At 61.0% G+C, this 51,633-nt stretch carries 50 protein-coding genes and 1 other RNA gene (1 of these 51 cut by a window edge); 30 read left to right on the forward strand and 21 right to left on the reverse strand.

From position 1 onward, the window contains the following. Positions 1–569 carry the 5' portion of a transporter substrate-binding domain-containing protein gene (locus tag OSC50_RS25760; RefSeq protein WP_181076378.1) on the reverse strand. It extends 217 nt beyond the left edge of the window, so the window shows 569 of its 786 coding nt (coding positions 1–569); the start codon lies at positions 567–569; its stop codon lies beyond the left edge, outside the window. 260 nt (positions 570–829) lie between these two features. Here OSC50_RS25760 and OSC50_RS25765 point away from each other — a divergent pair, with 260 nt between their 5' ends. From OSC50_RS25765 to OSC50_RS25790, 6 genes are all read left to right on the forward strand, one after another. After that, entirely contained in the window at positions 830–1,522 is a 693-nt protein-coding gene (locus tag OSC50_RS25765) for a FadR/GntR family transcriptional regulator (protein ID WP_181076379.1), read from the forward strand. 124 nt (positions 1,523–1,646) lie between these two features. After that, positions 1,647–1,976: a thioredoxin TrxA gene (gene trxA, locus OSC50_RS25770; protein ID WP_253509756.1), complete on the forward strand. Its 330-nt coding sequence runs from the start codon at positions 1,647–1,649 to the stop codon at positions 1,974–1,976. A gap of 232 nt (positions 1,977–2,208) precedes the next feature. Beyond that, the gene (gene rho / locus OSC50_RS25775) at positions 2,209–3,468 is read left to right on the forward strand and encodes a transcription termination factor Rho (RefSeq protein WP_003176825.1); all 1,260 of its coding nucleotides are present in this window, start codon (positions 2,209–2,211) and stop codon (positions 3,466–3,468) included. Positions 3,469–3,624: 156 nt separating this feature from the next. After that, positions 3,625–5,607: an acyltransferase family protein gene (locus OSC50_RS25780; protein WP_266247408.1), complete on the forward strand. Its 1,983-nt coding sequence runs from the start codon at positions 3,625–3,627 to the stop codon at positions 5,605–5,607. A 59-nt stretch (positions 5,608–5,666) separates the two neighbouring features. Beyond that, positions 5,667–7,133 carry a 4-hydroxy-3-polyprenylbenzoate decarboxylase gene (ubiD, locus tag OSC50_RS25785; RefSeq protein WP_034101397.1) on the forward strand — a complete coding sequence of 489 codons (1,467 nt, stop codon included), beginning with the start codon at positions 5,667–5,669 and terminating at the stop codon, positions 7,131–7,133. Continuing rightward, positions 7,133–8,101 carry a CDP-6-deoxy-delta-3,4-glucoseen reductase gene (locus OSC50_RS25790; RefSeq protein ID WP_181076384.1) on the forward strand — a complete coding sequence of 323 codons (969 nt, stop codon included), beginning with the start codon at positions 7,133–7,135 and terminating at the stop codon, positions 8,099–8,101. The genes ubiD and OSC50_RS25790 overlap by 1 nt, the downstream gene beginning before the upstream one ends. Positions 8,102–8,123: 22 nt before the next feature. Here OSC50_RS25790 and OSC50_RS25795 read toward each other — a convergent pair whose 3' ends face one another. Continuing rightward, positions 8,124–8,606 (reverse strand): sn-glycerol-3-phosphate transporter, encoded by a 483-nt coding sequence (locus tag OSC50_RS25795; RefSeq protein ID WP_181076386.1) that lies wholly within the window; start codon positions 8,604–8,606, stop codon positions 8,124–8,126. Between the two features lie 324 nt (positions 8,607–8,930). Between OSC50_RS25795 and OSC50_RS25800 the strand changes: the two genes are divergently transcribed. After that, the gene (locus tag OSC50_RS25800; RefSeq protein ID WP_181076387.1) at positions 8,931–9,596 is read left to right on the forward strand and encodes a gamma-glutamylcyclotransferase; all 666 of its coding nucleotides are present in this window, start codon (positions 8,931–8,933) and stop codon (positions 9,594–9,596) included. Here the strand turns inward: OSC50_RS25800 and glpT are convergent. Together glpT and OSC50_RS25810 are read right to left on the reverse strand one after the other, a co-directional pair. After that, the gene (glpT, locus tag OSC50_RS25805; RefSeq protein WP_181076389.1) at positions 9,580–10,917 is read right to left on the reverse strand and encodes a glycerol-3-phosphate transporter; all 1,338 of its coding nucleotides are present in this window, start codon (positions 10,915–10,917) and stop codon (positions 9,580–9,582) included. The genes OSC50_RS25800 and glpT overlap by 17 nt on opposite strands. Positions 10,918–11,102: 185 nt before the next feature. Further along, positions 11,103–12,080 (reverse strand): NADPH:quinone oxidoreductase family protein, encoded by a 978-nt coding sequence (locus tag OSC50_RS25810; RefSeq protein ID WP_181076390.1) that lies wholly within the window; start codon positions 12,078–12,080, stop codon positions 11,103–11,105. A 149-nt stretch (positions 12,081–12,229) separates the two neighbouring features. Here OSC50_RS25810 and OSC50_RS25815 point away from each other — a divergent pair, with 149 nt between their 5' ends. Further along, positions 12,230–12,646 (forward strand): flagellar basal body-associated FliL family protein, encoded by a 417-nt coding sequence (locus OSC50_RS25815; RefSeq protein WP_034101391.1) that lies wholly within the window; start codon positions 12,230–12,232, stop codon positions 12,644–12,646. Between the two features lie 19 nt (positions 12,647–12,665). Here the strand turns inward: OSC50_RS25815 and OSC50_RS25820 are convergent, their stop codons facing one another. The 4 genes from OSC50_RS25820 to OSC50_RS25835 all read right to left on the reverse strand — a co-directional run bounded on the left by OSC50_RS25820 (position 12,666) and on the right by OSC50_RS25835 (position 18,051). After that, entirely contained in the window at positions 12,666–13,784 is a 1,119-nt protein-coding gene (locus OSC50_RS25820; protein ID WP_181076392.1) for an ABC transporter permease, read from the reverse strand. Then, complete coding sequence (gene rbbA, locus OSC50_RS25825; RefSeq protein WP_266247405.1) at positions 13,784–16,501, reverse strand: ribosome-associated ATPase/putative transporter RbbA; 2,718 nt, start codon at positions 16,499–16,501, stop codon at positions 13,784–13,786. The genes OSC50_RS25820 and rbbA overlap by 1 nt, the downstream gene beginning before the upstream one ends. Beyond that, complete coding sequence (locus OSC50_RS25830) at positions 16,498–17,463, reverse strand: HlyD family secretion protein (protein WP_253509752.1); 966 nt, start codon at positions 17,461–17,463, stop codon at positions 16,498–16,500. Before OSC50_RS25830 ends, rbbA begins: the two co-directional genes overlap by 4 nt. A gap of 138 nt (positions 17,464–17,601) precedes the next feature. Further along, positions 17,602–18,051 carry an EVE domain-containing protein gene (locus OSC50_RS25835; RefSeq protein WP_266247402.1) on the reverse strand — a complete coding sequence of 150 codons (450 nt, stop codon included), beginning with the start codon at positions 18,049–18,051 and terminating at the stop codon, positions 17,602–17,604. A 195-nt stretch (positions 18,052–18,246) separates the two neighbouring features. Here OSC50_RS25835 and OSC50_RS25840 point away from each other — a divergent pair, with 195 nt between their 5' ends. Next, positions 18,247–18,393, forward strand: a complete 147-nt coding sequence (locus OSC50_RS25840) for a hypothetical protein (protein ID WP_181076398.1) — start codon at positions 18,247–18,249, stop codon at positions 18,391–18,393. Between the two features lie 7 nt (positions 18,394–18,400). Here the strand turns inward: OSC50_RS25840 and OSC50_RS25845 are convergent, their stop codons facing one another. From OSC50_RS25845 to OSC50_RS25860, 4 genes are all read right to left on the reverse strand, one after another. Beyond that, entirely contained in the window at positions 18,401–19,030 is a 630-nt protein-coding gene (locus OSC50_RS25845) for a 5-formyltetrahydrofolate cyclo-ligase (RefSeq protein WP_266247547.1), read from the reverse strand. Between the two features lie 58 nt (positions 19,031–19,088). Next, positions 19,089–19,267, reverse strand: a non-coding RNA gene (gene ssrS, locus OSC50_RS25850) — 6S RNA. 30 nt (positions 19,268–19,297) lie between these two features. Next, on the reverse strand, positions 19,298–19,615 hold the full coding sequence (locus OSC50_RS25855; RefSeq protein ID WP_181076399.1) for a cell division protein ZapA: 318 nt from the start codon (positions 19,613–19,615) through the stop codon (positions 19,298–19,300). Further along, a complete protein-coding gene (locus OSC50_RS25860; protein ID WP_007982902.1) occupies positions 19,612–19,821 on the reverse strand; it encodes a TIGR02449 family protein in 210 nt (69 codons plus the stop codon). Before OSC50_RS25860 ends, OSC50_RS25855 begins: the two co-directional genes overlap by 4 nt. A gap of 137 nt (positions 19,822–19,958) precedes the next feature. Between OSC50_RS25860 and OSC50_RS25865 the strand changes: the two genes are divergently transcribed. The 9 genes from OSC50_RS25865 (at position 19,959) to gcvH (ending at position 29,301) form a co-directional block, all read left to right on the forward strand. Then, positions 19,959–20,516, forward strand: coding sequence for a YecA/YgfB family protein (locus OSC50_RS25865; protein WP_181076400.1), 558 nt, complete (start codon positions 19,959–19,961; stop codon positions 20,514–20,516). 20 nt (positions 20,517–20,536) lie between these two features. Continuing rightward, positions 20,537–21,859, forward strand: coding sequence for a Xaa-Pro aminopeptidase (pepP, locus tag OSC50_RS25870; protein WP_266247386.1), 1,323 nt, complete (start codon positions 20,537–20,539; stop codon positions 21,857–21,859). Then, positions 21,856–23,043: a 2-octaprenyl-6-methoxyphenyl hydroxylase gene (gene ubiH / locus OSC50_RS25875; protein WP_181076402.1), complete on the forward strand. Its 1,188-nt coding sequence runs from the start codon at positions 21,856–21,858 to the stop codon at positions 23,041–23,043. The genes pepP and ubiH overlap by 4 nt, the downstream gene beginning before the upstream one ends. Then, positions 23,036–23,521 (forward strand): DUF4442 domain-containing protein, encoded by a 486-nt coding sequence (locus OSC50_RS25880; protein ID WP_181076403.1) that lies wholly within the window; start codon positions 23,036–23,038, stop codon positions 23,519–23,521. The genes ubiH and OSC50_RS25880 overlap by 8 nt, the downstream gene beginning before the upstream one ends. Positions 23,522–23,530: 9 nt before the next feature. Beyond that, positions 23,531–24,748 carry a 2-octaprenyl-3-methyl-6-methoxy-1,4-benzoquinol hydroxylase gene (locus tag OSC50_RS25885; RefSeq protein WP_181076583.1) on the forward strand — a complete coding sequence of 406 codons (1,218 nt, stop codon included), beginning with the start codon at positions 23,531–23,533 and terminating at the stop codon, positions 24,746–24,748. 93 nt (positions 24,749–24,841) lie between these two features. Continuing rightward, positions 24,842–25,846, forward strand: a complete 1,005-nt coding sequence (locus tag OSC50_RS25890) for an extracellular solute-binding protein (protein WP_253509747.1) — start codon at positions 24,842–24,844, stop codon at positions 25,844–25,846. A gap of 164 nt (positions 25,847–26,010) precedes the next feature. Continuing rightward, a complete protein-coding gene (locus tag OSC50_RS25895) occupies positions 26,011–27,627 on the forward strand; it encodes an ABC transporter permease (protein ID WP_266247383.1) in 1,617 nt (538 codons plus the stop codon). Between the two features lie 156 nt (positions 27,628–27,783). Beyond that, complete coding sequence (gene gcvT, locus OSC50_RS25900) at positions 27,784–28,866, forward strand: glycine cleavage system aminomethyltransferase GcvT (RefSeq protein WP_253509745.1); 1,083 nt, start codon at positions 27,784–27,786, stop codon at positions 28,864–28,866. 51 nt (positions 28,867–28,917) lie between these two features. Then, complete coding sequence (gcvH, locus tag OSC50_RS25905; RefSeq protein ID WP_181076409.1) at positions 28,918–29,301, forward strand: glycine cleavage system protein GcvH; 384 nt, start codon at positions 28,918–28,920, stop codon at positions 29,299–29,301. Positions 29,302–29,356: 55 nt separating this feature from the next. On the opposite strand, the gene OSC50_RS25910 is transcribed toward gcvH, so the two are convergent. From OSC50_RS25910 to OSC50_RS25935, 6 genes are all read right to left on the reverse strand, one after another. Next, positions 29,357–30,499 carry a DegT/DnrJ/EryC1/StrS family aminotransferase gene (locus OSC50_RS25910; RefSeq protein WP_181076410.1) on the reverse strand — a complete coding sequence of 381 codons (1,143 nt, stop codon included), beginning with the start codon at positions 30,497–30,499 and terminating at the stop codon, positions 29,357–29,359. A gap of 162 nt (positions 30,500–30,661) precedes the next feature. Continuing rightward, positions 30,662–30,976: a DUF2388 domain-containing protein gene (locus OSC50_RS25915; RefSeq protein WP_003176799.1), complete on the reverse strand. Its 315-nt coding sequence runs from the start codon at positions 30,974–30,976 to the stop codon at positions 30,662–30,664. A gap of 69 nt (positions 30,977–31,045) precedes the next feature. Continuing rightward, positions 31,046–31,492: an NfeD family protein gene (locus OSC50_RS25920; RefSeq protein WP_266247379.1), complete on the reverse strand. Its 447-nt coding sequence runs from the start codon at positions 31,490–31,492 to the stop codon at positions 31,046–31,048. Positions 31,493–31,502: 10 nt separating this feature from the next. Further along, positions 31,503–32,423 (reverse strand): SPFH domain-containing protein, encoded by a 921-nt coding sequence (locus tag OSC50_RS25925; protein WP_010207363.1) that lies wholly within the window; start codon positions 32,421–32,423, stop codon positions 31,503–31,505. 92 nt (positions 32,424–32,515) lie between these two features. Next, a complete protein-coding gene (locus OSC50_RS25930) occupies positions 32,516–34,180 on the reverse strand; it encodes a GspE/PulE family protein (RefSeq protein WP_266247376.1) in 1,665 nt (554 codons plus the stop codon). Positions 34,181–34,262: 82 nt separating this feature from the next. Continuing rightward, positions 34,263–34,601, reverse strand: a complete 339-nt coding sequence (locus OSC50_RS25935; protein WP_181076414.1) for an ACT-like domain-containing protein — start codon at positions 34,599–34,601, stop codon at positions 34,263–34,265. A 126-nt stretch (positions 34,602–34,727) separates the two neighbouring features. Here OSC50_RS25935 and OSC50_RS25940 point away from each other — a divergent pair, with 126 nt between their 5' ends. Further along, positions 34,728–35,198: an Lrp/AsnC family transcriptional regulator gene (locus OSC50_RS25940; protein WP_181076415.1), complete on the forward strand. Its 471-nt coding sequence runs from the start codon at positions 34,728–34,730 to the stop codon at positions 35,196–35,198. Positions 35,199–35,370: 172 nt separating this feature from the next. Here the strand turns inward: OSC50_RS25940 and OSC50_RS25945 are convergent, their stop codons facing one another. Beyond that, the gene (locus tag OSC50_RS25945; protein WP_181076417.1) at positions 35,371–36,738 is read right to left on the reverse strand and encodes a CYTH domain-containing protein; all 1,368 of its coding nucleotides are present in this window, start codon (positions 36,736–36,738) and stop codon (positions 35,371–35,373) included. Positions 36,739–36,896: 158 nt separating this feature from the next. On the opposite strand from OSC50_RS25945, the gene argE reads away from it, so the two are divergent. The 10 genes from argE (at position 36,897) to OSC50_RS25995 (ending at position 47,315) form a co-directional block, all read left to right on the forward strand. Then, positions 36,897–38,045 (forward strand): acetylornithine deacetylase, encoded by a 1,149-nt coding sequence (gene argE, locus OSC50_RS25950; RefSeq protein WP_266247352.1) that lies wholly within the window; start codon positions 36,897–36,899, stop codon positions 38,043–38,045. Positions 38,046–38,180: 135 nt separating this feature from the next. After that, entirely contained in the window at positions 38,181–39,482 is a 1,302-nt protein-coding gene (gene argA, locus OSC50_RS25955) for an amino-acid N-acetyltransferase (protein ID WP_034101368.1), read from the forward strand. A gap of 620 nt (positions 39,483–40,102) precedes the next feature. Then, complete coding sequence (locus tag OSC50_RS25960) at positions 40,103–41,473, forward strand: OprD family porin (RefSeq protein ID WP_034139726.1); 1,371 nt, start codon at positions 40,103–40,105, stop codon at positions 41,471–41,473. Positions 41,474–41,743: 270 nt separating this feature from the next. Continuing rightward, positions 41,744–42,382, forward strand: a complete 639-nt coding sequence (locus tag OSC50_RS25965; protein WP_266247350.1) for a peroxiredoxin — start codon at positions 41,744–41,746, stop codon at positions 42,380–42,382. Between the two features lie 256 nt (positions 42,383–42,638). Then, on the forward strand, positions 42,639–43,232 hold the full coding sequence (gene ssuE, locus OSC50_RS25970; protein WP_181076421.1) for an NADPH-dependent FMN reductase: 594 nt from the start codon (positions 42,639–42,641) through the stop codon (positions 43,230–43,232). 95 nt (positions 43,233–43,327) lie between these two features. Then, a complete protein-coding gene (locus OSC50_RS25975) occupies positions 43,328–44,296 on the forward strand; it encodes a sulfonate ABC transporter substrate-binding protein (RefSeq protein ID WP_266247348.1) in 969 nt (322 codons plus the stop codon). A 25-nt stretch (positions 44,297–44,321) separates the two neighbouring features. After that, positions 44,322–45,470, forward strand: coding sequence for an FMNH2-dependent alkanesulfonate monooxygenase (gene ssuD, locus OSC50_RS25980; RefSeq protein ID WP_181076423.1), 1,149 nt, complete (start codon positions 44,322–44,324; stop codon positions 45,468–45,470). 9 nt (positions 45,471–45,479) lie between these two features. Continuing rightward, the gene (gene ssuC, locus OSC50_RS25985; RefSeq protein ID WP_181076424.1) at positions 45,480–46,268 is read left to right on the forward strand and encodes an aliphatic sulfonate ABC transporter permease SsuC; all 789 of its coding nucleotides are present in this window, start codon (positions 45,480–45,482) and stop codon (positions 46,266–46,268) included. Continuing rightward, positions 46,265–47,071 carry an aliphatic sulfonates ABC transporter ATP-binding protein gene (gene ssuB / locus OSC50_RS25990; protein ID WP_253509740.1) on the forward strand — a complete coding sequence of 269 codons (807 nt, stop codon included), beginning with the start codon at positions 46,265–46,267 and terminating at the stop codon, positions 47,069–47,071. Before ssuC ends, ssuB begins: the two co-directional genes overlap by 4 nt. A 28-nt stretch (positions 47,072–47,099) precedes the next feature. Then, on the forward strand, positions 47,100–47,315 hold the full coding sequence (locus tag OSC50_RS25995; RefSeq protein WP_003176783.1) for a TOBE domain-containing protein: 216 nt from the start codon (positions 47,100–47,102) through the stop codon (positions 47,313–47,315). A 119-nt stretch (positions 47,316–47,434) separates the two neighbouring features. On the opposite strand, the gene OSC50_RS26000 is transcribed toward OSC50_RS25995, so the two are convergent. After that, entirely contained in the window at positions 47,435–48,058 is a 624-nt protein-coding gene (locus OSC50_RS26000) for a TetR/AcrR family transcriptional regulator (protein ID WP_266247344.1), read from the reverse strand. 222 nt (positions 48,059–48,280) lie between these two features. Then, a complete protein-coding gene (locus OSC50_RS26005) occupies positions 48,281–49,657 on the reverse strand; it encodes a glutamine synthetase family protein (RefSeq protein WP_034101359.1) in 1,377 nt (458 codons plus the stop codon). A 608-nt stretch (positions 49,658–50,265) separates the two neighbouring features. On the opposite strand from OSC50_RS26005, the gene OSC50_RS26010 reads away from it, so the two are divergent. Next, positions 50,266–51,624 (forward strand): glutamine synthetase family protein, encoded by a 1,359-nt coding sequence (locus OSC50_RS26010; RefSeq protein WP_181076427.1) that lies wholly within the window; start codon positions 50,266–50,268, stop codon positions 51,622–51,624. The last annotated feature ends 9 nt before the right edge of the window (positions 51,625–51,633 follow it).

The raw sequence follows: 51,633 nt of genomic DNA on the forward strand, positions 1-51,633 counted from the left end.
CCGCTGGCGATCAGGTCGACCTGCCCGGCCAGATAGGCGGCGATGGTCGAATTGTTGTCTTCGAAGCGCTTGATCGTGGCTTCCTTGGGCGCCACGGCAGTCAGCTCGATGTCTTCGATGGCGCCGCGGGTCACGCTGATGGTCTTGCCCTTGAGGTCATCGGTGCTGCCGATGGCTGCCTCAGGCGGGCCGAACACGGCCAGGTAGAAAGGCGCATAGGCCTTGGAGAAATCGATGACCTTCTCGCGTTCGGGGTTTTTACCCAGGCTGGAGATCACCAGATCGACCTTGCCGGTGGTAAGGAAGGGAATGCGGTTGGTGCTGTTGACCGGGGTCAGCTCCAGCTTGACCTTGAGTTGATCGGCCAGCAGCCTGGCGGTGTCGATGTCCAGGCCGCGGGGTTTCATGTCCGGGCCGACCGAGCCGAACGGCGGGAAGTCCTGCGGTACCGCGACCTTGAGGGTGCCACGGGCGACGATATCGTCCAGCCCGTCGGCCATGGCAGGCGCCTGGCTCAGCACCAGGCTGGCAAACAGGGCAGTGAGCAGGGCGCGGTAGCGCTGGGTCATGGCAACTCTCCGAGAAGGCGAAGGAATATTCTGTAAGTGGCATATGCCAAGTGCACAGCCCATGCCAGCCGTGGCCGATCGTCCTGCAAGGCTGGGTTTTGCTGGCGCGCAGTGGTCTTACTGGTCTGAACAGTGAGCGGATTTTTCGCACCCTTTTCGAGCGCCGGCAAAACCTCGCGAGCGCCTTTGGGGCGTGGCTTGCCGCCGACTGCGAATAGCTTTACAACTAGCCGCTCAGTCGACTGAAACCTTGAGTTTTTATGAATTCCATCGCCCAAGCGGTACCGGAAGCGGCTCTGCAGGCCATCCGCAAACTCATCAAGGAGCAAGGCTTCGGCCCGGGCGATGCGCTGCCGTCCCAGCGTGACCTGGCGGTGCGGTTGGGGGTGAGCCGAGCGTCGTTGCGCGAAGCGTTGTCGACCCTCAGTGCCCTGGGTGTGGTCAGTGTGCAGCCGGGCAAAGGGGTGTTCGTACACACCTCACAGGAGACCCCGGGAGTTGTCTGGCCTTTTGCGGCGCAGGTCACACCGCTGGAGATTTTCCAGCTGCGCTATGCCCTTGAAGGGTTTGCCGCGGGCCTGGCGGCGGTCACGCTGAGCATCGATGAACTGGACAGCCTGCAAGATAACGTCGAGGCGATGCGCAAGGTGCTCAAGACCGGTGACTTCGACGCGGCCGCGCGGCTGGATTTCGAGTTCCACCAGTGCATCCTGCAGGCCAGCGGCAACCGGGCGATGGTCAGTATTCTGAGTGCCAGCGCGGAGGTTTTTCTGGAAAGTCAGAAACTACCGTTCATCCGGCCGGAACGAGCCATGGAAACCTGGCAGGAGCACCGCAGGATCCTTCGCGCCCTGGCGCGGCGTGCCAGTACCGCGGCACAGAAAACCATGCAGGAGCATGTACGCAACGCGGCGTTACGCACCGGCATCGCTTTCGTGACCCCTGCCATTTAATGCGCCGGGCAATGTGCAAACTCACTTACCACCATAGCAAGACTCAATCAGAGGCGGCTTCCTGAACGGGGGAAGGGCGGCTATGATGGGCAACGTTTTTTTTGCTTACAATCCGGAGACATCCATGAGCAACGATCTTATCAAGCACGTCACGGACGCGACCTTTGACGCTGAAGTACTCAAGGCTCAAGGCCCGGTGCTGGTTGACTACTGGGCTGAATGGTGCGGCCCTTGCAAAATGATCGCTCCGGTCCTGGACGACATTGCAATGGCCTACGAAGGCAAACTGACCATTGCCAAGCTCAACATCGACGAAAACCAGGAAACCCCGGCCAAGCACGGCGTGCGCGGTATTCCTACGCTGATGCTGTTCAAGAACGGCAACGTTGAAGCCACTAAAGTCGGCGCGCTGTCGAAGTCTCAGTTGCAAGCTTTCCTCGACGCCAACATCTAAGCGTCGTCAAAAAAGCCCCGCAATTGGCGGGGCTTTTTCGTAAAGCAGGGCTAGACGCTCCGAAATTCAGGTGTTACATTCGGCCCCGCACTGGTTTCTCCACTGCCCCCTGCAAGCCGTCGCCGACGCATTCCTTTCGATTAGTACGCGATCCTGTCGCCTTCTCCGCGGCGCGGCCTCATTAAGCCAAAAGCTTAATTTCCCCCTCCATAAATGATTACGTCATTCCTATATGAATCTGACTGAACTCAAGCAAAAGCCGATTACCGACCTGCTCCAATTGGCCGAAGAAATGGGCATAGAAAATATGGCCCGTTCGCGCAAGCAGGACGTGATTTTCTCCCTGCTGAAAAAGCACGCGAAAAGCGGCGAGGAAATCTCCGGTGATGGCGTGCTGGAGATTCTCCAGGACGGCTTCGGCTTCCTCCGCTCTGCAGACGCTTCCTATCTCGCCGGCCCTGACGATATCTACGTCTCGCCGAGCCAGATCCGCCGCTTCAACTTGCGCACCGGTGACACCATCGTTGGCAAGATCCGTCCTCCTAAGGAAGGCGAGCGGTATTTCGCCCTGCTCAAGGTCGATACGATCAACTTCGATCGTCCCGAGAACGCGAAAAACAAGATTCTCTTTGAGAACCTGACGCCGCTGTTCCCCACCGTGCGCATGAAGATGGAAGCCGGTAACGGTTCCACCGAAGACTTGACCGGCCGTGTGATTGATCTGTGCGCGCCGATCGGCAAGGGCCAACGCGGCCTGATCGTCGCGCCGCCGAAAGCCGGCAAGACCATCATGCTGCAGAACATTGCCGCGAACATTGCACGTAACAACCCTGAAGTTCACCTGATCGTGCTACTGATCGATGAGCGTCCGGAAGAAGTGACCGAAATGCAGCGCACCGTGCGCGGCGAAGTGGTTGCCTCGACGTTCGATGAGCCGCCAACCCGCCACGTGCAGGTTGCCGAAATGGTGATCGAGAAGGCCAAGCGCCTGGTCGAACACAAGAAGGACGTGGTGATCCTGCTTGACTCCATCACCCGTCTGGCCCGTGCCTACAACACCGTGATCCCGAGCTCCGGCAAGGTATTGACCGGTGGTGTCGACGCCCACGCCCTGGAGAAACCGAAACGTTTCTTCGGTGCCGCGCGGAACATCGAAGAAGGCGGCTCGCTGACCATTATCGCCACCGCGCTGGTTGAAACCGGCTCGAAGATGGACGAAGTGATCTACGAAGAGTTCAAGGGCACCGGCAACATGGAACTGCCCCTGGATCGCCGTATTGCAGAAAAACGCGTCTTCCCGGCCATCAATATCAACCGCTCCGGCACCCGCCGCGAAGAGTTGTTGACCGCCGACGACGAACTGCAACGCATGTGGATCCTGCGCAAGTTGCTGCATCCGATGGATGAAGTGGCCGCCATCGAGTTCCTCATCGACAAATTGAAAACCACCAAGACCAACGACGAGTTTTTCCTGTCGATGAAGCGTAAGTAACCCGACGTTTCAGGTCCGAAAAAATGGCGCCCACACAGGGCGCCATTTTTTTGCGTCGAGATTCAGTCTTTTTTATGGCATAAGTGTCCGTTAAGTAACAAAATTTGTACGCGCGACTACGCTCATTCCTTTCGTCACAGACTGACCCTATTTCTTATGACCACTCTTGCTTACCGCAGAGACATTGACGGCCTGCGTGCCATCGCTGTCCTTGCAGTCGTGTTGTTTCACTTCGGAGTGCCTGGCATCACGGGCGGTTTCGTTGGGGTTGACGTGTTTTTCGTCATTTCCGGCTTCCTGATTACTTCGATTATCTGGCGTGAGCGTCAGGCCGGGCGCTTCAGTTTTATCGACTTCTGGGCGCGGCGCGCGCGTCGCATTCTGCCCGCGCTGTTCGTCATGATGGCGGCCACGCTGATCCTCGGCTGGTTTCTGCTGGCTCCCAAGGATTACGAAGAGCTGGGGCGATCTGCGCATTATCAAGTGACCTTTACCTCCAACCTGCTGTTCTCGCGCCAGCATGGGTATTTCGAAGCGGCCTCTGACATTAAGCCCTTGCTGCACACATGGTCGCTGGCGGTAGAAGAACAGTTCTACATCGTGTTTCCGCTCCTGCTGATGCTGCTTTCGAGTCGACTCAAGCATTGGCGCCTGGCGCTGCTTGCGGTACTGCTGGTGTCGTTTGGCATGAGTGTCTGGGCGGTCGAGCATCAACCGCAGAAAGCGTTTTTCCTGCTGCATCTACGGGCCTGGGAGTTGTTGGCCGGCGCGATGCTGGCGGTGATGCCCAAGCGCGACTGGCGCGCCTCGCCGCTGCTGGCGCAGGGCGTCAGCCTGGTTTCCATGGGGTTGATCCTGATCGCGGTACTGGGCTACGACGCGACGACCCCCTTTCCTGGCGCGACCGCGCTGTTGCCGGTGCTGGGTGTGGTCGGCTTGATCTGGGCCAATGGGCAGCAACACACCTGGGTCGCTCGCCTGTTGAGTTCACGGGTGATGGTAGGCATCGGGCTGATCTCGTACTCGTGGTACCTGTGGCATTGGCCAGTATTCGTGTACGCCAGCTATGCCGCCGTGGATGGTTTGAGCGCGCTGGAACTGGCCGGCTTGATGCTGCTCTCGCTGGTGCTGGGCTACCTGTCCTGGCGCTTTGTTGAGACGCCGTTCCGGGAGAAGCGCTTGCTCGCCGGGCGCCAGGCGATTCTGACGACGGCCCTGGTGGGTATTTTGTGTCTCGGCCTGACCGGCCTGGCGATCCGCAAAGCCGACGGCGTGCCTTCGCGGTTGCCGGAGCAGGCGTTGCGTTTTGCCCAGGCCAAGAAGTGGAGCCCGGATTTACTGGCCTGCATGGCCGACAAAGACACGCCCGATGAGCGACTGTTCTGCCATTTCGGCCCGAATGGCCGCTCCGTCTCGGCGCTGGTATGGGGCGACAGCCACGCCACCGCACTGATCCCAGCACTTAAGGACGGCGCCGACCGGCATGACCTCAGTCTGGTGGAGGCCAGTTTTGCTGGCTGCATCCCGTTGGACGGCCTGGAGAACATCGCCCGCTGTGCGCATTTCAATCATCGCGTCGAGAAGGCCATGGCCGAGAAACGGTTCAGCGATGTAGTGCTGGCGGCGCGCTGGAGTCTGTATGTCTATGGGCAGATGTCCGGCGACAAGGAGCACGCACTCAAGGACCCGAGCACAGGCAAGTATGTGCGTGCCGTGGCTGAGCAGCGATTCGCCGAGGGCTTGCGCGAGCGAGTGCGGCAATTGCGCGCCGCCGGAGACCGGGTGTGGCTGGTCAAGGAAGTGCCGCTGCAGAAAATCATCGTGCCTTACCGTCTGAGTCGCCTGGCGATGATGAACCGCCCCGTGGCCGACGAAGGGCTACCGGTCGCCGATCATCTGGAGCGCCAGGCTTTCATTGCTCGTGTGTTCGAGGAGCTGGCGGCGGCGGACACCGGCGTCACGGTGCTGGACCCGGCGCCCTTGCTCTGCGGTGCCGACGGTCTATGCCGTGTCGAACTCAATGGGCGCGCCCTCTATACCGACGATAACCACCTTTCCGAGGTCGGGGCGCGCCACGTCGAGGCGTTCCTGGAGCCGTTGTTCCGTTCCCTGCAATCACGCGAGGTTACGGCCAATTAAGCTGCCAGCCTGCTTCAGAGCAGGTAGGATGTACGCCTATTTTACGGGTGGCATGGTTAATGAAATTCAAGGATCTTCGGGATTTCGTGCAGCAACTTGAGCAGCGCGGAGAGTTGAAACGTATCCAGATGCCGATTTCCCCGGTGCTGGAAATGACTGAGATTTGCGACCGTACCTTGCGTAACAAGGGCCCGGCGCTGCTGTTCGAAAAGCCGACCGGCTTTGATATCCCGGTGCTCGGCAACCTGTTCGGCACGCCTGAGCGGGTTGCCTTCGGGATGGGCGCCGAGTCGGTCAGCGAGCTGCGCGAGATCGGCAAGCTGCTGGCGTTCCTCAAGGAACCCGAGCCGCCCAAGGGCTTGAAGGACGCATGGTCGAAGCTGCCGATTTTCCGCAAGATCATTGCCATGGCGCCCAAGGTGGTCAAGGACGCCGTATGCCAGGAAGTAGTCATCGAAGGGGATGACGTCGACCTGGGCATGCTCCCGGTGCAGACTTGCTGGCCCGGCGACGTCGGCCCATTGATCACCTGGGGCCTGACCGTCACCAAGGGCCCGAACAAAGACCGCCAGAACCTGGGCATCTACCGCCAGCAGGTCATTGGCCGTAACAAAGTCATCATGCGCTGGCTGAGCCATCGTGGCGGTGCCTTGGACTTTCGCGAATGGTGCGAAAAACATCCCGGCCAGCCTTTCCCGGTGTCCGTGGCCCTGGGCGCGGACCCGGCCACCATCCTCGGTGCCGTGACGCCGGTGCCGGACAGCCTCTCCGAATACGCCTTCGCCGGCCTGTTGCGCGGTAACCGCACCGAGCTGGTCAAGTGCCGCGGCAACGACCTGCAGGTGCCGGCCACGGCGGAAATCATCCTGGAAGGCGTGATTCACCCCGGCGAGATGGCCGACGAAGGGCCCTACGGCGATCACACCGGCTACTACAACGAAGTCGACAGCTTCCCGGTCTTCACCGTCGAACGCATCACTCATCGGATCAAACCGATCTACCACAGCACCTACACCGGCCGTCCGCCGGATGAGCCGGCCATCCTTGGCGTCGCGCTCAATGAAGTGTTTGTGCCGATCCTGCAGAAGCAATTCCCCGAGATCACCGACTTTTACCTGCCGCCCGAAGGTTGCTCGTACCGCATGGCTGTCGTAACCATGAAGAAGTCTTACCCAGGCCATGCCAAGCGGGTCATGCTGGGTGTATGGTCGTTTTTGCGACAGTTCATGTACACCAAGTTCGTTATTGTCACTGACGACGACATCAATGCCCGGGACTGGAACGATGTGATCTGGGCCATTACCACGCGCATGGACCCCAAGCGCGACACGGTGATGATCGATAACACGCCGATCGACTACCTCGACTTCGCGTCGCCGGTGTCCGGTCTGGGTTCGAAGATGGGCCTGGACGCCACTCATAAATGGCCGGGTGAAACCACCCGTGAGTGGGGTCGGGTCATTGTCAAGGATGCAGCCGTGACCGCACGTGTCGATGCGATCTGGAAAGAATTGGGAATAGATTGATGCGTGTAACCCTGCAACCTTCCGGCGCCGTACTGGAGCTGGTCCCCGGCGAGCGAATCCTCGAAGGCGCGCGCCGCCTGGGCTACGAGTGCCCCCAGGCCTGTCGCAACGGCGTATGCCACGTGTGTGCCGCGCTGCTGGTGGAAGGCCGGGTGCGGCAGGCGGGTGAGGTGCGGGACCATGGTGAGTTCTACACCTGTATCGCCGAGCCGCTGGAAGATTGCGTGGTGTTGTGGGACGGCGTTCTCGCGCCAGGAGAATTACCGTTGCGCCAATTGGCCTGCCAATTGAGCGAGTGCGTGGAGGTGGGCGGCGATGTATGGCGGGTACGCCTGCGTGCGCCGGCCGGCAAGGCGGTGCGCTACCACGCCGGGCAATACCTGATGATCGAACGGGATAACGGCGAAAAATCCGCCTTTTCCCTGGCGTCCGCGCCCCATGCCGGGCGCGAGCTGGAACTGCATGTGCTGGCCCGCGAAGACAGCGCACGCAATCTGCTGGCCCAGTTGCAGCGCGACCGCATGGCGCGCGTGGAGCTGCCGTTTGGCGATACCCACCTGGCCGAGCTGCCCGACGGCCCGCTGGTGTTGATCGCGGCGGGCACCGGCATGGCGCAGATGCACAGCCTGATCGAGCATTGTCGGGCCTCCGGGTTCAAACACCCGGTGCACCTGTACTGGGGAGTGCGTCGCCCGGAAGATTTCTATGAGATCGAGCACTGGGCTCAATGGCAGCAACTGCCCAATCTGTTCCTGCACAAGGTTGTCAGCGACCTTTGCGGGTGGGAAGGGCGTTGCGGTCTTTTGCATGAAGCGGTGTGCGAGGACATCCACGATCTGAAGACCGTACACGTCTATGCCAGCGGTTCACCGGCGATGATCTACGGTACGTTGGATGCGCTGGTGGAGGCCGGCATGGACGCGCACCAGATGCGCGCTGACGTATTTGCCTACGCCCCCCGGCCCTGAGTGGGAGGGGGCTTGCCTGTGCTTAGAATCGTACGCCTGTCGTCACCATCGCGGCGTTGAAGCCCAACAGCACCAGCTCCGCCGCCACCGGTCCGTAATGGGCACCCACTGAAGGAATGATCACCGGCGCCACGCCGAATCGATTCAATGGGATCTTGTCGCGATACTCGCCGCGATAGCCTTGGAGCGCGCCGCCGGTCAGTTTTACGTACACCGGGTAATCCGCCATGTCATAGCGTTTGCCTCCATAGACGTAATACGAACGCTGGCTGAACGAGTTGCGAAAAGTCGCCCCGCCATAAACAAGGCCTGAGGCTTCATTGCGTTCCAGGCCGATCAGGTCCTGATTGTTATTGTGGCCTGGGTCGGGAGAAAAGTGCCGGGTGTAGACGCTGGTCTGGGCGTGCCAGAAACTTTTTTCATCCCCGGCAGGCGGTGCTTCGGCGGCCAGCGCGGTGGTGGCCTGAGCCAGGAACACCAGGCCGGGCAATCGAATTTTTTTCATGGGTGTGACCTCGATAGTCGGTATGAAGGGCGGCTAAGTGGGTCGTTGTGCGCGCTATTTTGACGGCAGGATCGTGCCCCAGGCTGAACCGGGGCTGAAGGTAGCGAGATTAGCCGCTCCAATCCTGACGAGCGGCCGTCGGGCTTATATCCGTGCTTATTCACTTCCGGTATTTAGTGTCGCCAGTGGATGTCCCTAAGCTACACCCGCGAGGCCGCTGGCTCAGCGCGGCCCGGACTTTTTCCCTTAACGGTTCCTGCGGCGCGTTTTATTACGCTAAAGTCGCTTACAACTGGTTACACAGGAGGCGCACCGCTTTTCGCCATGACCGTCATTGAAACCGATCTTCTGCAGTTGGCTTACCCTCCGCGGCTCGATCTGGGACCGCAACTCACTCACGAACAGTTAATGAGCTCCATGCAGGCCACGATGGCCCGGCATAAGGGCGGGCCGGTCTGGCTGTTTGCGTATGGTTCATTGATCTGGCGACCTGAATGCTCGTCGACCGAGCGGGTACGGGCGCGGGTCCACGGTTATCACCGCGGCCTGTATTTGTGGTCCCATGAGCACCGTGGTACGCCGGAGTTGCCGGGGTTGGTCTTTGGCTTGGATCGAGGCGGATCGTGCAGCGGGTTTGCCTATCGCTTGCCCGAGGATCAGTTGGAAGCCTCGCTGTATGCCTTATGGCAGCGCGAGATGCCCTATCCCTCGTACCGACCGCACTGGCTCAGTTGCCGGCTGGAGGATGGTACTCAGGTGCAGGCGTTGGGGTTTGTATTGGAGCGGCACCTGCCCAGCTACGCCGGCAACCTGCCCGACATCGTGCTCAACCATGTGTTGCAAAGCGCGAGCGGGCGTTACGGTACGACGCGCGACTATGTCGAACAAACCGTCAACGCCCTGCGCAGCCACGCCATGCCAGATAAGAACCTGGAGGCGCGGCTCAAGCGGTGTGCAAAAGGGGCTCAGGCGCTTAACGGGCCGAGCTGACACTGTTGGTGTGCCACAGGGTCGGGATCAGGAATGCGATGGCCAGCAGGCACGCGCCGATCAGCAGCACAAAACCGCCGTCCCAGCCGAAATGGTCAACGGTGTAGCCCATGGCCGCACTTGCCGCCACCGAACCACCCAGGTAACCGAACAACCCTGTAAAACCCGCGGCAGTGCCGGCGGCCTTCTTCGGTGCCAGTTCCAGCGCCTGCAGACCGATCAGCATCACCGGGCCGTAGATCAGGAAACCGATCGACACCAGCGCGATCATGTCCACGGTCGGATTGCCTGGCGGGTTCAACCAGTACACCAGAGTCGCAACGGTCACCAGCCCCATGAACACGATGCCGGTCAGGCCTCGATTGCCACGGAAGATCTTGTCCGACATCCAGCCGCACAGCAGCGTGCCCGGGATGCCCGCCCACTCATAGAAAAAGTAAGCCCACGACGATTTATCCACCGTGAAGTGCTTGGCTTCCTTGAGGTAGGTCGGCGCCCAGTCCAGTACGCCGTAGCGCAGCAGGTAGACAAATACGTTGGCAAAGGCGATGTACCACAGCATTTTGTTGCGCAGCACGTATTTGACGAAGATTTCCTTGGCGCTGAATTCGTCTTCGTGGCTGGCGTCGTAGCCTTCCGGGTAGTCATTCTTGTATTGCTCGATAGGCGGCAGGCCGACCGATTGCGGGGTGTCGCGCATGGTAATGAAGGCGAACGCCGCCACCGCCAGGGCCACGGTAGCCGGTACATAGAACGCCGCATGCCAGTCGTTGAACCACGCCATGCCCAACAGGAACAGCGGGCCGATCAGGCCGCCGCCGACGTTGTGCGCTACGTTCCACACCGACACCACGCCGCCGCGTTCCTTCTGCGACCACCAGTGCACCATGGTCCGTCCGCTCGGCGGCCAGCCCATGCCCTGGGCCCAGCCGTTGATGAACAGCAGGATGAACATCATGGTCACGCTGGACGTCGCCCAAGGCGCGAAACCGAAAATGAACATCACGCCCGCCGAGACCAACAGGCCAAAGGGCAGGAAGTAGCGCGGGTTGGAGCGGTCGGACACCAGGCCCATCAGGAACTTGGACAGGCCGTAGGCAATCGCGATAGCCGACATCGCCAGGCCCAGTTCGCCACGGCTGTACCCGTCTTCGATCAGGTAAGGCATGGCCAGGGAGAAGTTTTTGCGTAGCAGGTAGTAACCGGCGTACCCGAAGAAAATACCGGCGAAGATCTGCCAGCGCAGACGTCGGTAGGTACTGTCGATTTTTTCTTCAGGCAGGGGCGCCTGGTGCGCGGCAGGACGAAAGAAAGCAAACATTCAAGAGCTCCAGATTTCTTGTTTTGACTGCGGATGCGAATGTTACAGTTTCGTTACCGAAAATAGCATCGCCGCTTAAGCGCCACCACAGGAAAATGAGAGCAATTGCATGTTCTCTTACGAACACCAGAGATTAAATGGGGGAGGGGCTTGCCCCTCCCACGTTTGATTGCATTTCAGGTTAGTCAGCGGGTCTGCACGACGACCTTGCCGACCGCCTTGCGCTGGCCGAGGTCATTGATGGCCTGGGCAGCCTGCTCCAGCGGATACACCTGCGACACCAACGGCTTGAGCTTGCCCTCGGCATACCAACTAAACAGTTGCTGGAAGTTCGCCGCGTTATCCTGCGGCTGGCGTTGTGCAAACGACCCCCAGAACACCCCGACCACCGCCGCGCCCTTGAGCAGCGCCAGGTTCACCGGCAGCTCGGGGATGCGCCCGCTGGCAAATCCCACCACCAGCAGGCGGCCGTTCCAGGCGATGGCGCGCACGGCCTGGTCGAAGAGGTCACCGCCCACTGGGTCGTAGATCACGTCGGCGCCGTTGCCGTCGGTGAGGCGCTTGATCTCATCCTTCAGGCTGGCTTCGCTGTAATTGATCAATTCATCGGCACCCGCGGCCTTGGCGATTGCGAGCTTGTCGGCGCTGCTGGCGGCGGCGATCACCCGGGCGCCCATGGCTTTACCGATTTCCACCGCGGCCAGGCCCACCCCACCGGAGGCACCGAGCACCAGCAGGGTCTCGCCGGGTTGCAGGTGAGCCCGTTGTTTGAGCGCATGCATCGAGGTGCCGTAAGTCATGCTGAAGGCGGCGGCGGTGTTGAAGTCCATGCTCGGCGGGATCGGCAGCACGTTGTAGCCCGGCACCGCGACCTGCTCGGCAAAGCTGCCCCAGCCGGTCAACGCCATGACGCGATCGCCCACCTTCAAATGGCTGACTTTTTCTCCCACCTCGCTGACCACGCCTGCGGCTTCACCGCCCGGCGAGAACGGAAAGGGCGGTTTGAATTGGTATTTGCCCTCGATGATCAGGGTGTCGGGAAAGTTGACCCCGGCGGCATGCACGTCCAGCAGGATTTCGTTTTTCTTGATCGCCGGGCTGGCGATATCTTCCAGCACCAGGGTTTCGGCGGGGCCGAAGGCTTTGCACAGCACAGCTTTCATCGGACTATTCCTTTTGGCGTCGTGGCCGATAAGTGTAGGAGGGCAGGCCCCTGGGTCAACAAGCATGCCCCGGCCTGATAAGTCGCCATAAGCTTGTGCTCAGCCTTGCTAGCGTTATGCTACCGGGCACCGAATGTGAGGAATGAATTGTGAAAGCGCGGATTCTGTTGATGCTGGCCTTGATCCTGCCGATGGCGGTACAGGCCGAAGAAGCCAAGGAAGGCAAAGAAGGCGAGGCGCCGAAGGTCAGCTATATCAGCCTGAGCCCGCCGTTCGTGGGTAACTATGGCCTGGATGGCACGGCAAAACTCAAAGTGTTCAAGGCCGACATCGCCCTGCGCGTGACCGGTACCGAAGCGGCCGCCGCCGTTAAAGCCAACGATGCATTGATCCGCAACCAACTGGTGGCGCTGTTCACTCAGCAGACCAACGAGGCGATGAGCACCGTTGAGGGTAAGGAAAAACTGCGCCAGGAAGCCTTGAAGCAAACTCAGCAAGTGATGAACGATGAGACCGGCAAGCCGATGGTCGAAGACCTGTTGTTCAACAACCTGATCATCCAGTAAGCACACCAGGTGCGCGGTTTCAGGACGCCAGGCTCTTCCTGAACCGCGCCAGCGCCACGGCGAAAAACAGCAGGCCGATCGCGGTCAACGCCAGCAAATCCGGCCACACCACGCCCACACCCGCGTCGCGGAACAGAATCGCCGCGCTCAGGCTCACAAAATGCGTCGACGGCGAGCCCTGCATCACCCACTGCAGCCACTCGGGCATGCTGTCCAGGGGCGTGCTGCCGCCGGACAGCAACAGCATGGGGATAATCACCGGAATCGCCAGCAACCCGAATTGCGGGGTCGAGCGGGCGAGGGTGGCGAGGAAAATTCCCAGGGCGGTACTGGCGAACAGGTACAACGCCGTCACCAATAGAAATAATCCCAGCGAGCCGGCCAGCGGTACGCCCAGCAAGCCTTTGACCACCACTTCCAGTGATACCCAGGTACACAACACCACCACCAGCATGTTACTCCAGATTTTTGCCAGCATGATTTCCAGCGCAGTCAGCGGCAGCACCAGCAAATGGTCAAGCGTGCCGTGCTCGCGCTCGCGCAGCAGGGCGGTGCCGGTCAGCACGATGGCGAGGATGGTGATGTTGTTGACGATCTGGATCACCGCCAGGAACCAGCCGCCTTCCAGGTTAGTGTTGAACAGCGAGCGAGTGGTCAGCCGCGCCGGTGTCTGTGCGGCGGCATCGGCCTGGCCGCTGTAGCTCAGCAACTCGCGCTGGAAAATCCGGCCAATGTAACCGGCGCCCATGAACGCCTGGCTCATGGCCGTCGCGTCCACGTTGACCTGCACGCTGGGTTGGCGCCCGGCCAGCAGGTCGGCCTGGAAATTGGCCGGCACATTGATCACGAAGGTGTACTCGCCGCTGTCCATGGCTTGGTCCAGCAGGTTGTAGGGCAACGCCGCCGGCGCCTGGAACTCCGGCGGTTGCAGGGCCTCGCCGAGTTGCCGGGACAGGGCGCTATGGTCCTCATCCACCAGCGCCACGCTAGCGTTATGCACACCAATCACCGAACCGGCGGCGGGCATGTAAATGGCCACGGTGAAGGCGTAAAACAGAAACAGCAGCAGTACGCTGTCGTGGCGCAGGCTGGTGAGTTCTTTCAGGCCCAGGCGCAGGATATGCGCAAACTTATGCATCAGACCTCCTGCTTCTTGAGCATCACCAGGCTCAGCCCGGTGAACCCGACAAAAAACCCGAACAGCGCCAGGCACTGCGGCCACAGCTGGCGCAGGTCCAGAGTCTTGGTAAAGGTGCCCACCGCAATATCCAAAAAGTGCCCGGCCGGAAACAGCATGCCCATCAGCGCTGCGGCGCCTTCCAGGGATGAGCGCGGCACGATCAGCCCGGAGAACTGGATGGTCGGCAGGCTGGTGATGATCATCGTGCCGAGGATCGCCGCGATCTGGGTGCGCGTGAACGCTGAAATCAGCAGGCCCATGCTGGTGGTGGCCAGCACATACAGCAGCCCACCGAATGCCAATGCCAGGCCGCTGCCCTTGAATGGCACGCCAAACAGCCAGCGATTCATTGCCACCAGCAGGGCCAGGTTGACCAGGCTCACGAGCAGGTATGGCGCTTGTTTGCCCAGCAGGAATTCCAGGCGGGTCAGCGGCGTGGCGTAAAAGTTGGTGATTGAGCCCAGCTCCTTTTCACGCACGATGCCCAGCGCGGTGAGCATGGCCGGGATAAACGCCAGGATCAGCGCCATCACCCCAGGGCCGATGGCATTTACGCTGACCACGTCCTGGTTATAGCGGAAACGGGTTTCGAGTTTGGCGGCGGCTTGCGGGCTGCGCGGCAGGCTGCTCAATTCGGCCAATTGCTGAAGGTTGCCCAGGTGTACGGCTTCCACATAGTTACGGCTGGTTTCCGCGCGAAACGGCATGCCGCCGTCGAGCCAGGCGGCCACCGTGGGCTGGCGCCCGGCGTACAGGTCGCGGCCGAAGCCCGGCGGGATCTCCAATGCCAGTTTGATTTCCGAGCGTTGCAGGCGCCGGTGCAGTTCATCCGCATCCTGAATGGGCGGCCGTTCGGCGAAATAGCGCGAGCTGCGAAACGCTTCCAGATAGGCGCGGCTTTGCGCGGTCTGGTCCTGGTCGTAGACAGCGAACGCCAGCTTTTCCACATCCAGCGAAATCCCGTAGCCAAAGATCACCATCATGAACATCGCCCCGAGCAGCGCGAAGGCCATGCGCACTTTGTCGCGCAACAGTTCTTTGCCTTCACGGCTGGCCACGGCCAACAGGCGCGCCAGGCTGAAACCGCGCTTGCCCTGCAGCGGTGCGCTGGCTTCGCTGACGGTTTGGCTCGGCGCGGCGGGTTCGGCTTCACCTTGGGCCTGCTCCAGGCACGTGACGAATGCGGCCTCCAGGGTCTCTCCTTTGAATTGTTGCTGCAGCGCGTGCGGCGTGTCGCAGGCCAGCACCTTGCCGGCGTGCATCAGTGAGATGCGGTCGCAGCGCTGGGCCTCGTTCATGAAGTGGGTGGACAGGAAAATCGTCACCCCTTGCTCGCGGGACAGCTCGATCAGCAACCGCCAGAAATCGTCCCGGGCGGCCGGGTCGACGCCGGAGGTCGGCTCATCGAGGATCAACACTTCCGGGCGATGCAGCACCGCGACCGCCAGGGACAGGCGCTGGCGCAGGCCCAGCGGCAGCTCGCCCGACGGCTGTTCGGCAACGTGGGTCAGCTCAAAGCGCTGGATCAGCTCGTCGATGCGCGGGCCGCTGTCGGCCTTGGGCAAGTCGAACAATTGCGCATGCAGCGCCAGGTTCTGGCGCACGCTGAGTTCGCCATACAGCGAAAAACTCTGGGACATGAACCCCACGCGCTTGCGGGTGGCCAGGTCTTTGGCGTCCACCGTCTTGCCCAGCAGCGTCGCGCTGCCTTCCGTGGCCGGCATCAGCCCGGTGAGGACCTTCATGGTGGTGGTCTTGCCGCAGCCGTTGGAGCCCAGGAAGCCGAAGATCTCCCCACGGCCGATCGCGAAGCTGACCTTGTTCACCGCGGTGAAGTCGCCAAAGCGCAGGGTCAGGTCGTGGGCCTCGATGGCGATGTCGGTGCTGGCGCTTTCCCTCGGAGGGATCACCAGCGGCGCTTTGTCGTGAGCGCTGTCGCCCTGGAAGTGGGTGAACGCCTCATCCAGTTTGCCGCTGGGGGTGGCGGCGGCGAGGTCATGACTCAAGCCATTGGCGATCAGCGTGCCGCGATCGAGCATCAGGCAGTGTTCGAATTGCTCGGCTTCTTCCATGTAGGCGGTGGCGACCAGCAAGGTCAGTTGCGAGCGTTCGCGGCGCACCGTTTCGACCAGCTCCCAGAAGCGTCGGCGCGACAGCGGGTCGACACCCGTGGTGGGCTCGTCGAGGATCAGCAGGTCGGGCTCGTGGATCAGCGCGCAGCACAGGCCGAGCTTTTGTTTCATCCCCCCGGACAGCTTGCCGGCGGGGCGCTCGGCGAAGCGTTCAAGGTCGGTGGCCAGCAGCAGGCTGTGCATGCGCCGATCACACTCGGTTTTCGACAAGCCGAACAGCGTGGCGAAGAAGCGTATGTTTTCGCGGATCGACAGCTCGGGGTACAGGTTGCCGCCCAGGCCCTGGGGCATGAAGGCGATGCGCGGGTACAGGCTATTGCGATGGCGGCGGTCGGTGATTGCACCGCCGAGGACCTCGAGCTGGCCGGCCTGCAGCTTCTTGACCCCGGCGATCAGGCCCAGCAGGCTGGATTTGCCCGCACCGTCCGGGCCGATCAGCCCGCAACGCGTGCCGGCGGGCAGGCTGAACGCAATATCGACCAGCGCCTGTTGCTGGCCGTAGCGGTGGTTGATCCCCGTGGCGTGCAGTGCCAGGCCGGTCATTGCAGGTTGGCCGGCCAGTCTATATCGGCCGTGCGCACGTAACCGGCGCCCGGCATGCCGGGCTTGGCCTGCGGCACGGCGCTGGGTTGGGTCAGGCGCAGCTTGACGCGAAACACCAGTTTTTGCCGCTCATCGCGGGTTTCCACTTCTTTGGGGGTGAATTGCGATTTGGCCGCGACAAACGTGATTTTCGCCGGCAGCGCCTGCTGGGGCAGGGCATCAAGCAGGATGCGAGCGTCACTGCCCACTGTCAGGCGACCGGCCACCGAGGCGGGCAAGTACAGGTTCATGTATTGATCCTCGGGATCGATCAGCAGCAACACGCGACCGCCGGCACCGAGCACTTCGCCGGGCTCGGCCAGGCGCAGTTGGATGATGCCGTCGATAGGCGCGCGCAGGCTGCTGTCATCGATTTCGCTGGTGAGCTGAGCCACTTGCGCCTGGGCAGCGCCAATGGCGGCCTTGGCCGAATTGACCTGCGCCAGCGCGGCGACCACCGCTGCATTGCCGGTGTTGTGCCGCGCCTGCTGCTGATCGATCAGTTGGCTGCTGGCGAAGCCGCGCTTGTACAGCTCCTGGGTGCGCTTGAGTTCCTGGTTGGCCAGCAGTTGTTCGCTCTGGCGCAGTTGCACGTTGGCTTCAGCGGCGGCGAGGTTTTCCCTGGCGCGCACCACTTCGGCTTCGGCCTGGGCACGCTGGGCCTCCAGGGTGCGGGTGTCCATGCGCGCCAGCAATTGCCCCTTGAGCACCTTGTCGCCTTCGTCCACCCGCACATCGGCCAGGCGCCCAGGGATTTTCGCGGCGATCTGCACTTCGGTGGATTCCAGACGACCGTTGCCCATGCTCAGACCGTCGGGCAACCGGTCCTGGGTGGATTTCCAATAACCGAACCCGCCGGCGGCGACCAGCAATGCGATCAGAAGGGTGGCAAACAGCTGAGAAGTGCGAGGGTTGGTCGACATGGAAGCATCCTGCTGCGTTAGCGTCCTAGTTTGACGGTATCGCCGCTGCGGGCGTTGATACCGGTCAAATGAAGGGCAAGCCTAACGTGGTTGCGGCGAAGATGCTTGCGGCGTGAGCGTGACCGTAGGGTTCTGTGCCTAGCGCAGCGCCAGTACGGCGGCCCATTGCTCGGCGGTGACCGGCATTACCGAGAGTCGGCTGCCTTTTTGCACCAGAGGCAGTTCGGCGAGCGCTGTCTGCTGTTTCAGGTAACCCAGGCCCAGTACTTTGGGGAAGGTCTGGACATGAGCGACGGTGATCGCGCTCCACGGATTTTTTTCCGGGCTGGCTTTGGCGTCGAAGTAATGGCTGTCGGGTTCCAGTGCGGTCGGGTCCGGGTAGGCGGCCTCGATGATTTTACCGATGCCGGCAATGCCCGGTTCGGGGCAACTGGAGTGGTAAAAGAAGAACTCATCGCCCACCGCCATAGCGCGCAGGAAATTGCGCGCCTGGTAGTTGCGCACGCCGTCCCAGCGAGCTTCGCCGAGCTTTTCCAGGCCTTTGATGGAGAGTTCATCGGGTTCGGATTTCATCAGCCAGTAGGCCATTCTTGGGCTCCTCAAACAGGCATTGGGCAAGTTGTCGGGCAATTACCGGACAAACCGACAGTCGGTTGGCGTCAAGGTTTGCGTGTTGGTTCACGTTAACGCAAAATGCCGGGATTTTAAGCTTGACGCCGCTGCAACGGACTACTTTGGAACGTTGTTGTCATCGTGTACGAGGTGCCTGAAGGGGGGCAATCGATGCAACGTAAACCGGATTTACTATGGATATTGGTTATTTTGTTTGGTCTGGGCGTCGTGACCACCGGGTATGCGCAGAGCTTGTGGTCGACCAAGACCGATGCGCCGGTTGAATTGTCACCTGTGCAACAACAGTACAAGCGTTAATCTGGCTTCAAGGCGTCGCTGATTCCAGCGACGCTTCTGCGATATACCACTGCTTATCCGTCACCGTGCCAACCATCGGCACATCCCAACTTGCCTGCGCCAAGCGATCAACCTTCTGACATTCATGGGCCAGACCCAGCAAGGTCGGCTTGCGCCAATGCTGGCGTCGGGCAAGATAAGCGAGGCTGCGGTCATAGAAGCCTCCCCCCATGCCCAGGCGGCCACCTTCATCATCAAACCCCACCAGCGGCATCAGTACCAGGTCCAGCGCCCACAGCTTGCGTTGCTGGCGGATATTGCCCCGTGGTTCCAGGATGCGAAAGCGATTAGGCAGCAGCTTTTCTCCAGGCCGCACGCGCTGGAACACCATCTTCGTACGCGGCCACGCACTGAGCACCGGCAGGTAAGTGGCTTTGCCCCGGCGCTGGGCGGCGCGCAGCAGCAGGCGCGGATCGATTTCACCGTCCGTCGGTAGATACAAGGAAATATGTCTGGACCGGCGAAACAGCGGATGCTGTGCCAGTTGCCGATACAGGCCCTGTGCGGCCTCGCGTTGCTTGCTCGGCGTCAGGGCGCGGCGGGCTTTGCGCAACAGGCGTCGAAGTTGCGGGCGGGAAAGCGGCGCAGGTTCGGTCATGGCTGTTTGGCTCATAAAACAATGCCAGTCCTGGGACTGGCATTGAGTTTGGGAATTCAGGCTCCCCGACAGAGCCGCTGTCGACTTAGCCCTTGAACCCGAAAGTTCAAGGTGGAAGAAGCAGTAGGCTTTAAGGCTTTCCGTCTAGCGGACATGCACACCAGCCCAACGTGCAACTTCCAGGGTAGTGCGAATCGGCTCAGGGACATCGCCGACTGGCAAACACGCCAGGGAGTGGGGCGAGTATACCTTAAACAGACGCGGCAATCAGCCCTTGGGTGCATCCGAGTCGCTGGAGAGCGCCAGGTCCACGCGTTCGAGCAGGTCGCGCACCTGCTCGCGTGTCGAGCCGCTGGCCTGTACATCCGGGCGTTCCTGCTTATGCAGCAGGTCATGGGTGATGTTCAGCGCGGCCATTACGGCGATGCGGTCGGCGCCGATGACTTTGCCGCTGCTGCGGATTTCACGCATCTTGCCATCCAGGTAGCGGGCGGCGCTCACCAGGTTGTTGCGCTCTTCCTGGGGGCAGATGATCGAATATTCTTTGTCGAGGATCTGCACGGTGACGCTATTGCTTGAACTCATGAGTCTTGCTCCAGGGCCTTCAGGCGCGAAATCATCGATTCGACCTTACGCCGGGCGATTTCGTTTTTTTCAATGAGGTGAGCGCGTTCCTCGCGCCAGGTCTTTTCCTGAGCTAATAGGAGTCCGTTTTGACTCTTAAGTTGCTCGACCCGAGTAATTAGCAGCTCAAGTCTGGCCATCAGCGCTTGCAGGTCGGTGTCTTCCATTGGGTTCCACTGGATTTGTCTGATGAATGGCGACTGCAGGATAAACGATCTGACGCCCTTGATAGTCGGGTGCGTCTGCCGGTGCTAGGATACAGCGCTTCATTCTAGACATCGCGCCGCCTGGCGCCTAGCTCATCATGCCCACTAAGAACTCCCCGTACGACGCTTTTTCCACTCTGCTGAACGCCAGCGGTCACCCTTGCTCCCCCGCCGAGCTCCACGGCGTACTGCTGGGTCGCAGCTGCACCGGTGTTGGTTTCGACGCCGACAACTGGCTCGCCGATGTGGCCGAGCTGCTGGAAAAAGAGCCCGAAGACAACGTGCGCAATGCGCTGATCGGCCTGCAGGAAATGGTCAAGGGCGAGCTGACCGGTGATGACATCACCGTGGTTCTGCTGCTGCCGACCGACGACGCGCCGCTCACCGAGCGCGCCGCCGCGCTGGGCCAATGGTGCCAGGGCTTCCTCCATGGTTTCGGCGTGAACGCCGGCGGCCTGGAGCTGAGCACCGACGCCAAGGAAGTGCTGCAGGACCTGGCCGCCATCTCCCAAGTGCAAGACGCGCTGGAAGAGTCCGAAGACGGCGAAGGCGATTACATGGAAGTCATGGAATACCTGCGCGTCGCGCCGCTGCTGCTGTTCACCGAGACCCGAAAATCCGCTGAACCTGCCGCGCCCAAGCCGTCGCTGCACTGAGAAAGGACACCCATCTGCCCATGATCCATATCCCCAAAGCGGAATACACCCGACGCCGCAAGGCGCTCATGGCGCAGATGGAACCCAACAGCATCGCGATCCTGCCGGCCGCTGCCGTGGCGATCCGCAACCGTGATGTGGAGCATGTGTACCGCCAGGACAGCGACTTCCAATACCTGAGTGGTTTTCCCGAACCCGAAGCGGTGATCGTGCTGATGCCCGGTCGCCAGCATGGCGAGTACGTGCTGTTCTGCCGCGAACGCAATGCCGAACGTGAGCTGTGGGATGGCCTGCGCGCCGGCACCGAAGGCGCAATCCGTGAGTTCGGTGCCGACGATGCCTTCCCCATTACCGACATCGACGACATCCTGCCCGGCCTCATTGAAGGTCGCGACCGCGTGTACTCGGCCATGGGCAGCAATGCCGAATTCGACCGGCATTTGATGGAGTGGATCAACGTGATCCGCTCCAAGGCCCACCTGGGCGCGCAGCCTCCGAACGAATTCGTTGCCCTGGATCATTTGCTCCACGACATGCGTCTGTATAAATCGGCGGCGGAACTGAAGGTGATGCGCGAAGCCGCGCGGATTTCCTGCGCCGCCCATGTGCGGGCGATGCAGGCCAGCCGCGCCGGCCTGTACGAATTCAGCCTGGAGGCCGAGCTGGACTACGAATTCCGCAGGGGGGGCGCGAAAATGCCGGCCTACGGGTCCATCGTCGCCGCCGGGCGCAACAGCTGCATCCTGCACTACCAGCAGAATGACGCACCGCTCAAGGACGGCGATCTGGTGTTGATCGACGCCGGTTGTGAAATCGACTGCTACGCCAGCGACATCACGCGCACCTGGCCGGTCAATGGTCGGTTTTCGCCGGAGCAGAAGGCAATCTACGAAATCGTGCTGGCTTCCCAGGAGGCGGCGTTTGCGCAGATCGCCCCCAACAAGCACTGGAACCAGGCCCATGAGGCCACCGTGCAGGTCATCACCGCCGGGCTGGTAAAGCTGGGGCTGTTGCACGGCGAAGTCGACGAGTTGATCGCCAGCGAAGCTTATAAAGCGTTTTACATGCACCGCGCCGGGCACTGGCTGGGCATGGATGTGCACGATGTAGGCGAGTACAAAGTAGGCGGTGAGTGGCGCGTGCTGGAAGTCGGCATGGCGCTGACCGTGGAACCGGGGATTTATATTTCGCCGGACAACCAGAACGTGGCAAAGAAATGGCGTGGCATTGGCGTGCGCATCGAGGACGACGTGGTAGTGACCAAGCAAGGCTGTGAAATCCTGACCGGCGGCGTGCCCAAGACTGTCGCCGACATCGAAGCGTTGATGGCGGCTGCTCGATGAGCCGGGTCAGCCTGGCGATTATCGGCGGCGGCCTGGTGGGCGCCAGCCTGGCGCTGGCGTTGCAGGCCGGGGCCAAGGCGCGCGGTTGGAAGATCGTGCTGATCGAACCGTTCGCTCCCGGCGACAGCTACCAGCCCAGCTACGACGCGCGCTCCTCGGCGCTGTCGTTTGGCGCCCGGCAGATCTACCAGCGGCTGGGCCTGTGGCAGGCCATCGCTCGTCGCGCCGAGCCGATCAAGCAGATTCACGTCTCCGACCGCGGGCGTTTTTCCACCGCGCGCTTGTCCGCCATGGAAGAAGGTGTGCCGGCCCTTGGCTATGTGGTGGAAAACGCCTGGCTGGGCCAATGCCTGTGGCAAGGGCTGGACAGCGACGTGGTGAGCTGGCGTTGCCCGGCGCATGTCACGCGCATGACGCCACTGCCCGACGGCTATCGCCTGACCCTCGACGATGAAACCGAGTTGGCGTGCGACCTGGCGATCCTGGCCGATGGCGGCCGTTCCGGTTTGCGCGAACAACTGGGCATCGGCGTGAAAACCCGACCGTATAACCAGAGTGCGCTGATCGCCAACATCACCCCGAGTGAAGCTCACAACGGCGAAGCCTTCGAACGCTTCACCGATGATGGCCCGATGGCCTTGCTGCCGCTGCCGGACAACCGCTGTGCACTGGTGTGGACGCGCGTCGGGATGGACGCCCAGCGCCTGGCCGATCTCGACGAACGCAGTTTCCTCAGCGAACTGCAGAGCGTGTTCGGCTATCGCCTGGGCACCCTCAAGCAAGTCGGTGCGCGACATTTGTATCCGCTGACATTGGTGGAAGCCGAAGAGCAAGTGCGCTCTCACCTGGCCATCATCGGCAATGCCGCCCACAGCCTGCACCCGATTGCCGGGCAGGGTTTCAACCTGTCCCTGCGTGACGCGCACGCCTTGGCCGAAGCCTTGCTGGCCGGGCCGGCGGTGCCGGGAGATCTGGCAACGTTGCAAGCCTACCGTGACCGCCAGCGCATGGATCAGACGCTCACCGTGGGCTTTTCCGACCAGGTCACGCGGCTGTTTGGCAGTGCACAACCGTTAGTGGCGATGGGTCGCAACATGGGGCTGTTGGGCCTGGATCTGTTGCCACCGGCCAAGCGCTGGTTCGCCCGGCAGGCCATGGGCCTGGGCACGCGCCCCGATGCGTAAGTGGCTGATAGAGCGCCTGGGCAAGGCGCGCCTGTTGCGCTGGATCATGACGGTGTACCCGCCGTACCTGGGCGCGGGTATCAGCGTGCAGCACATGAGCGCCGACTTTCGGCACGTCAAAGTGCGCATGGGCCTGGGCTGGTACAACCGCAACTACGTAGGGACGCAGTTCGGCGGCAGCCTGTATTCGATGGTCGATCCGTTCTACATGCTGATGCTCATGGAGAACCTGGGGCGCGATTACATTGTCTGGGACAAGGCCGCCAGCATCGACTTCATCTCGCCGGGCAAAGGCCCGGTGTATGCCGAATTTTTTATCGACGACACCCTGCTCGATGAGGTGCGCCGTCAGACCGAAGGGGGCGAGAAATATCTGCCTCATCTTAAGGTCCAGATTCATGACGGCTCCGGCACCCTGGTGGCGCGGGTCGACAAAACCCTTTATGTGCGGCGCAAGCCGCCAGTGAGACAGGCTTAAAGCATGGACATGCGCGCAGATGTGCTGATTGTCGGGGCCGGAATGGTCGGAAGCGCCCTGGCGCTGGCGTTGCAGGGCAGCGGCCTGCAGGTGCTGTTGCTCGATGGCAGCCCGTTGAGTGTCAAGCCGTTCGACCGTGACGCGGCCTTCGAACCTCGTGTAAGCGCGTTGTCCGCCGCCAGCCAGCGCATCCTCGAACGACTGGGCGTGTGGGACGGTATCGTCTCACGTCGCGCCAGCCCCTATGGCCAGATGCAGGTGTGGGACGGCAGCGGCACCGGGCAGATCCACTTCTCTGCGGCCAGTGTGCATGCCGAGGCGCTCGGGCATATCGTCGAGAACCGCGTGGTTCAGGACGCCTTGCTCGACCGCCTGCATGACTGCGACCTGGGCCTGTTGGCCAATGCGCGACTCGAACAGATGCGTCGCTCCGGCGATGAGTGGCTGCTGACCCTGGCCGACGGCCGCAAGCTGCGTGCACCGCTGGTGGTGGCGGCCGACGGCGCCAATTCCGCCGTGCGCCGCCTCACCGGTACCGCCACTCGTGAGTGGGATTACCTGCACCACGCTATCGTCACCAGTGTGCGCAGCACCCAGCCGCACCAGCGTACGGCCTGGCAGCGCTTCACCGATACCGGGCCCTTGGCATTCTTGCCGCTGGAGCGCGACGGCCAGCAGGATTGGTGTTCGATTGTCTGGTCGACCACTCCGACTGAAGCCGAACGCTTGATGGCGTTGGATGAAGACAGCTTCTGCCGCGAACTGGAGCGAGCATTCGAGGGGCGCCTGGGCACCGTGGTGAGCGCTGACCCGCGCGTCTGCGTGCCATTGCGTCAGCGGCATGCCAAACGTTACGTGGCCGAAGGCCTGGCGCTGATAGGCGACGCCGCCCACGTCATCCACCCGCTGGCCGGGCAGGGCGTGAACCTGGGCTTTCTCGATGCGGCGGTACTGGCCGAGGTGCTGCTGGCGGCCACCGAGCGCGGTGAGCGCCTGGCGGACCAGAAAGTACTGAGCCGCTACGAGCGGCGCCGCATGCCGCACAACCTGGCGTTGATGGCGTCGATGGAGGGCTTCGAGCGGCTGTTCCAGGCCGACCCATTGCCGCTGCGCTGGTTGCGCAATGCGGGCCTGAAAATGGTCGACCGGCTGCCGCAAGCCAAGGCGTTATTCGTGCGCCAGGCCCTCGGCTTGAGCGGGGATTTGCCGGAGTTGGCCAGGCCCTGACGGGGCGTGCAACATCTGGTAACGCCTCTACCGAGCGCCGGCAAATGTGAGTCCTTATCATTTGCGATCCTTCGTTCATGAGAGACCGCACCTATGTTGGCATCCAAGCGCCTTCTGACTGCCCTGGCACTCACCCTGTTCGGCAGCTGCGCCGTGCAGGCTGCCGACGAAGTGGTGGTCTACTCCTCGCGCATCGACGAACTGATCAAGCCAGTGTTCGATGCCTACACCCAGAAGACCGGCGTGAAGGTCAAGTTCATCACCGACAAGGAAGCCCCGCTGATGCAGCGCATCAAGGCCGAGGGCGACAACGCCACCGCCGACCTGCTGCTCACCGTCGACGCCGGTAACCTCTGGCAAGCCGAGCAAATGGGCATCCTGCAACCGTTCACCTCTGCGGTGATCGACAAGAACATCCCCCTTCAATACCGCTCATCGGCCCATGCCTGGACCGGCTTGAGCCTGCGCGCGCGGACCATCGCCTACTCCACCGACCGGGTCAAACCCTCCGACCTGACCACCTATGAAGCCCTGGCCGACAAGCAGTGGGAAGGCCGCCTGTGCCTGCGCACGGCGAAAAAGGTCTACAACCAATCGCTGACCGCTACCCTGATCGAAACCCACGGCGCGGCCAGGACCGAAGAAATCATCAAGGGCTGGGTCAATAACCTTTCCACCGACGTGTTCTCCGATGACATTGCGGTACTGGAAGCTATCAACGCCGGCCAGTGCGATGTGGGCATCGTCAACACCTACTACTACGGCCGGCTGCACAAGCAGAAGCCGGACCTGCCGGTAAAACTGTTCTGGCCCAACCAGGGCGACCGTGGTGTTCACGTGAACCTGTCGGGCATCGGCCTGACCAAATACGCGCCACACCCGGAAGCCGCCAAGGCCCTGGTGGAGTGGATGACCACCCCTGAAGCGCAGAAGATCTTCGCTGATGTGAACCAGGAGTTCCCGGCCAACCCGGCAGTGCCGCCGTCGGCCGAAGTGGCGACCTGGGGCAAGTTCGTCGCGGATACCCTGCCGGTGGAGGTCGCGGGCAAGCGTCAGGCAGAGGCCATTCGGTTGATGGATCGCGCCGGCTGGAACTAAGTACAATTTGTAGGACGCCGCAGATCTAACTGTGGGAGGGGGCTTGCCCCCGATGTCAGAGTGTCAGTCTACTGATCAGTGACTGATCCGCTGCCATCGGGGGCAAGCCCCCTCCCACATTGGGTTGCGGTGATTTCAAGATATTCATTACCGAGAACCCACCTTTGGCCCACCCTGCCCAACGTCGCTGGTACCTGCCGGTCTTCACCGTTGCCGCCCTGGTGCTGCTGCCGCTGAGCGTGCTGGTGTTGTCCTGGCAAAGTATCGACGCGCAAATCTGGTCCCATCTCTGGGACACCCAGATGCCCCGTCTGCTGGGCAATACCCTGACGTTGGTGCTGGGTGTCGGCGTGGGCGTGACGCTGCTGGGCGTCAGCCTGGCCTGGCTGACCAGCCTCTGTGAGTTCCCTGGCCGGCGCTGGCTCGACTGGGCGTTGATGCTGCCCTTCGCCATCCCGGCGTACGTGCTGGCCTTCGTGTTCGTCGGCCTTCTGGACTTTTCCGGCCCCGTGCAGACGCTGCTGCGCGAGTGGTTCGGTATGGGGTTGCGCCTGCCACGGGTGCGTTCGACCGGTGGCGTGATTGTCGTGTTGGTGCTGGTGTTCTATCCCTACGTCTACCTGCTGGCACGTACGGCGTTCCTGGCCCAGGGCAAGGGCTTGATGGAAGCCGCTAGGGTGCTGGGCCAGTCGCCCTGGCAAGCGTTCTGGCGCGTAGCCCTTCCCATGGCGCGCCCGGCGATCGGTGCAGGTGTGGCCTTGGCATTGATGGAGACCCTGGCGGATTTCGGTGCTGTCTCGGTGTTCAACTTCGATACTTTCACCACGGCCATCTACAAGACCTGGTACGGCTTTTTCAGCCTGTCCAGCGCAGCCCAGTTGGCGAGCCTGTTGCTGCTGGTGGTGATGCTGGTGCTTTACGGCGAGCGCCGTGCGCGAGGCGCGAGCCGCCCCGGCAACGAGCGACCGCGAGGTAAGGCGTTGTATCACCTGCGTGGGTTCAAGGCGGCGGCCGCGAGCGCGTGGTGCGGCCTGGTGTTCGCCTGCGCCTTTGTGATTCCGGTACTGCAACTGGTGGCCTGGTTCTGGCAGCGCGGCCGCTTCGACCTCGATGAGCGCTACGCCGGCTTGATCGTTCACACTCTGTATCTCGGCGGTATCGCGGCGTTGATCACCGTAGCCGTGGCATTAGTGCTCGCTTTCGCCAACCGCCTGTCGCCGACCCGAGCGATTCGCTCCGGGATCGGCCTGGCCAATGTTGGCTATGCCTTGCCGGGATCGGTGCTGGCAGTGTCGATCATGTTGGCGTTCAGCTACCTGGACCGCGAATTGGTGGTGCCGCTGTCGGGCTGGCTGGGCGGCGCGGGCAAGCCGCTGCTGCTGGGCAGCCTGCTGGCGTTGGTGTTGGCGTATCTGGTGCGATTCCTGGCGGTCGCGTATGGGCCGCTGGAAAACAGTCTAGGGCGAATCCGCCCATCTTTGCCGGAGGCCGCCCGCAGTCTGGGCGTGAGCGGTCCGCGACTGTTTTGCAAAGTGTATCTGCCTCTGTTGCTTCCCGGCGCCTTGAGCGCGGCGCTGCTGGTGTTTGTCGATGTGCTCAAGGAAATGCCCGCGACCCTGCTGATGCGCCCGTTCGGCTGGGATACGTTGGCGGTGCGGATCTTTGAAATGACCAGCGAAGGGGAGTGGGCGCGCGCCTCCCTGCCGGCATTGACGCTGGTACTGGTGGGGTTGCTGCCGGTCATCGGGCTGATCCGACGCTCGGCGCGACAAATCGGTTAGGTGCCAGTCCTACGGCTTGCGGCTACAATGCGCGGCATTCGGTGCGGTCCATCCTTCGGATCGGCGCGCTTAGCGTGACTGCAGTCCTTGTCATTCAAGGCTTCCAGCGCGTTTGGCAACGCTGCGCACCTTCGCCAAGCCCGGAAGGAGAAACCCATGGGACAGCGTACGCCTCTGTATGACCTGCATCTCGCCCTCGGCGCGAAAATGGTCGATTTTGGCGGTTGGGATATGCCTTTGCATTACGGCTCGCAAGTTGAAGAACACCATCAGGTGCGACGCGACTGCGGGGTGTTCGATGTATCTCATATGACCGTGATCGATGTCACAGGCCCCCAGGCCAAGGAATGGCTCCAGCATCTGCTGGCCAATGACGTCGATCGTTTGCATGGCTGCGGCCGTGCGTTGTACAGCGCCATGCTCAATGAGCAGGGCGGGGTGGTGGACGACATGATCGTCTACCGCACCCAGGCCGGTTACCGGCTGGTGGTCAACGCCGCCACCCGCGACCAGGACATGGCCTGGATGCAGGCACAACTGGGTAACTATCAGGCGCACCTCAATGAGCGCCCGGAACTGGCGATGTTGGCCATCCAGGGCCCCAATGCGCGCCACAAGATTGCAGAGTTGGTAACCCAGTCGCGCGGCACCCTGATCCATCAACTCATGCCTTTTGAAGGCCAGGCCGACGGCGATTGGTTTATCGCTCGCACTGGGTATACCGGCGAAGACGGCCTGGAAATTGTCCTGCCTGCCGATCAGGCGCCGGGTTTTTTCAACGACCTGGTGGGCGCCGGTATTTCACCTATCGGTCTGGGCGCTCGGGACACCCTGCGTCTGGAGGCTGGCATGAACCTGTACGGCCAGGATATCCACCAAAATGTTTCGCCCCTGGCGGCCAACATGGCCTGGAGCATCGCCTGGGAGCCTGCCGAGCGCGATTTCATCGGCCGTACTGCGCTGCAAGCAGAGCTGGCGGCGGGTGTGCAGTCCAAACTGGTGGGGCTGGTGCTGGAGGAACGTGGGGTTTTACGCGCTCATCAGGTGGTTCGTATCGCCAATGTTGGCGAAGGGGAGATCACCAGTGGTAGTTTCTCTCCTACGCTGAGCAAATCCATTGCCCTGGCGCGTGTACCGGCGGCGACTGCCGATCGGGCCGAAGTGGAAATCCGCGGCAAGTGGTACCCGGTTCGAGTGGTCAAACCGACCTTCGTACGCCATGGCAAGACCTTGATCTAACTATTCCGGCGGGCAAATGGCCGCTGACATTTCTTCTTGAGGACACAGACAATGAGCAATATCCCAGCCGACCTGCGTTTTGCCGAGAGTCATGAATGGGCCCGTCTGGAAGCTGACGGTACTGTTACCGTCGGGATTTCCGATCATGCCCAGGAAGCGTTGGGAGATGTGGTGTTTGTTGAGTTGGCTGAGGTCGGCGCCACGTTCGGGGCGGGAGACCAGGCTGGGGTGGTTGAGTCTGTGAAAGCGGCTTCGGATATCTACGCCCCGATTGCAGGTGAAGTAATCGCCGTCAATGAGGAATTGAGCGGTAGCCCTGAACTGCTGAACTCTGACCCATACGGTGCCTGGATCTTCAAGCTCAAGCCAAGCAGCGCGGCTGAGTTGGACAAGCTGCTGGATGCTGCCGGCTACAAAGCCGCCATCGGCGAATAAACGCGAGGCCCATGTGGGAGCGGGCTTGCTCCCTCCCACATTGAACCGCAAGTGTTCAGCTCGCCGTCAACACTGCTTTTACCGCCGCCACCGACCGCTCCACATCCGCCTCCGTCATCGCCGTGAACATCGGCAGCGACACGATCAAGCGCCCGACCTTTTCCGCCACCGGGAACATGCCTTCCTTGAATCCCTGCGCCCGATACAGGCTCAGCAGGTGGATCGGCGGGTAGTGGTAGCCAATGCCGACGCCCAGAGCCTGCATTTTTTCCATGAACGTGGCGCGGGCGGGCAAACCGTCCTGGCGTTCCGGCAGTACGAGTTGGAACAGGTGCCAGTTGCTGTTTTCGAAGTCGGCCGGCGGCAGTTGAGCGCCGTACTTTTCTTCGAAGTCACTGCCAAAACAGTTGAAGTAGTGACGCGCAAGATTCTGGCGATGGGCAGTGATCTGCTCGATATGAGCGAATTGTCCCAGCCCAATGGCGGCGGCAATGTCAGTCATATTGAATTTACCGCCCAGTACGTCCACGTCCAGGCCGTCGAAGCCAGTACGCGTAACGCCTTGCAGGCGGTATTTTTCGGCCAGACGCGCCTCTTCGGCATTGTTCAACACCAGGCAACCGCCCTCGGAAGAGGTGATGTTCTTGTTTGCCTGGAAACTGAACGACACGAAATCCCCGGTGGCGCCAATGCGCTCGCCGTCCCAGCTGGAACCCAACGCCTGGGCGGCGTCTTCGACGATGCGCAGGTTGTACTTGTTGGCCAGTGCGTAAAGCATCGGCATGTCCAGCGGCAGGCCGGCCAGGTAGACAGGAATGATCGCCTTGGTGCGTGGGGTGATGGCGGCTTCCACTTGGGCCAGGTCGATATTACGGGTGACAGGGTCTATATCGGCAAACACCGGTGTGGCGCCGACTTCCAGAATAACGTTGGCCGTGGCGACCCAGGAGATCGGCGTGGTGATAACTTCATCGCCCGGCCCGATGCCGGCGATGCGCAAGGCAATCTCCATGGTGCAGGTGCCGGAGTTGAACGTGCGCACCGGTCGGCCGCCAAAGTATTCCGACAGCTGCGCCTCGAACGCCTGCACCTTCGGCCCGCTGGTGATCCAGCCCGAGCGCAGGACGTCGCCTACCGCCGAGATGGTGGCCTCATCGATGGTGGGCTTGGAAAACGGCAGGAAAGGCTGTTGGCTCATGACGATGACGGCATCCGTTCAAATTGGCGATGGTGGTGAGGCTTGTCAGCACGGGCATGGTGGCACGGCTCGACTGAATATAGCCTGTCGCCTGTGAATGAATCGTCACCGTGCGGGCAAAAAAATGCCGCTTCAAAAGCGGCATTTTTCAGCGAGAGGCTATTACTCGGTGACGGCATTCTTCGCGAGGATGGCGTTGGCCAGTTCCATATCCGTGGCTTGCAGGCCTGGGTTGTCGGCGCGGACTTTCTGCATTGCGGCTTCCAGATACGGGCCACGGATACCGCCGTCGCTCGCAACAAAGCTACCAGCATCGTCTTGCGCGGCGACCACCAGCTTGTGATCCTTGAAGGTCAGGTACGTCGAGCCGGTGGTAGCACCTGAGGAGATGACGTTGCGCCAGAAACTGTCGGCCATGGCTGAACCGACAGGGAGGGAAAGCACAGCGAGGGTTGCGACAGCATATTTGAGACGCATGATGGGTGACTCCGGGTGGGTGATCTGTACGTTTGGATCGTAATTTATCCAAACGAGTTCCGTCACTGACTAAACAGTTTCAACCTTCAACACCACGCCTTCCTGGGCAATCACGCGCACTTGAGTGCCTACAGGGCAATCGGGGCCGCTCACCATCCACACGCCATCCCCGACTTTCACCTTGCCTCGTCCATCCACAATCGCCTGGTGTACCACGAACGTGCGACCGACCAGTTCTGAGCCGCGCTCATTCAATCCCGGTTGGTCGCTGGCCTTGGCGCTGCTGCGTTGGCGTTTCCACCAGTAAACAGCGGTCAATATCGACAACACGGCAAACAGCAGCAATTGCCATTCCAGGCCCAGCGGCGGAACCAAAAACTTGATTACGCCCACGGCAGCCGCTGCGATGCCCATCCACAACAGGTACCCGCCGGCGCCGAAAACTTCAAGAATCAACAGCACTGTGCCCAAAGCCAGCCAATCCCAAAACGACAGGTGCAGCAGGAAATCCCACATGGCGATGGCCTCAGCCCTTTTTGTTATCGAACGTTGCTTTGACGATCTCGCCGATGCCGCCGACCGCACCGATCACCTGGCTGGCTTCAAGTGGCATCAGGATGACTTTGCTGTTGTTGGCCGAGGCCAGTTTGCCCAGGGCGTCGATGTACTTTTGCGCGACGAAGTAGTTGACCGCCTGCACGTTGCCCGAGGCGATGGCCTCCGACACCACTTGGGTTGCCCGTGCTTCCGCTTCGGCCTGACGTTCGCGGGCTTCGGATTCAAGGAATGCCGCTTGCCGGCTACCTTCGGCTTCCAGGATCTGGGCCTGCTTTTTACCTTCTGCGGTGAGGATCGCCGATGCTCGCAACCCTTCGGCCTCAAGAATTTGCGCGCGCTTGATCCGCTCGGCTTTCATCTGGCCGGACATCGCGGCCATCAGGTCGGCAGGCGGGCTGATGTCTTTGATTTCGATGCGGGTGATCTTGATGCCCCAGGGCGCGGTGGCTTCGTCCACGGTCTTCAGCAGTTTTTCATTGATGCCGTCGCGTTGGCTGAGCATGGCGTCGAGTTCCATCGAGCCGAGTACGGTACGGATATTGGTTTGCAGCAGGTTACGAATGGCATGTTCGAGGTTGTTGACCTCGTAAGCCGCCTGGGCCGTATTGACCACCTGGAAAAAGCACACGGCATCGATCTGCACGGTGGCGTTGTCGGCGGTGATGACTTCCTGCGGCGGGATATCCAGCACGCTCTCCATCACGTTGATCTTGCGGCCGATGCGATCCATGACCGGAATGATGATATTCAGGCCGGGCTTGAGAGTATTGGTATAGCGACCGAAACGCTCGACTGTCCATTGATAGCCCTGGGGCACGACCTTGAAGCCCATGAACAGAATGGCGATGGCCAATCCTACAAAAAGCAGCAGTACGGTTCCGATTTGCATGGCGATTCCCTATCTGATGATGTCAGTGGCGCGACGTACGGCCGATTGTAACGGGGTTGTCACCGATAAGAACGGTTTCCCGGGGTTACCCATTAGGGATTTGTTACTGAATCTGCTGGCGTCACCCGCAGCACCTCAGCCAGCGTTGTGTGGCCGCTCATGACCTTCTGCATGCCAGCCATGCGCAAGCTGCACATTCCTTGCCCTATCGCTGCACGGCGCAGCGCCAGCACGTCGGCTTCGGGGGTAATAAGCGTTTTGAGCGATTCATCCAGCACCATGATCTCGTAGATCCCGGCGCGCCCGTGGTAGCCGCTGTGGCGGCAGTCCGCACACCCCACGGCTTCATGGCGGTCATGTTCCACGCGCTTGCACTGGGGGCATAACACCCGTACCAGGCGCTGCGCCATCACCCCAAGCAAGGTGGCCTTGATCAAATAGTGTGCAACGCCCAACTCCTGCAGCCGGCTGATGGCGCTGGGCGCGTCGTTGGTGTGCAGGGTGGACAGCACAAGATGCCCGGTCAACGCGGCCTGGATGGCCATTTCCGCGGTTTCGTGGTCGCGGATCTCACCGATCATGATGATGTCCGGGTCCTGACGCAGCAAGGCGCGAATACCGCTGGCAAAGGTCAGGTCGATATTGTGCCGGACCTGCATCTGGTTGAACGCCGGCTCCACCATCTCGATCGGGTCTTCAACCGTGCACAGGTTGATTTCTCGGGTCGCCAGTTGTTTGAGCGTGGTGTAGAGGGTGCTGGTCTTGCCCGAGCCCGTAGGGCCCGTGACCAGGATGATCCCGCTGGTCTGGCGTGTCATGGCGTGCCAGCGCCGCTGGTCTTCATCCGATAGGCCCAACTGGTCAAAATCCTTGAGCAGCACCTGGGGATCGAAAATCCGCATCACCAGTTTTTCGCCGAAGGCCGTGGGCAAGGTCGACAGGCGCAGCTCGATTTCGGTACCCGCCGGGCTTTTGGTTTTTACCCGACCATCCTGGGGTTTACGTTTTTCCGCCACATTCATGCGGCCCAGGCTCTTGAGGCGGCTGACCACGGCCACCGCGACCTGGGGCGGGAATTGATAGACATCATGCAGCAGCCCGTCAATGCGAAAGCGTACCCGGCCCTGATCCCGACACGGCTCTATATGGATATCGCTGGCCCGCTGGGCAAAGGCGTACTGCAAAAGCCAATCGACGATCGTGACGATGTGCGCATCGTTGGCGTCCGGCTCCTGATCGCTGGCGCCGAGGTTGAGCAGATCGAAAGGGGCAGGCCCGATGACGTTTTGATCAGCCCTGCTCACCGACTTCGTCAGTCGATAGAACTCGCCTATATACCGTTGAATTGCCTGAGGGTTGGCGACAACGCGGGTAATCGAACGCTTGAGCACCTGTGCCAGCCCCGCCTCCCAACAAGTCACGTAGGGCTGCGCGCTGGCGACGGTGACCGTCAGCCCATCCATGGCCACGGCCAGGATGCCGTGGCGCTGGGCAAACGTATGGGACATCAGCGGCACGACTGTCGCGACATCGATCTTCAGTGGGTCGATGCGCAGATAGGCTTGCCCGGCCTGCTCGGCCAGCCACTGGGTCAAAAGCTCCAGGCCCGGGCCATGTTCCGCGATGCGTTCCAAGGGATGCTGGGCATTATCGTCTGGCAGCGCCGACAAGCGACGCGCGATATCGGGCGAGATCAGCCCTCGTTCGAGCAAGGCCGGCAGCAACGAATGCAGCTTCAATCGGTGATCAATAGCCATGAGGGGTTCCTGGGCAACCTTGGATGTTCTCCCAGGCTAGTCAGCCCCTGACTTTCTTCCCGCCCGCCTGTGTTGCAGGTTTTTACCCGGCAACCGCCACCTGTACGCCGGGGCCCGTGGCATCAATGGCCCATACATCCAGCGAACAGACGCTGATCAGGTTTCGAATCTTTTCACCGATCACCTGGGCCCGATGCCAGCTCAGGCCATCCAGCACGATCTCGATATTCAGCAGCTCTTTTTCTCGACTCACCGTGACCTGCGCCGGCGTCAGAAACTGCAGGGCATAGTAGTTGAGCACCCGGCACAACACATCGGGTTCAGCCTCGGCAACGATCTGGTAATGGGCGCGGCAGTGGGGGCTGTTGGCGGCCCATGCATCGACGCGGGTAAGCGAGGGGGTGGCTTCGATGGTGTGCATGCTCTTGCTCCAGATTCGACGCAGAAATTTTTACATGCGTTAACGGAGATTTCTTATCTAAGATACGGGTTACTGCCGACTATTAAGCGAGATCAATTCAAGAATGGCGGTGAATCAGGTATTTCTATGCAAAATGAACTGGATGTCTACGACCGACGCATTCTAGCGTTGCTGCAAGAGGACGCTTCGCTCTCCAGCGCGCAGATTGCCGAACAGGTGGGCTTGTCCCAGTCGCCGTGCTGGCGGCGCATTCAACGGCTTAAGGAGGAAGGAGTAATCCGCAGCCAGGTGACGTTGCTGGACCGCAAGAAAATCGGCCTTAACACGCAGATATTCGCCGAGGTCAAACTCAACGCCCACGGCCGCTCCAACTTCACTGAATTCACCGAGTCGATTCGCGGCTTTCCCGAAGTGCTGGAGTGTTACGTGCTGATGGGGGCGGTGGATTTCCTGCTGCGCATCGTGACGTCGGATATCGAGGCGTACGAGCGGTTTTTCTTCGAGAAGCTGTCGATGGTACCGGGGATCCAGGAGGTCAATTCGATTGTGGCGCTGTCTGAAATCAAATCGACCACCAGCCTGCCAGTATTGCGCTGACCGGCCTCGCCTTATCGAGGCAGAGGTATCCAGCGTTACACCAGCACGATCAAGAGCGGCTCGTTTTGCGTACTTGTGATGAGCAGGCTTGCCCAGCGCGGGGCAAGCCTGCTCACCACGGAGTTATTTTCAGCTTTCAAGATGTGCGTAGAGCTTATCGGGCCTTTGCTGACTACAGGCGCAACAGGGTCTTCCACGCGCGGTTCTGATACACCGCAATCGCCTGGTGCATCCGCGCATCCAGCGATTCATCGGTGATCGGCTGATTGGCCAGTTGCGCCAGCTTGTTCAGCTCGCCGTACAAACGATCCAGTTCCGGAATATCCAGCACATGGCGGGCGTGGTGCAGCCAGGCCTGGATGCGTTCGATGCGCGGCAGTTGCTCGGCCAGGTCTTCCGGCTGCTGCTGGTAGCGCTGCAGTTGCAAGGCGACGGCGTCGTCGGCCAGCAGGCGCGGCAGCCAATTGGCGATTTGCGCGGCGCCCTGGCGGTTGCCACGCACGTTGCGGTTGGCGGTCCAGGTGCGGGCCATCAGCCAGCGCGAGGTGTTGAGTGAAAACAGGCCCCAGCGTACGTCGTCCAATTCTTCGGCGAATTGCTCCGGCGCGGCCTTGCGGATGTCTTCATCGTCGTCGCCGGCTTGTACCAGCGGGCGCCAGTCTTCCAACAGCGCATCCAGCGCAGTGCGCAGTTCGCTGGTGGATTGGCGGGGCGCAGCCTGGCCGAGGCTGCCGACCAGGGCGCGCAGTTCGCCGAGGTTGTCGACCCATTCCTGCAGCAGGCGCCAATGGCCATTGAAGCGGTACTGCTCAGCCAGGCGCTGGCTGCTGCCGAGCAGGTGCCACAGGATGGCGGCAAAGGCGTCGTCCAAGGGCATTTCGGCGTGCAACTGCGGTGCCGGCAGGCTCAGGGAGTAACTGCTGGCGTCGTAGAGACGATAGCCGCGCTCGGCCTTGCTGATGTCACACGGCATCAGTGCCAGGGTGGCGGCCAGCTCGGCGGCCAGTTCCAGCAGCGCCGCCGGTTCGCCTTCGCGTAGCTCCAGTTCCAGCTCACAGATCTCTTCTTTCTGCTTGCCGACCACTACGTGGCCCAGGTCCAGGGCGGCTTCGATCACCACTTTGGCCTTGCCACGGCCCCAGGCGATTTCGGCGCGCTCGCGCACGAAATCGGTGGTGAAGATTGGCTTGAGGGTCTTTTTGTCCAGCTCGGCCAATTGCTCGGGCCAGCACTCGCCGTCGAGTTTCTTCACGTCGAGCTTGGCTTTGGGCAAGTCCCAGTTGTACTCATTGCGTTCCGACAAGCCGGCGACGCTCTGGCCGCGGGTCTTGAGGGTCTGAATGATGTCGTCACCGTCCTTGCGCAGACGCAGGGCGACTTTGGCCTGGGCCAGGTCGCGCTCGGGGGTATCGAAATATTGGTTCATCAACTCACGGCGTTCCCAGCCACTTTTGTTGCGTTTTTTCAGTAGCGGGTGCTCACGCAGCGCGGCGAGTGTTTCGCGGCTGACGCGGAGCTTGATTTCGGTTTCTTTCTGCATGGCCGGAAAATCCAGGATCGGGAGCGCAGCCGGGGAAAAGAGTGGCTGCCAAGGTCGTGCAGTGTACAGGACTGAGCCCGGCAACGCGCCGCAACGGTTTATTGTGTCGTGCAGATGCCTCTATAGTGAGGCTCATCCGGGAAGTGGGGAGACCGTGTATGCCGTTGCCGTCCATGAAAGAGCAGTTCGCCGCGTTGATCGCCGCGCCGTCGGTCAGTTGCACCCAGGCGTCCCTGGATCAGACCAACCGCCCGGTAATCGATCTGCTTGCCGGCTGGCTGGGCGACCTGGGTTTCGCCATCGACATCCAGACCGTCAGCCCCGGCAAATTCAACCTGCTTGCCAGTTTCGGCAGCGGCCCCGGCGGCCTGGTGCTGGCCGGTCATAGCGACACCGTGCCGTATGACCCCGCGTTGTGGAAAACCGACCCGCTCACGCTGACGGAAGTTGACGGCCGCTGGGTAGGATTGGGCAGTTGCGACATGAAGGGCTTTTTCGCCCTGATCATTGAGGCTGTGTTGCCACTGCTGGATCAACCGTTCAGGCAGCCATTGCTGATCCTCGCCACCTGCGATGAAGAAAGCTCCATGTCCGGTGCGCGAGCGCTGGCCGAAGCCGGTCGCCCCCTGGGTCGTGCAGCGGTGATCGGCGAGCCGACCGGTCTCAAGCCGATCCGCCTGCATAAAGGCGTGATGATGGAGCGCATCGACATCCTCGGTCGCAGCGGTCATTCGTCGGACCCCAGTCTCGGTCACAGCGCCCTCGAGGCCATGCACGATGCCATCGGTGAATTGCGCGGCCTGCGCCTGGCCTGGCAGCGCGAATACCGCAACGCGCAATTCAGCGTGCCGCAACCGACCCTGAACTTCGGCTGTATCCACGGCGGTGACAACCCCAACCGCATCTGTGGCCAGTGCTCCCTGGAGTTCGACCTGCGACCCCTGCCCGGCATGGACCCTGAGGTGTTGCGCAACGCCATCCGGCAGAAGCTCCAACCCCTGGCCGAGCGCCATCAGGTCAAGATCGACTATGCGCCGCTGTTTCCCGCCGTGCCGCCATTCGAGCAGCCGGAAGACGCCGAGCTGGTGCGGGTCGCGGAACGTTTGACCGGTCATCGTGCCGAAGCAGTAGCGTTCGGCACCGAAGCGCCTTATCTTCAGCGCCTTGGTTGTGAAACCCTGGTGCTCGGCCCTGGCGATATCGCCTGTGCGCACCAGCCGGGCGAATACCTCGAAATGTCACGCTTGACGCCTACAGTGCGTCTATTGCGCGGATTGATCGAACATTACTGCCTCAAACCTGCATAAATTAACCCCTGCCTGTTCGTACATAGAAGGAGAGTGAGCGTGTCGCCAAGCCTGTTCCGACGATAACCATCAGCCCGCCGTGCGCTTTCACGATTCATCCTTTTTTGGCTGCTTTTTATTACAGGCCCAGGTGTTATGCCCGAATACGTCAATTGGCTTCGTCATGCTTCCCCTTACATCAATGCCCATCGTGACTGCACCTTTGTGGTCATGTTGCCTGGCGACGGTGTGGACCATCCCAACTTCGGCAATATCGTCCACGACCTGGTACTGCTCCACAGCCTGGGCGTGCGCCTGGTGCTGGTGCACGGTTCGCGCCCACAGATCGAAGCGCGCCTTGAAGCGCGCGGCCTTACCCCGGCATACCACGAAGGTATGCGCATCACCGATGCCGCCACCCTGGAGTGCGTGATCGATGCGGTCGGCCATCTGCGTATCGCCATCGAAGCGCGCCTGTCGATGGACATGGCCTCATCGCCCATGCAGGGCTCGCGCCTGCGCGTGGCCAGCGGCAACCTGGTGACCGCGCGTCCCATCGGCGTGCTCGAAGGCGTGGACTACCACCATACCGGCGAAGTGCGCCGGGTCGACCGCAAGGGCATCAATCGGCTGCTCGACGAGCGCTCGATCGTATTGCTCTCGCCGCTGGGTTACTCGCCGACCGGGGAGATCTTCAACCTGGCCTGTGAAGATGTCGCTACCCGCGCCGCCATCGACCTGGGGGCGGATAAGTTGCTGCTGTTCGGTGCCGATCTTGGATTGATCGACGAACATGGGCGCCTGGTGCGTGAGTTGCGCCCGCAGCAAGTGCCGGCGCATTTGCAGCGTCTGGGCAGCAGCAACTACCAGGCCGAGTTGCTCGACGCAGCGGCGCAGGCTTGTCGGGGCGGGGTAGGGCGCAGCCATATCGTCAGCTACGCCGAAGATGGCGCGTTGCTCACCGAGCTGTTCACCCGAGACGGTGGCGGTACGCTGGTGGCTCAGGAGCAATTCGAACTGGTACGCGAGGCGGCGATTGAAGACGTCGGCGGCTTGCTCGATTTGATCAGCCCGTTGGAAGAGCAGGGCATTCTGGTGCGTCGTTCGCGGGAAGTGCTGGAGCGTGAAATAGAGCAGTTCAGCGTGGTGGAGCGCGAAGGCATGATCATCGCCTGCGCGGCGCTGTATCAGATCGCCGATTCGGATGCCGGTGAGCTGGCGTGCCTGGCGGTGAACCCCGAGTACCGCCACGGCGGGCGCGGTGATGAGCTGCTTGAGCGCATCGAAACCCGGGCCCGGGCGCAGGGTTTGAAGACCTTGTTCGTGCTCACCACTCGCACCGCCCACTGGTTTCGCGAACGGGGCTTTGTGCCGAGCAGCGTCGATCGCCTGCCGTCCGCCCGCGCCTCGTTGTACAACTACCAGCGTAATTCGAAGATTTTCGAAAAGGCCCTCTAGCTAATCCTCTCCCAAGGTAGGAGCGAACGCGCTCCTACCCTTTTCCTGTCTCCCGTCCTGTTTGTGCTCCGGCAAACGACACCACCCCCTTCAGAACCGTTGAATCAGGCCGATACGCTGAGCGCGAGCAGAGATAGAACGCGTGACGACAGGTGCATCGGCCTATGAGCCTTGGCAGGCTTGTCATCAAAAGAAACTATTCCGATACAAAAACTGTAACAAATTGACGGGAGGATATGCGTTTGGCCATCATGGCGTCGCTTTTTTGATCGTACGTGACGTACGCGGCTTTAGACCTGCGTTCGATGATCTTAAAAGTGGGAAACAAATACCCTTTAGGAATTAACTTTTAGGAAGGTTGGTCTATCCTGACCTGCCCGATCTACGTTATGGCTTATTCCGAAATTGTATGAAAAAGAATGAAACAATTCTTTTTGGGTGTATGAAAAACTCATTACCCTGCAGGGACCAAATCAACGGTGGTTAGACGAAGGTAGTAGACACACTAGGTTACGATTGACTTGGTAGTCACTATCTGGCGCTAATCGCGCATCTGTGGATCGAGGGCGTCAGACCCGAGACCTAAGAACTACAAAAATTAGAAACGAGAGGAGCGGTACATGAAGAAGTCCACCTTGGCACTGGCTGTAGCCCTGGGCGCAATCGCTCAGCAAGCAGGCGCTGCTGGTTTCATCGATGACAGTAAAGTAACCCTGGGTCTGCGTAACTTTTACATCAACACCGACAACCGTGATTCGGCTGCTGGCTCTGCTGCCAACAAGCGCGCCGGTGTTCAAAGCAAGCAGGAAGAATGGGGCCAAGGCTTCGACCTGCGTTTCATCTCCGGTTACACCCAAGGCACCGTAGGCTTCGGTCTTGATGCTATCGGCCTGCTGGGCGTTCGCCTGGATTCCGGTGGCGGCACCAACGGTGCTACTGCCTCTTCCTACGGTGGCACTGTGTTCCCGAGCAAGTCCAACGGCGAAGCCGTTGATAACTACTCGAGCCTGGGCCTGACCGCCAAGGCCAAGATTTCCCAGACCGAACTGAAGCTGGGGACTCTGCAGCCCAAGCTGCCGGTCATCGTGACCAACGACGGTCGTCTGCTGCCGCAGACCTTCCAGGGTGGCCAGATCACCACCAACGACATCAAGGATTTGACTCTGGTTGCCGGTCAGATCGAAAAAGCCAAAGGTCGTAACTCCAGCAACGTCGACAACCTGTCGATCTCCGGTGCCAACTCCCGTGGCGCCAACTGGCGTGACAGCAACAAGTTCTACTATGCCGGTGGTGACTACAAGATCACCAAGGACCTGACTGCCCAGTACTACTACGGCAATCTGGAAGACTTCTACAAGCAGCACTTCCTGGGTCTGACTCACAACTGGGCAATCGGCCCGGGCGTGTTGAAATCCGACCTGCGCTACTTCCACAGCACCGATGACGGCAAGAACGGCAACGAGTCGGCCTATTTCTCCTCGGGCAACTACAGCGGCGTGAACTCCGGTCGCGGCAAGGTCGATAACAACCTGTACAGCGGCCTGTTCCTGTACACCCTGGGTGGTCACACCTTCGGTGGTGGTTATCAGGTCAGCAACGGTAGCAGCGACTTCCCTTGGCTGAACCAGGGCGACGGTTCGTCGGCTTACATCACCACCGACATGCAGATCGCCAAGTTCGCCCGTGCCGGCGAACGCACCTGGCAGGCTCGCTACGCGTATGACTTCGCCAAGGTCGGCGTGCCTGGCCTGACAGCGGGCGTCGTGTACCTCAAAGGTACTGACATCGACACCGTTAACGGTAGCCGTGCAGAGTTCACCGGCCAGTCCGAGTGGGAGCGCGATATCACTGTTGCCTACGTGGTGCCGGAAGGCCCGTTCAAGAACGTCGGCGTGGCCTGGAAAAACGCTATGTGGCGCAACGATGTTGCCGCCGCGCGCGACCAGGACGAAAATCGTGTAATCGTCAGCTACACCTACGCGTTCAAGTAACTGCGTAAAACCTTGCCCGGCGCAACGCCGGGCAAGGTGTGTTGCCTTTCAAGTCGGGCTCACCCCCGTAAGCCCTTCCTGAACCCCTCTTTTACAGCGTCTCAAGGCCTTCTCGAACCTTGAAACCGATGGTGCCCTGCGCCCGTTTCAGCGTCCAATGAACGATTTTTAATATTCCTTTATCGTCTAGATAAATCGATATTTATTCTTTTTAAAATATTCACGACCCATGCACAGTGGCCTCCATAAGCACTCATCAGGAGCCACACCATGAGCCTAAGACTGGGCGATATCGCCCCCGACTTCGAGCAGGATTCCAGCGCCGGCAAGATTCGTTTCCACGAGTGGCTGGGCGATAGCTGGGGTGTGTTGTTCTCCCACCCGGCCGACTTCACGCCGGTATGCACCACCGAGCTGGGTTTTACCGCCAAGCTCAAGGACGAGTTCGCCCAGCGTGGCGTCAAACCCATCGCGCTGTCGGTCGACCCGGTGGACTCACACCACAAGTGGATCGAAGACATCAACGAAACCCAGCACACCACCGTCAACTTCCCGATCCTGGCCGACGCCGACCGCAAGGTCTCGGACCTCTACGATTTGATCCACCCCAATGCCAGCGACACCCTCACCGTGCGCTCGTTGTTTGTCATCGACCCGAACAAAAAGATTCGCCTGACCATCACGTACCCGGCCAGTACCGGGCGCAACTTCCATGAAATCCTACGGGTAATCGACTCGCTGCAGCTGACCGACAACCACAAGGTCGCCACCCCCGCCAACTGGCAGGACGGTGATGAAGTGGTGATCGTGCCGTCGCTCAAGGACGAAGACGAGATCAAGAAACGCTTTCCAAAAGGCTATCGCGCAGTGAAGCCGTACCTGCGGCTTACCCCGCAGCCCAATCGTTAACGCGGATATCGCCTCGGGGGCAACCCCCCTCCCACCGTCGATGCACCGCATCTGTAACTGAATCAAAGCAGGGGTTTTCAGGCCGTTTCCACGGCCTTTTTTTTCGCCTGGCGATTGATAGGGCCTATATGTTTTTATGGAATAAACAAATGAAAAAATAAGATTTATAGATATATGAATCAGCTGATAAGGTCTGTTCCATCTTGGCGCCATCGCCACACAGCGAACCGCCGACACCTGCTCAAGGAATTCCTGCATGTTGGTCGTAACACTAGGAGGCAGTCCCAGCCAGCGCTCCCGCTCCGGGGTCTTGCTGGAAAAAACCCGTCAGTGGCTGCAACACAAAGGCGTGGAAGTAGTGAGTTACCAGATACGGGACTTCCCGGCTGAAGACCTGCTGCACGCGCGGTTCGACAGCCCCAAGGTCATCGACCTGCTGGAGCAGGTAGCCAATGCCGACGGTCTGGTGATCGCCACGCCGGTGTACAAGGCCTCCTTCTCCGGTGCGTTGAAAACCGTGCTCGACCTGCTGCCCGAACGGGCCCTGGCCCACAAGGTGGTGCTGCCGATGGCCACTGGCGGCAGCATCGCGCACATGCTGGCGGTGGACTACGCGTTGAAGCCGGTGCTGTCGGCGCTCAAGGCCCAGGAATTGCTCCACGGTATTTTTGCCGAAGACAGCCAGATCGCCTATGGCGAAGGCAACGCCCAGGCGCAATTGGTGCCGGTGCTCGAGCAGCGGTTGCACGAGGCGCTGGACACGCTTTACAGCGCCATGGCCCGTCGCCCAAAACCGCTTGATCCGCATGTGTTAAATGAACGTTTGTTGAGTGCTCGCTGGAGCATTTAAGCCTCACCTGAAACCTGGAAACACTCACCTTACTCAGCCGCCAACGGCCAAGCAGGTGCAGCCAAAACCCCTCATCGCATTTTGGAGAGAGCGCCATGCGCACTGTCATCTTGCGTCGCGGTCTGGTCGCACTGTTTGCTGCGGCCGTGTCCTTCGGCGCCATTGTTCAAGCTCACGCCGCCGAGCCCCTGCGGATCGGCTATCAGAAATACGGCACCCTGGTCCTGCTCAAGGCCAAGGGCACCCTGGAAAAACGCCTGGCCGCCCAAGGCGTGCAGGTGCAGTGGACTGAGTTTCCCGGCGGCCCGCAGTTGCTCGAAGGGCTGAATGTCGGCTCCATCGACTTCGGTGTGACCGGCGAAACCCCGCCGGTCTTCGCCCAGGCTGCAGGTGCCGATCTGCTCTACGTGGCCTACGAGCCGCCGGCGCCGAGCAGTGAAGCGATCCTGGTGCCCAAAGACTCACCGATCAAATCGGTCGCCGAGCTCAAGGGCAAGAAAATCGTGCTCAACAAAGGCTCCAACGTGCACTACCTGCTGGTGCGCGCCCTGGAGGAGGCCGGCCTGAAATACACCGACGTGCAGACCGTATTCCTGCCGCCCGCCGATGCCCGCGCGGCGTTCGAGCGGGGCAGTGTGGATGCGTGGGTGATCTGGGACCCGTACCAGGCCGCCGCCGAGAAACAACTGCAGGCGCGCACCCTGCGTGACGGCACCGGTATTGCCGACAACCATCAGTTCTACCTGGCGACCAAACCCTACGCCGAACAACACCCCGACGTGATCAAGGCGCTGGTGGAAGAAGTGCGTGCCGTGGGCGAGTGGTCCAAGGCCAACCCGCAGGAAGTCACCGATCAAGTTGCGCCGCTGCTCGGCCTGCCGGCGGACATCACGCTTACCTCGGTCAAACGCCAAGGCTACGGTGCGCTGTTTCTGACCCCGCAAGTGATCGCGGCCCAGCAGAATATCGCCGACAGCTTCTACCAACTCAAATTGATCCCCAAGCCCTTGAGCATCAAGGACGTGATCTGGACGCCACCTGCCGCGGTGGCTAACGCGCCGTAATCCGACTTCTTCAGGAGACAACTCCATGAGCCTCAATATTTTCTGGTTCCTGCCTACCCACGGTGACGGCCATTACCTTGGCACCGCCGAAGGCGCGCGCGCCGTCGATCACGGCTATCTGCAGCAAGTGGCCCAGGCGGCAGATCGTCTGGGTTTTGGCGGGGTGCTGATCCCCACCGGGCGCTCCTGCGAAGACTCGTGGCTGGTGGCCGCTTCGCTGATCCCGGTGACCCAGCGCCTGAAATTCCTGGTAGCGCTGCGCCCTGGGATCATTTCCCCGACGGTGGCCGCGCGTCAGGCTGCGACCCTGGATCGCTTGTCCGGCGGGCGGGCGTTATTCAATCTGGTGACCGGTGGCGACCCTGAAGAACTGGCCGGCGATGGCCTGTTTCTCAGTCACGAAGAGCGCTACCAGGCCTCGGTGGAGTTCACCCGCATCTGGCGCCGCGTGCTCGAAGGCGAAACCGTGGATTACGACGGCCAGCACATCAGCGTCAAAGGCGCAAAATTGCTTTATCCGCCGATCCAGCAGCCACGACCACCGCTGTACTTCGGCGGTTCGTCGGAGGCGGCCCAGGACCTGGCGGCCGAGCAAGTGGAGATGGTGCTGACCTGGGGCGAGCCGCCGGCTGCCGTCGCCGAGAAAATCGAACAAGTGCGCGCCAAGGCCGCCAAACTCGGGCGCACCGTGCGCTTCGGCATTCGTCTGCATGTGATCGTGCGCGAAACCAATGACGAGGCCTGGAGAGCCGCCGACAAGCTCATCTCTCATCTGGACGACGACACCATCGCCCGCGCTCAGGCCTCGCTGGCGCGTTTCGATTCCGTCGGCCAGCAACGCATGGCCGCCTTGCATGGCGGCAACCGCGACAATCTCGAAGTCAGCCCCAACCTATGGGCGGGTGTCGGTCTGGTGCGTGGCGGCGCGGGCACGGCGCTGGTGGGCGATGGCCCAACCGTGGCCGAACGTGTGAAGGAGTACGCGGCCCTGGGCATCGATACCTTTATTTTCTCCGGTTATCCGCACCTGGAAGAGTCATACCGCGTAGCGGAATTGCTGTTCCCGCACCTGGATATCGAACGGCCCGAAGCGCCGAAAAGCGCCGGCTACGTCAGCCCGTTCGGTGAAATGGTCGCTAACGATATCCTCCCCAAAGCTGCGTCACAAAGCTGAGGCGGCGCCATGAGTATTGAAAAAGTGAGCCATCGCGTGGCGCCCTGGGTGCTGCCGGTGCTGTTGCTGGCGGTGTGGCAGTTGTCGGTGTCGGCGGGTTGGTTGTCGACGCGCATCCTGCCGGCGCCGAGCGCGGTGATCGAGGCCGGGGTCAACCTGGTGCGCAGCGGCGAAATCTGGACACACCTGGCCATCAGCGGCTGGCGCGCGGGCCTGGGCTTTGTGATCGGCGGCGCTATCGGCCTCGCGCTGGGCTTTATCACGGGGCTTTCGACGTGGGGCGAGCGCCTGCTAGACAGCTCGGTGCAGATGATCCGCAACGTGCCGCACCTGGCGCTGATCCCGCTGGTAATCCTGTGGTTCGGCATTGACGAGACGGCGAAGATCTTCCTGGTGGCCCTCGGCACGCTGTTTCCGATCTACCTGAACACCTACCACGGCATCCGCAACGTCGACCCGGCGCTGGTAGAGATGTCGCGCAGCTACGGTTTGTCCGGTTTCAGTCTGTTCCGGCAGGTGATCCTGCCCGGCGCGTTGCCGTCGATCCTGGTGGGCGTGCGCTTTGCCCTGGGCTTCATGTGGCTGACGCTGATCGTGGCGGAAACCATCTCCGCCAGTTCCGGCATCGGTTACCTGGCAATGAACGCCCGTGAGTTCCTGCAGACCGACGTGGTGGTGCTGGCCATCGTGATGTACGCGGTCCTCGGCAAGCTCGCCGACCTGGCGGCGCGTGGCCTGGAACGTGTGTGGCTGCGCTGGCACCCGGCGTATCAAGTGAATAAAGGCGGTGCGGTATGACGGCCCAACAACCTCCGCGCCTGCTCAAGGGCATCCCCCTGGCGGTGCGCAAATTGCGCAAATCGTTTGGCGCTCGGCACGTGCTTAAAGAGATTGACCTGCACATCCCCGCGGGCCAGTTCGTGGCTGTGGTCGGCCGCAGTGGTTGCGGTAAAAGTACTTTGCTGCGCCTGCTGGCGGGTCTGGACAAGCCCAGTGGCGGCGAGCTGCTGGCCGGTTCCGCGCCGCTGAGTGAAGCGATTGAAGACACGCGGTTGATGTTTCAGGAAGCGCGCCTGCTGCCGTGGAAAAAAATCATCGACAACGTGGGCCTGGGCCTCAAGGGCGACTGGCGGCCCAAGGCCTTGGAGGCCCTGGGCGCGGTGGGCCTGGCCGAACGCGCCAATGAATGGCCGGCGGCATTGTCCGGTGGCCAGAAGCAACGTGTGGCGCTGGCCCGCGCGCTGATCCACCAACCACGTCTGTTGCTGCTCGATGAGCCGTTGGGTGCGCTGGATGCCCTGACGCGCATCGAGATGCAGCAACTGATCGAAAACCTCTGGCAAAAACATGGCTTCACCGTGCTGCTGGTTACCCATGACGTCAGCGAAGCCGTGGCGATTGCCGACCGGGTGATCCTGATCGAAGACGGCGAAATAGGCCTGGACCTGATCGTCGACCTGCCGCGCCCGCGGGCGCGTGGCTCTCATCGCCTTGCGGCGTTGGAAGCCGAAGTGCTCAACCGTGTGCTGTCGCTGCCCGGCACGCCGCCCGAACCCGAACCTGTTTCACCGTTGCCGACGCAACTGCGTTGGGCGCAATAACTCACTTGTCCCACGAAGGAAGAACACCATGACTATTAAAGCCATCAACGTGCGTAACCAGTTCAAAGGCACCATCAAGGAAATCGTGGTCGGCGACGTGCTGTCGGAAATCGATGTGCAGACCGCCTCCGGTATCGTCACTTCGGTGATCACCACTCGCTCGGTCAAAGAGCTGGAGCTGGTGATTGGTAGTGAAGTGATTGCCTTTGTGAAGTCCACTGAGGTGTCGATTGCCAAGTTGTAATTCGCGTCGCCCTTGAGGCTGCCATCGGGGGCAAGCCCCCTCCCACAGTTTGATCTGTAAACACATTCAAATGTGGGAGGGGGCTTGCCCCCGATGAGGCCGCCCCACCATCACAAGGCTCAGCGCCTGGGCAGATAAACCGGCAAATACAGCCCCACATACGCATCGAACACGCGCATCCCTTCCTCGGCCATGCGCGGCGTGATCAGCCCATGCTGATGCACCGAGCGCGCATACACGCGGTCGCTCAACTCCAGCGCCAGGGCGAACACATCCACATCGCTGGGCAGTGTCGGCAGCTCGAAATGGCGGTTGAACACCTTGAACATCAGATCGCCCAGTTCCAGATCATGCTGGCGGTCGGCCTGGGTCACTTCGGTGAGGCCATGCTGCGCCAGGATCAACTGGCGCGCGGCGGCGTCCTGGTCGTAGATGGTGAGCATGCGCTGCTCGACAATGCAGGACAGGTCGCGCCATTGCTTGAGGCATTCATGGTCGATGGGGGCCTGAATCGCCGCGCGAAACGCCCCATGCACATCGGCCGTCAAAGCCTCCAGCAGCGCCGGCACACCGGCGAAAAAGTGATACACCGACGACGGAGGAATCTGCGCGCGTTCGGCCACGCTGTAGATCGACAAACCTGCCACCCCTTCGGCGGCCAGCAGGGTGCGGGCGGCGTCCAGAATCGCATCGATCCGGGCCTGGCTGCGGGCGCGGGGTTTGCGAGGGGCGGTAGCGGTCATGGAAGTCTCCTACAAGGCAGCGGGCATTGTATGAGCAGGAATCTGTGTTGTCTGCCAGGCAGCTATCGGGGGCAAGCCCCCTCCCACATTCTGAAAGCATTCACAGGTCAAAATGTGGGAGTGGGCTTGCCCCCGATAAGACCGACCCGGTCTCTCAGAACAGGCCCATAAAAAAACGCCACAGACCCAAAGCCTGTGGCGTTTTTTTATCGCCGCAACCGCTTACACGGTATGCAGGTACCAGTTGTACTCAAGGTCGGAGATGGAGTGTTCGAACTCTTCCAGCTCGCTTTCCTTGCAGGCGACGAAGATGTCGATGTACTTCGGATCGATGTACTTGGCCATCACCTCGCTGTCGTCCAACTCGCGCAGGGCATCGCGCAGGTTGTTCGGCAGGCTCTGCTCGTTCTGCTCGTAGCTGTTGCCTTCCACCGGTGCGCCAGGCTCGATCTTGTTGGTCAGACCGTGGTGCACGCCTGCCAGGACCGAAGCCATCAGCAGGTAAGGGTTGGCGTCGGCACCCGCTACGCGGTGTTCGATACGCACCGCATCGGCCGAGCCGGTCGGTACGCGAATCGCCACGGTACGGTTATCCAGACCCCAGCACGGCGAGTTCGGCACGTAGAACTGTGCGCCGAAGCGGCGGTAGGAGTTGACGTTGGGGCACAGGAACGCCATCTGGGCGGGTAGGGTCTCCAGCACACCGCCGATCGCGTGACGCAATGCGGCGTTCTGCTCGGGATCCTCGCTGGCAAAGATGTTCTTGCCGTCCTTGTCCAGGATCGAAATGTGTACGTGCAAACCGTTGCCTGCCTGGCCTGGGTAAGGCTTGGCCATGAAGGTGGTGTCCATCTCATGGTCGTAGGCGATGTTCTTGATCAGGCGCTTGAGCAGTACCGCGTAGTCGCAGGCCTTGATCGGGTCGGCCACGTGGTGCAGGTTCACTTCGAACTGCGCCGGGGCACTTTCCTTGACGATGGCGTCGGCCGGGATGCCTTGCTCTTTGGCACCTTCCAGAATGTCCTGGAGGCAGTCGACATATTCGTCGAGGTCGTCGATCAGGTAGACCTGTGTCGAGTGCGGGCGTTTGCCGGAGATCGGCGAGCGGGGCGGTTGTGGTCGGCCGTTCACGTTCTCCTGATCGATCAGGTAGAACTCAAGCTCGAAGGCGGCGCAGATGGTCAGACCGAGGTCGTCGAATTTGCTGACAACCTGGCGTAGTACTTCGCGCGGATCGGCGAAGAAAGGTTCACCTTCCAGTTCGTGCATGGTCATCAGCAACTGCGCGGTAGGGCGCTTTTGCCAAGGTTCATTGCACAGGGTGTCGGGGATTGGATAACAGATTCGGTCAGCATCGCCGATGTCCAGACCCAGGCCGGTGCTTTCCACCGTCGAGCCGTTGATATCCAGAGCAAATAAAGAGGCAGGCAGGTTAATGCCCTTCTCGTAAACCTTGTGGAGGCTGGTGCGTTCGATGCGCTTGCCGCGCACCACACCATTCATATCCGCAATTAGAAGGTCTACGTACAGAACCTCAGGATGATCCTTAAGGAACGCGTTCGCTTCGTTAAGCTGAACGGCACGCGGGGGTACCGACATGATGCAACACCTTTGTTGTTAAAAATATCAATCATTGATCTTTTCTGGTTTCAGTCAACCCGAACGGCATGCCGAAGTCAAGCGAGGCCTTTTTTGCCCTAAAAAAGCGCCGTGACGGCTTTTTTGGGGCTTTTCGGGGCGTTTTTTTCGCTTTGACCGGCTTGGGTACCGCAGGCTTGAGCGGGCCGTGTTGTATTTTTTACGGGGGTGTTGTGTAAAAAAATGAACAAGGCTAAGCTCGATTCAAACCCATAACAGCAATAATACCGGGGTGCTTCATGTCTCGCCTGCCGCCAATCGGCGTCTCGGCCTGCTTCACACAGGCTTTGTCATCTGTTCGTTCTTCCTGCGTGAATGCCCATGCCCCGGCCAATATTCTTGACGCCTCGGCCGACCTCTTTTTCCCCCCTTCACTCACCTCGCCTTCGCCCCTGAAGGGCGCCGACCCTGGGTGCCGCTCATGATTCTGCACAAGTTTGGCGTGAGGAATGCATCTGCGCTCCAAATGGCAGGTAAGCTCCTACCCTGAGTGAAGAAACGACGCGGATGCTGCGTCAACCAACGCCTGGCCTTTAATGGATGCCAGGAAACCCAGCCCAGAGGCATTTATGAGTAACAACCTCGACCAGCTCACCGATTGGTTGAAAGACCACAAGATCACAGAAGTCGAATGCATGATTGGCGACCTCACCGGTATCACCCGGGGCAAAATCTCGCCGACCAACAAGTTCATTGCCGAAAAAGGCATGCGCCTGCCCGAGAGCGTTCTGCTGCAGACCGTGACCGGCGACTATGTCGAAGACGACATCTATTACGAACTGCTCGACCCGGCCGATATCGACATGATCTGCCGCCCCGACCAGAACGCGGTATTCCTGGTGCCCTGGGCCATCGAGCCCACCGCCCAGGTGATCCACGATACCTACGACAAGCAAGGCAACCCCATCGAGCTGTCGCCGCGCAACGTGCTCAAGAAAGTCCTCAAGCTCTACGCCGACAAAGGCTGGCAGCCCATCGTGGCGCCGGAGATGGAGTTCTACCTGACCAAGCGCTGCGAAGACCCGGACTTCCCACTGCAACCGCCGATCGGCCGCTCCGGGCGCCCGGAAACCGGTCGCCAGTCCTTCTCTATAGAAGCGGCCAACGAATTCGACCCGCTGTTCGAAGACGTCTACGACTGGTGCGAGCTGCAGGAACTGGACCTCGATACCCTCATTCATGAAGACGGCACGGCGCAGATGGAAATCAACTTCCGTCATGGCGATGCGCTGTCCCTGGCCGACCAGATCCTGGTGTTCAAGCGCACCATGCGTGAAGCCGCACTCAAGCACGACGTGGCCGCCACCTTCATGGCCAAGCCGATGACCGGTGAGCCCGGCAGCGCCATGCACCTGCACCAGAGCATCATCGACATCGCCACCGGCAAGAACGTCTTCTCCAATGAAGACGGGACCATGAGCGAGCTGTTTCTCAACCACATCGGTGGCCTGCAGAAATTCATCCCTGAGTTGCTGCCATTGTTTGCACCCAATGTGAACTCGTTCCGCCGCTTCCTGCCCGATACGTCGGCGCCGGTGAACGTGGAATGGGGCGAAGAAAACCGTACCGTGGGCCTGCGCGTCCCGGACGCCGGCCCGCAGAACCGTCGTGTGGAAAACCGCCTGCCGGGCGCCGATGCCAACCCGTACCTGGCGATTGCGGCCAGCCTGTTATGCGGCTACATCGGCATGGTCGAAGGCCATAAGCCGAGCGCTCCCGTGGTAGGCCGTGGTTACGAGCGGCGCAACCTGCGCCTGCCGTTGACCATCGAAGACGCCCTGGAACGCATGGAAAACAGCAAGACCATCGAGAAATACCTGGGGCACAAATTCATCACAGGCTACGTCGCGGTCAAGCGGGCCGAGCATGAAAACTTCAAGCGCGTCATCAGTTCGTGGGAGCGGGAATTCCTGCTCTTCGCCGTCTGATGCGCCGGG

The sequence above is a fragment of the Pseudomonas quebecensis genome (genome assembly GCF_026410085.1).
In the GTDB taxonomy this organism is placed as follows: domain Bacteria; phylum Pseudomonadota; class Gammaproteobacteria; order Pseudomonadales; family Pseudomonadaceae; genus Aquipseudomonas; species Aquipseudomonas quebecensis.

What these genes read in the sequence shown, in the direction of transcription:
- OSC50_RS25765 (WP_181076379.1), top strand. Translation starts at nt 830, where the DNA reads ATGAATTCCATCGCCCAAGCGGTACCGGAAGCGGCTCTGCAGGCCATC.
- trxA (WP_253509756.1), top strand. Translation starts at nt 1,647, where the DNA reads ATGAGCAACGATCTTATCAAGCACGTCACGGACGCGACCTTTGACGCT.
- rho (WP_003176825.1), top strand. Translation starts at nt 2,209, where the DNA reads ATGAATCTGACTGAACTCAAGCAAAAGCCGATTACCGACCTGCTCCAA.
- OSC50_RS25780 (WP_266247408.1), top strand. Translation starts at nt 3,625, where the DNA reads ATGACCACTCTTGCTTACCGCAGAGACATTGACGGCCTGCGTGCCATC.
- ubiD (WP_034101397.1), top strand. Translation starts at nt 5,667, where the DNA reads ATGAAATTCAAGGATCTTCGGGATTTCGTGCAGCAACTTGAGCAGCGC.
- OSC50_RS25790 (WP_181076384.1), top strand. Translation starts at nt 7,133, where the DNA reads ATGCGTGTAACCCTGCAACCTTCCGGCGCCGTACTGGAGCTGGTCCCC.
- OSC50_RS25795 (WP_181076386.1), bottom strand. Translation starts at nt 8,606, where the DNA reads ATGAAAAAAATTCGATTGCCCGGCCTGGTGTTCCTGGCTCAGGCCACC.
- OSC50_RS25800 (WP_181076387.1), top strand. Translation starts at nt 8,931, where the DNA reads ATGACCGTCATTGAAACCGATCTTCTGCAGTTGGCTTACCCTCCGCGG.
- glpT (WP_181076389.1), bottom strand. Translation starts at nt 10,917, where the DNA reads ATGTTTGCTTTCTTTCGTCCTGCCGCGCACCAGGCGCCCCTGCCTGAA.
- OSC50_RS25810 (WP_181076390.1), bottom strand. Translation starts at nt 12,080, where the DNA reads ATGAAAGCTGTGCTGTGCAAAGCCTTCGGCCCCGCCGAAACCCTGGTG.
- OSC50_RS25820 (WP_181076392.1), bottom strand. Translation starts at nt 13,784, where the DNA reads ATGCATAAGTTTGCGCATATCCTGCGCCTGGGCCTGAAAGAACTCACC.
- rbbA (WP_266247405.1), bottom strand. Translation starts at nt 16,501, where the DNA reads ATGACCGGCCTGGCACTGCACGCCACGGGGATCAACCACCGCTACGGC.
- OSC50_RS25830 (WP_253509752.1), bottom strand. Translation starts at nt 17,463, where the DNA reads ATGTCGACCAACCCTCGCACTTCTCAGCTGTTTGCCACCCTTCTGATC.
- OSC50_RS25835 (WP_266247402.1), bottom strand. Translation starts at nt 18,051, where the DNA reads ATGGCCTACTGGCTGATGAAATCCGAACCCGATGAACTCTCCATCAAA.
- OSC50_RS25840 (WP_181076398.1), top strand. Translation starts at nt 18,247, where the DNA reads ATGCAACGTAAACCGGATTTACTATGGATATTGGTTATTTTGTTTGGT.
- OSC50_RS25845 (WP_266247547.1), bottom strand. Translation starts at nt 19,030, where the DNA reads ATGACCGAACCTGCGCCGCTTTCCCGCCCGCAACTTCGACGCCTGTTG.
- OSC50_RS25855 (WP_181076399.1), bottom strand. Translation starts at nt 19,615, where the DNA reads ATGAGTTCAAGCAATAGCGTCACCGTGCAGATCCTCGACAAAGAATAT.
- OSC50_RS25860 (WP_007982902.1), bottom strand. Translation starts at nt 19,821, where the DNA reads ATGGAAGACACCGACCTGCAAGCGCTGATGGCCAGACTTGAGCTGCTA.
- OSC50_RS25865 (WP_181076400.1), top strand. Translation starts at nt 19,959, where the DNA reads ATGCCCACTAAGAACTCCCCGTACGACGCTTTTTCCACTCTGCTGAAC.
- pepP (WP_266247386.1), top strand. Translation starts at nt 20,537, where the DNA reads ATGATCCATATCCCCAAAGCGGAATACACCCGACGCCGCAAGGCGCTC.
- ubiH (WP_181076402.1), top strand. Translation starts at nt 21,856, where the DNA reads ATGAGCCGGGTCAGCCTGGCGATTATCGGCGGCGGCCTGGTGGGCGCC.
- OSC50_RS25880 (WP_181076403.1), top strand. Translation starts at nt 23,036, where the DNA reads ATGCGTAAGTGGCTGATAGAGCGCCTGGGCAAGGCGCGCCTGTTGCGC.
- OSC50_RS25885 (WP_181076583.1), top strand. Translation starts at nt 23,531, where the DNA reads ATGCGCGCAGATGTGCTGATTGTCGGGGCCGGAATGGTCGGAAGCGCC.
- OSC50_RS25890 (WP_253509747.1), top strand. Translation starts at nt 24,842, where the DNA reads ATGTTGGCATCCAAGCGCCTTCTGACTGCCCTGGCACTCACCCTGTTC.
- gcvT (WP_253509745.1), top strand. Translation starts at nt 27,784, where the DNA reads ATGGGACAGCGTACGCCTCTGTATGACCTGCATCTCGCCCTCGGCGCG.
- gcvH (WP_181076409.1), top strand. Translation starts at nt 28,918, where the DNA reads ATGAGCAATATCCCAGCCGACCTGCGTTTTGCCGAGAGTCATGAATGG.
- OSC50_RS25910 (WP_181076410.1), bottom strand. Translation starts at nt 30,499, where the DNA reads ATGAGCCAACAGCCTTTCCTGCCGTTTTCCAAGCCCACCATCGATGAG.
- OSC50_RS25915 (WP_003176799.1), bottom strand. Translation starts at nt 30,976, where the DNA reads ATGCGTCTCAAATATGCTGTCGCAACCCTCGCTGTGCTTTCCCTCCCT.
- OSC50_RS25920 (WP_266247379.1), bottom strand. Translation starts at nt 31,492, where the DNA reads ATGTGGGATTTCCTGCTGCACCTGTCGTTTTGGGATTGGCTGGCTTTG.
- OSC50_RS25925 (WP_010207363.1), bottom strand. Translation starts at nt 32,423, where the DNA reads ATGCAAATCGGAACCGTACTGCTGCTTTTTGTAGGATTGGCCATCGCC.
- OSC50_RS25930 (WP_266247376.1), bottom strand. Translation starts at nt 34,180, where the DNA reads ATGGCTATTGATCACCGATTGAAGCTGCATTCGTTGCTGCCGGCCTTG.
- OSC50_RS25935 (WP_181076414.1), bottom strand. Translation starts at nt 34,601, where the DNA reads ATGCACACCATCGAAGCCACCCCCTCGCTTACCCGCGTCGATGCATGG.
- OSC50_RS25940 (WP_181076415.1), top strand. Translation starts at nt 34,728, where the DNA reads ATGCAAAATGAACTGGATGTCTACGACCGACGCATTCTAGCGTTGCTG.
- OSC50_RS25945 (WP_181076417.1), bottom strand. Translation starts at nt 36,738, where the DNA reads ATGCAGAAAGAAACCGAAATCAAGCTCCGCGTCAGCCGCGAAACACTC.
- argE (WP_266247352.1), top strand. Translation starts at nt 36,897, where the DNA reads ATGCCGTTGCCGTCCATGAAAGAGCAGTTCGCCGCGTTGATCGCCGCG.
- argA (WP_034101368.1), top strand. Translation starts at nt 38,181, where the DNA reads ATGCCCGAATACGTCAATTGGCTTCGTCATGCTTCCCCTTACATCAAT.
- OSC50_RS25960 (WP_034139726.1), top strand. Translation starts at nt 40,103, where the DNA reads ATGAAGAAGTCCACCTTGGCACTGGCTGTAGCCCTGGGCGCAATCGCT.
- OSC50_RS25965 (WP_266247350.1), top strand. Translation starts at nt 41,744, where the DNA reads ATGAGCCTAAGACTGGGCGATATCGCCCCCGACTTCGAGCAGGATTCC.
- ssuE (WP_181076421.1), top strand. Translation starts at nt 42,639, where the DNA reads ATGTTGGTCGTAACACTAGGAGGCAGTCCCAGCCAGCGCTCCCGCTCC.
- OSC50_RS25975 (WP_266247348.1), top strand. Translation starts at nt 43,328, where the DNA reads ATGCGCACTGTCATCTTGCGTCGCGGTCTGGTCGCACTGTTTGCTGCG.
- ssuD (WP_181076423.1), top strand. Translation starts at nt 44,322, where the DNA reads ATGAGCCTCAATATTTTCTGGTTCCTGCCTACCCACGGTGACGGCCAT.
- ssuC (WP_181076424.1), top strand. Translation starts at nt 45,480, where the DNA reads ATGAGTATTGAAAAAGTGAGCCATCGCGTGGCGCCCTGGGTGCTGCCG.
- ssuB (WP_253509740.1), top strand. Translation starts at nt 46,265, where the DNA reads ATGACGGCCCAACAACCTCCGCGCCTGCTCAAGGGCATCCCCCTGGCG.
- OSC50_RS25995 (WP_003176783.1), top strand. Translation starts at nt 47,100, where the DNA reads ATGACTATTAAAGCCATCAACGTGCGTAACCAGTTCAAAGGCACCATC.
- OSC50_RS26000 (WP_266247344.1), bottom strand. Translation starts at nt 48,058, where the DNA reads ATGACCGCTACCGCCCCTCGCAAACCCCGCGCCCGCAGCCAGGCCCGG.
- OSC50_RS26005 (WP_034101359.1), bottom strand. Translation starts at nt 49,657, where the DNA reads ATGTCGGTACCCCCGCGTGCCGTTCAGCTTAACGAAGCGAACGCGTTC.
- OSC50_RS26010 (WP_181076427.1), top strand. Translation starts at nt 50,266, where the DNA reads ATGAGTAACAACCTCGACCAGCTCACCGATTGGTTGAAAGACCACAAG.